Source organism: Citrobacter sp. wls827 (assembly GCF_005280875.1).
Classification (GTDB): domain Bacteria; phylum Pseudomonadota; class Gammaproteobacteria; order Enterobacterales; family Enterobacteriaceae; genus Citrobacter; species Citrobacter youngae.
Genome location: NZ_SZWR01000017.1, coordinates 139,435 through 196,854 on the forward strand (window position 1 = coordinate 139,435; position 57,420 = coordinate 196,854).

Here is a 57,420-nt window from a genome sequence, read left to right on the forward strand (position 1 = left end):
GTCGCCGGAGCGAATAACGTACTGATTTTTTTGCTGCTATATTAACCATTATCGATAACGACGGTGCTTTTCCTCAACAGGGGGCAATCTGACAGGCCAATGATGCCGCTGTTGGTATGGACGTATTGCGCGGTGCTGGTCCCGCGGGCGGTCAGATATTGACATTGCAGGCCCAGACCTGCCGCAGTCTCCTTACTTCCTATCAAAACGCCGTAGCCACTCAGTAATAAACCGATCCAAACCAGAGCGAGCAATACAATAGCGCGGATAATCAAACGCATTACAACCTCTTATCTTTTCTCGTTATTATTAGATTAGCCTGTACATGGGATGAAACAAGTGAATCATTCCTAAAAACATTTAATGCCGTTACAGTTAACTTAGGGTTTAGGTAACTCATGATAATTTATCAACATAGGTTGTAGATTCGGAGAGTGGAGTTGGAGTGAAAAAAATTCGATGGGTGGTCCTGATAGTTGTCGTGCTGGTATGCATACTGATGTGGGCTCAGGTGTTCAACATCATGTGCGATCAGGACGTACAATTTTTCAGCGGAATTTGCGCCATCAATAAATTTATTCCCTGGTAAGCGCATTTCAGTAACAGTTGATTACCTTCTTGTGCGGCAATGGTAAACTACGCTGTCTACATTGAGGTGGTGAAATGAACGAAGTTTTGAATTCTGGCGCGTTGAGTTTTGCGTCTTTAGTGGTATCGGTGGTGGTTCTGGTAATCGGGCTTGTATTGTGGTTTTTCATCAATCGGGCAAGTTCGCGTACTAACGAGCAGATTGAACTGCTTGAGGCGTTGTTGGAGCAGCAAAAACGACAGAACGCATTGCTCCGTCGTCTTTGTGAAGCTAACGAACCGGAAAAAGCAGAAGAGCCTACCGCGGTGCAAACTCAGGATGAAGATGATGACATCATTCGTCTGGTAGCCGAACGGTAGTAAACAGAAAGACAGGGTGAGAGTCTGTAGATGCTATTCTCAGATGCTTCATCCTGTCGTCAACGACATCAGATTATTTTCTTCTGCAACAATCCGGCAATTACTGCGCCGACACACGTGGAACCTGCGTTTTTCCAGATGCTCTGACCAATTAATATCTTATCTCTGGTTTGACATAAATATAATTATCCATAGATTAATAATATGATTGTATCATTTTTGTGATACCGATCGTTTTATTATCAGCGAAACGTTTCTCTTACTTTTTTTGTGCATTGTCATCATTCTTTCATTATTTTGGTGCAAAACCAGAATGCCGATCTCATTTTTACGCTTGTGATATTTTATGCATTACTAAGCATAAAAAATGATATCTGGCAGAGGCTGTGACAGATAATCTGGAACAGTTGAACCTGATGAGCTATGGTAGAAAAGTCCCTGCTACGGCGCAGGCCAGCCGGGGCAAGGGGAGAGAGGCGAGGATATATCTCTACTCGGCCTGGCGCATAACTGTGCAGTTGTTGTTTGATGAACTGCGTGATTTGTGCGACCGATCGAGACACGTTTAAAAATGGCTTGCCATTATTAACGTTGTATGTGATAACACGGTTTGGGTTAAACGAGGTACAGTTCTGTTTATGTGTGGCATTTTCAGTAAAGAAGTCCTGAGTAAACACGTTGACGTTGAATACCGCTTCTCTGCCGAACCTTATATTAGTGCCTCAAGCAGTAATGTCTCAGTTTTATCTATGTTATGCCTGCGGGCGAAGAAAATACTCTAAGGAATTTTGCAAATGGCAAAGATTAAAGGTCAAGTTAAGTGGTTCAACGAGTCTAAAGGTTTTGGTTTCATTACCCCGGCTGATGGCAGCAAAGATGTGTTCGTACACTTCTCCGCTATCCAGGGTAACGGCTTCAAAACTCTGGCTGAAGGCCAGAACGTTGAGTTCGAAATTCAGGACGGCCAGAAAGGTCCGGCTGCTGTTAACGTAACAGCTATCTGATCGATACCACTGATTTGAAGCGCTCAGGCGCAACCAATTCAGATATAAAGCCTCGCTTATGCGGGGCTTTTTAATTCAAATTACGTCAAAATATTTCTGAATGCCTCTCCATTAGCGCTTTGTTGCAAAGGCGCGATGTTCGTAGCATTGTTTTTCCCGCTTTCTCCCGGCAATTCCCGTTAAATCAGTCACCTGAAAAACTATCTTGCTGGAGCCCCGGTGAAAAAGAAAAACGACGGCGATGCGCGCAATTTTACTCCCGTACGTTTTGCCCTGCTTTGTGTGGCAATACTGTTGAGTCTGGGATTGTTGCTTGGTCGGGTTGCGTGGTTACAAATTGTCACCCCAACGAGCCTGGTCAAGCAGGAGGATATGCGTTCGTTACGTGAAGTCACAATCGCCTCACCGCGTGGGATGATTACCGACAGAGAAGGACGTCCTCTCGCAGTAAGCGTGCCGGTGAATGCAGTTTGGGCCGATCCGAAGACGATTGTCAGCAAAGGTGGCGTTGGCTATAACGAACGCTGGCAGGCATTGGCGAAGACCCTGCATATTTCACTCAGCACGCTGGCTGAACGTGTTAACAGCAATCCATCTGGCCGCTTTATTTATCTGGCGCGCCAGATCTCTCCTCAGCAGGCGCAGTGGGTCGATGATCTTAATCTCCCGGGGATTAATCTGCGCGAAGAATCCCGCCGTTTCTATCCCGCAGGTCATGTGGCGGCAAATCTTATCGGCTTTACAAACATTGATGGACAAGGTATTGAAGGCCTGGAGAAAAGTTTCAACAGCCAGTTGATGGGTAAACCCGGCTCTCGCCTTGTGCGCAAAGACAAGTTCGGGCATGTGATTGAAAATATCACGGAAGTGATGCCGGTCCCCGCGCACGAATTGCAGCTCAGTATTGATGAGCGCTTGCAGACGGTGACTGAAGATGCGCTGGACAATGCCGTAACATGGAATAAAGCGGAATCTGGAGCCGCGGTGCTGGTCAATATTGCCACTGGCGAAATCCTGTCGATGGCAAGCTTTCCCGACTTCAATCCCAATAACCGTGATGGCGCGGTGCTGGATGATTTTCGCAACCGTGCAATTAGCGACACCTTTGAACCCGGTTCAACCGTTAAACCGCTGGTGATCATGACTGCTCTGCAGCAAGGGATTGTGCAGCCTGATAGCGTCATTGATACACATCCTTTTAATCTCGATGGACATCGCATCCGCGATGTCGGATTTTACCCGGAGCTATCGCTTACCGGTATTTTGCAGAAATCAAGCGATACCGGTGTGTCGCACCTTTCGCTGGCAATGCCGGTACAGAAACTGCTGGATACCTATAAACGCTTTGGTTTTGGCGACCCAACCGGGCTGGGGCTAACCGGAGAAAGTAGCGGTTTAATGCCTCAGCGACGTTACTGGAGCGATCTGGACCGGGCGACCTTTGCATTCGGTTACGGGTTAATGGTGACGCCGCTCCAGTTGGCGCATGTCTATGCCACCATCGGCAGTTTTGGTATTTACCGCCCCCTTTCTATTACGCGTATCGATCCGCCAGTGATAGGTACGCGGGTGATGCCGGAGGCGTTGGTGCATCAGGTTGAACATATGATGGAAAGCGTCGCGCTACCCGGCGGCGGTGGGACCAAGGCTGCGGTGAGGGATTACCGTGTTGCGGTGAAAACCGGGACGGCAAAGAAAATTGGTGATGACGGTAAATATGTCGATAAATACGTGGCTTATACGGCAGGGGTTGCGCCAGCGAGCGATCCAAAATTCGCGCTGGTCGTGGTGATTAATAACCCGCAAAACGGTGCTTACTATGGGGGAGCCGTCTCCGCGCCGGTCTTCAGCCAGATTATGGGCGATGTTCTGCGTCTGGAAAACGTCAAACCGGACGGCATGCCTGCTGACTCCGATCATCTGCTGGTGATGCACGGCAGCAGCGTATCCTCGCCGTCGCTGTAAGTTATTTTCCCAGGGCGCAATTCGCGTTACACTTGCGCCCTTAAACCACCTGCCGGAGTTGTCATGTCGTTTTCCTGTCCTCTTTGCCACCAGCCTCTTACTCAAGCGAATAACAGTTTTGTCTGCCCGGAGCGACACCAGTTTGACGTGGCGAAAGAGGGATATGTTAACCTGATGCCGGTTCAGCATAAGCGGTCTCGCGATCCGGGTGACAGTGCGGAAATGATGCAGGCGCGCCGGGCATTTCTTGATGCTGGTCACTATCAGCCGCTACGCGATGCGATTGTGGATGCGCTCAAGCAGAGGCTGATTTCAGACAATGCGACGATCCTGGATATCGGCTGTGGGGAAGGGTACTACACTCACACGTTTGCCGATGTGCTGGCGGGCAGTACAACCTTTGGGCTTGATGTTTCTAAAGTGGCGATTAAGGCCGCGGCCCGACGTTATTCGCAGGTGACCTTTTGCGTTGCCTCCAGCCATCGTCTGCCGTTTGCCGATGCGTCAATGGACGCCATTATCAGGATCTACGCACCTTGCAAAGCCGAAGAGTTGGCCCGCGTGGTGAAACCGGGTGGATGGGTAATCACCGCCACGCCGGGTCCGCGTCATTTAATGGAACTTAAAGGGCTGATTTATGATGAGGTGCGTTTACATGCGCCACACACAGAGCAACTGGACGGTTTTGTTCTGCAACAGAGTATTGCGCTGGGGTATCAGATGCAGCTTAAGGGCAGCGAGGCCGTTGCGTTATTGCAAATGACGCCGTTCGCCTGGCGGGCAAAGCCGGAAGTGTGGGAAACGTTAGCGGGGAAAACGAAGTTTGACTGCCAGACTGACTTTAGTATTCATATCTGGCAGCGTCTGAATTAACCGTGGAAGTGTGCCCAGAGGATCTGGGCGCCGATACCAATCAGGACTACCCCACCCAGAATTTCAGCTCGCTTGCCCAACATCGGGCCAATAAAACGACCGATCATCATGCCAAGCGTGGACATAATTAACGTGGCGCATCCAATGGCCAGCGCAGTGGCAATAATGTTGACCTGCAGGAAGGCCAGACCCACCCCGACGGCCATCGCGTCGAGACTGGTCGCAATGGCAGTGGTGACCAGCAGCCAGAAACCGTGACGGCGCTGCGGCTCTTCCTCTTCATCACCGTTGTCGCGAAAACCTTCGATTATCATTCGGCCGCCTAAAAAGATCAGCAAAATGAAGGCGATCCAGTGGTTCCACTCCAGCACGAATTTGCTGGCAAGCATCCCCATTCCCCAGCCAATCAGTGGCGTAAGGGTCTCGACTGCGCCAAAGATAAGGCCGGTACGCAGAGCTTCGGAGAATTTAGGTTTATGTAAGGTGGCACCTTTGCCAATTGATGCTGCGAAAGCATCCATCGACATGCCGAAAGCGAGAAGAACAGTTGCGGTGATATTCATAACAGCGTCCTGACCGGGGTATTCCATAAAACACATCACTGCCCCCAGTAACCATGCACACTGAGCGGACCCATTGTCTATACAGAGCCATTCAAATATGCATTGCAGTTGATGTGCCTATGGTCTCGCCTGACTAAACGTGATGTTCAGTCCGTACGTGCCACGTTTTTCAACGAGTATGTTGACACGTACATTTCCGGAGTCTGGAAATCGGCTACTCCCCAACGACGGGCGCAACCTTAACATATTTTTGGAATATAAAACAAGAAACGCAGAAATATTATTTGACTTCTAAATGAAAACAATTTTCATTTAGATTTATTTATAGATAAAACGTTAAATTAAATAACATATGGGCGGAGAAATATAGCCTTAGCTATGTTTGTTTTTCACTGAGATATAAAAAACATAGTTCAGGCTATATTTGTAACTTATTGGTTTGAAATGAGAAGTTTATATATCTTCTCCAGGTCGTCTATATTTCGTACGCGAATAAGCAATCGTCTTTGCTCTAATTGCATCACCAATACACCGTCTTCAGATAAATTCATCTCTTTAATGCGGTCATATTCAATCCAGACATTGGCGAAGAAAAAACCTTTCTGCTTGAAGATGATTTTTGGCGTACGGATCCAGAACAGATACAACCCCATTAACACCAGTGCACATAATAACCATGTGGTAAATTGCGCGCCGTGGCTGGTGATGTTGTTGTAGATCAGAATAACAATCAAACCGATGAAGATAACGCTGTCGACTCGACTGCGTGGAAGCAGGGCAACAGTAAGTAGAGTGGGGCCATTACGGCGGGGCATGATGAACTGATCGTAAATGGCATACGCCAGCAGCGAAAAGATAAATAGAACCAGCACCAGGTCCGTGATAGTCATGAATCCTCAACCCTCTAAATAGAAAAACCGGGGGCAAGCCCCCGGTGATGTACAACAGTCTTACAGGCCGAGCAGGCCGACAGCGTAGCCCGCGATACCGATGACGAAAAAGCCAACGATGATCCACAGTGGGTTCACTTTCTTACGCAGAAGCCACATACAGGCGAAGGTCAGTAGCAGAGGAACCAGGCCCGGCATCAGCTGATCAAGGATTGTCTGCACAGTGGTCACGCGCGTTTGGCCATCCTGACCGGTGATGGTGGAGACCACCAGTGGGATATTCACGTGCGTCCACTTGTTAACCAAGGCCCCCATGACAAACAGGCCGAGGATTGACGCTCCCTCAGTCAGTTTCTGCAGGAAGCCGCCGCCCATATCTTTAACGATATCTACGCCTTTACGGTAGCCGTATGCCACGCCGTAGTAACGGGTTGCCAGACGTACCAGGTTGAACAGGATAAAGAACAGCAGTGGCCCAAGCAGGCTACCGCTCATCGCGATACCTGCACCCAGCGCGGCGAATACCGGGCGTACGGTACCCCAGAAAATCGGGTCGCCCACGCCTGCCAGCGGTCCCATCAGACCAACTTTGATACCGTTGATAGCACCATCGTCAATCTCTGCGCCATTCGCACGCTGTTCTTCCATTGCCAGTGTAACGCCCAGAACCGGTGCCGCTACATAGGGATGGGTGTTAAAGAATTCCAGGTGACGCTTGATAGCTTGCTTACGGGCGTCGTTGTTTTCCGGATACAAGCGGCGAATAGCCGGTACCATGGAGAAACAGAAGCCCAGCGCCTGCATACGTTCGAAGTTCCATGAACCCTGAAACAGGTTAGAACGAATGAACACGCCACGAATGTCACTCGGAGTGAGTTTTTTCTCGGTGGTAGTTTTAGTCATATCAACCATTTCGCTCACCTGCTAGTCCAGTTCGTTATCGAGATCGTTATTGCCAGCCGCCGCAGCAGGCGCACCGGCTACGCGGTTATATTTCGGGCTCAGCTGAATGTAGAGGATCGCCATTACTGCGCCAATCACACCCAGAGCAACCAGGTTGAAGTTAGTAAATGCCGCGGTGACGAAGCCGAGGTAGAAGAATGGCATCAGGTAGCCTGCGCGCATCATGTTGATGACCATCGCATAACCAACCACCACGATCATACCGCCTGCGATGTTCAGGCCGCCGGTCACGACTTCCGGAATGGCATTAAGCATGCTCTGAACTTCACTGGTACCGACAGAAATCGCTACGATTACCGCCGGGATAGCGATACGCATAGCCTGCAGGAACAGGGAGGAAACGTGCAGCCAGGAGAGCGCCGTCAGGTTGCCGTTTTCGGCCGCCTTATCCGCCGCGTGCTGGAATGCTACGGTGATGGTACGAACGATAATGGTCAGAACCTGGCCTGCTGCTGCCAGTGGTATCGCCAGCGCGATACCTGCACCGATACTTTGGTGACCCGCAATAACCAGAACGGTAGAGATAATGGAAGCCAGTGCAGCATCAGGCGCAACCGCAGCACCGATGTTCATCCAGCCCAGAGCGATCATTTCCAGGGTACCACCGATGATAATACCGGTTTTCATATCCCCGAGAACGGCACCAATCAGCGTACAGGCCACCAATGGACGGTGGAACTGAAATTCATCGAGTACCGACTCCATACCCGCGATACATGCGACGATGAACACCAGCACAATCTGAAGAGTGGTAATCTCCATTGTACTTCTCCTATTGCTATACAGACTTAAGTGTGAAAACTAAGTAAATGCCAGGTGGTTATTTCGCCTTGGCAATCAAATCCATCATTTTCAGTTTCTGATCGGTAGAAACCTTACGGGCTTCGAGCTCAATACCGCGTTCGTTGAGTTTCTTGAAGGCTTCGATGTCTTTTTCATCCACCGAAATCGCGTTGTTTACCTGCGTTTTCCCCTGGCGGAATGCCATGCCGCCAATGTTAACAGAGGTAATTTTTACGCCACCTTCAACGATGCGTTCTACATCGGTCGGGTTGGTGAACAGCAGCATTACACGCTCACCGGCGTATTTCGGGTTGTTATAGACGCGGATCATTTTCGCGACATCAACCACATGTGCGGTAACGCCTGGCGGTGCGACCTGAGTCAGCAACGTCTTACGCACGGTATCAGCAGCAACTTCATCACTGACGACGATAATGCGCGTTACGTTGGTTTCTTTGGTCCAGCGAGTTGCCACCTGACCATGGATTAAACGGTCATCGATACGTGCGAGGCCGATCTGCATATAGTCGTTCGGGCCCATCGGTTTCGCGGGTGCCGCTGCCTTAGGTGCTGCGACGGGGGCAGGTGCGGCTTTTTCAACAGGTTTTGCTTTCAGCGCTTTTACGCCTTCGCTACCCGTTTCAACCGCCAGTGCGACTAATTCATCGAAGCTGGGGTTGTCGTCACGCGCCATGAAGGTTTCTACCAGCATGGGAATGTTCACGCCTGCGATAACTTCATAATGCTCTTTATCGACAACAATGCGGCTCGCAGCGTTAAACGGGCTGCCTCCCCATGTGTCAACGAGAAACAGCACGCCTTTACTGGTATCCAGTTTTGCCAACTGAGCGTTATACTTTTCAATCAGCGTTTCGGCATTTTCGCCTGGAACGAAATCGATCCAGCCGACGTTTTCCTGCTCGCCTAACAACATCTCTGCTGTTTTAAGTAACTGCTCTGCAGCCCAACCATGTGTGCCTATTACAATAGCAATGGTCACTTGCTACCTCCTTTATTATCGTTAACACATCAACGTGAAGATGCATTTTGAATCGCTCGTCCGCAATCGAATCGATTCAGATAAGGGTTACAAAGAAAAACCTATGATTTTCGTGAATTATTTTAGATATCGAAAAAAATATTTTATGTGATGAAGATCCGTAATTTAACTTCCGATCAGAAGAAATTTCGAAGGGTGAAATATCTTCGAAACAACTTATTGCAAAGGAAGGTAAATCTTTGCTAAAAACCGGTTGTCTCTGTTATGTTTAGCATCTGTTTAATTACTCAGGAGTATAGGGCAGTAGCCCACCATATGGATCGTCACCGACGTCATTTCACCTTTAGGCCGTATCAAGCCTGTCAGTTTGGCACTTTTTGCCACAAACTTTATCTGCATATTGCTTTAACGCCTGAGATGTTCAGGGCGCAGTTTGATCATTCCTTAAGCAGGAGCTTGTCATGGAACTCTTAATGGACCCGCAGATTTGGGTGGGTTTGCTCACGCTTGTTGTTCTCGAAATTGTTCTGGGTATCGATAACCTGGTCTTCATTGCAATTCTTGCCGATAAGCTGCCACCGAAACAGCGAGATAAAGCGCGCCTCATTGGTTTGTCACTGGCGCTGATTATGCGTCTGGGCTTGTTGTCCGTGATTTCGTGGATGGTGACGCTGACAAAACCGCTGTTTACGGTCATGGACTACGCGTTTTCCGGGCGAGATCTGATTATGCTGCTGGGGGGTATCTTCCTCTTGTTCAAGGCTACGACAGAGCTGCATGAGCGGCTGGAAAACCGTGAACATGATACCGGGCAGTCAAAAGGCTATGCGAGCTTCTGGGTCGTGGTGACGCAGATTGTTATCCTCGATGCGGTGTTCTCACTGGATGCGGTCATTACTGCAGTCGGTATGGTCAACCATCTGCCGGTGATGATGGCGGCGGTGGTTATTGCGATGGCGGTGATGCTGCTGGCATCGAAGCCGCTGACGCGATTTGTGAACCAACATCCGACGGTGGTGGTGCTGTGTCTGAGCTTCCTGCTGATGATCGGTTTGAGCCTGGTTGCCGAAGGGTTTGGCTTCCACATTCCGAAAGGCTATCTGTATGCGGCGATTGGCTTCTCAATTATCATCGAACTGTTTAACCAGATTGCCCGTCGTAACTTTATTCGCCACCAGTCGACTCTGCCGCTGCGTGCGCGGACTGCGGATGCAATCTTGCGTCTGATGGGGGGTAAACGTCAGGCCAGCGTGCAGATGGAATCCGACAATCCGGTTCCTGTTCCGGTCCCGGAAGGCGCGTTTGTGGAAGAAGAACGCTATATGATCAACGGTGTTCTCTCACTGGCATCCCGTTCATTACGCGGCATCATGACACCTCGTGGTGAAATTAGTTGGGTCGACGCCGATCTGAGCGTAGCGGAAATTCGCGAACAGTTGCTTTCTTCTCCACACAGCCTGTTCCCGGTGTGTCGCGGTGAACTTGATGAAATTATCGGTATCGTCCGTGCTAAAGAGCTGCTGGTGGCGCTGGAAGACGGTGTGGATGTTGCAGCGATTGCGTCTGCCTCGCCGGCAATTGTCGTCCCGGAAACGCTCGACCCGATTAATCTGCTAGGCGTGCTGCGTCGTGCCCGCGGTAGCTTTGTCATCGTCACTAACGAATTTGGCGTGGTGCAAGGGCTGGTAACACCGCTGGACGTATTAGAAGCGATCGCAGGTGAATTCCCGGATGCCGACGAAACCCCTGAAATCATTGCTGACGCCGGTGGCTGGTTGGTGAAAGGGGGAACCGATCTGCACGCGCTGCAACAGGCGCTGGACGTGGATACGCTGGTGGATGAGGACGAAGACATCGCCACCGTAGCAGGGCTGGTGATTGCGGCTAACGGTCACATCCCGCGTGTAGGTGATGTTATTGAGGTTGCACCGCTGAGCATTACGATTGTCGAAGCCAATGACTATCGTGTGGATTTAGTTCGCATTGTTAAAGAACAACCCGCTCACGACGAAGACGAGTAAACGGGGTTAGCGAAATGGCATAATGGGCATGATATGGTGCCCGTTATGCCTGGCGGGTGGCGGCGTGCTGCCCGCCAGCCATTTGGGAAAATCACGAAGCGGCATCGGCTTGGCATACAAAAAACCCTGCAAGATATGTACGCCATGACGGCGTAAATGCTGCGCCTGTGCCTGCGTTTCTACGCCTTCAGCCACCAGTTCGATATTCAGCCTTTTTCCCAGCGCGATAATGATGTCTGTGACGGTTGAATTCACGGCGTCGGTTCCGATCGCCGAAGTAAATGATTTATCAATTTTCAGCACATCCGGGCGCAATTTTTCCAGCCAGGAGAGCGAGCTGTTTCCGGTACCAAAATCGTCAATCGCCAGCTTAACGCCGAGGCGATTCAACTCGCGCACGATCCGATAATCCACATCCAGTAAGGCATCGCGTTCGGTCAGTTCTATAACCAGTTGCTGGATGGGATGCTGGCTGAACCAGTACTGATTAAGGTCTTTTAACAGCGTACCGTGGCGGAAATGGCTGGCGGCAACATTGATACCGATATGAAACTGGCTACTCATCGGAAAAACGTGTCGTTGCTGAATGGTTTCTGCGATGACATGACGGGTAAGAGGGACAATCAGGTTGTGCTCTTCGGCGATAGGAATAAACACTTCCGGCGAAATCCAGCCCTGACGTGGGTTGTTCCAGCGCAACAGAATTTCTACACCCATACATTGCTGGGTCTGCGCGTTCAGCAGTGGCTGACAAAACAACTCGAACTCGTGTGCCGCGAGAGCCAGATTAATCTCCCAGGAAAAACTCATTCTGCTGGCGGTTGCCAGCCAGGCAAGGTATCCCACCAACAGGCTCAGGATCACCGCCAGCGGCAGTTGTGTCGGCAGATGTTTTATCGCCAATTCACTGGCGCCAGGGCCGGTGACGCTGATCGTGAAGGGAAAATGTTGCGATGAAAGCTGATAACGTTTTTCATCGTTCAGTGCAGGCAAGGTCTCGACAACACCTTGTCCGTAGAGCAGGTGGCGGTTGCCGACGGTTAAACTGGCGTTGGTGATTTGCGGTGGCTGGGGTTCCAGCAGCATGGTCGATAATAAATCAATATTGACGATTTCCAGCACCCCATTTTCGCCATCCGCGGAGGCCGGATACCACTGCGTCAGAATGGGACTACCTTTAATCAGCGAATGGTCGGTGGACAACAGCAGTTGCGCCTCCCGGCTCGGTAATTCAGGTTGAATTTGGCGGATAGGCACATTGCGATAGCCAAAGATACTGGAGCAATAAAGAATCCCCCCCTGAATCAGACTGATAGAGCGCACTGTTTGTAGCCTGGCAGCATGCTTGCTCAAAGGTAAACGCGCCACAGAGCAGGGAAGACCAATCAACGGGAGCAGTATATCGCGCCCGGCCTGCAGTGGGAGCAGCACATCATCCAGTGCCTCTACGGCATGATTAGCAAAGGTGACGGTGTAACGGTGATTTATATTACGCTCCGAAATAAATCGGACCGTTAATGTGAGGATGAGCGTCAGTAGTGCACATATTGTGCAGACGATTAAGCGATTACGGCGATAGTTTTGAATGATCCGTTGTGCTGTTTGCATGCGGGCCGCCCGATAAGCCGTTGGTCACAGAAGCCAACAGCAACAGAGCAAGTGTAGTGGGGAAAATTACAGTAGACGAGCGAGAAGGGGCAAATTCGCCCATCCGTCGCAGATGGGCGAAAATTAAGTATTAGTCACATTGAACTTTGATTGCCAAACCACCGCGTGACGTTTCGCGGTATTTGGCGTTCATGTCTTTACCTGTTTCGTACATGGTCTCAATGACTTTATCCAGCGAGACGCGTGGCGCGCTGGTGCGGCGCATCGCCATACGTGCGGCGTTAATCGCCTTCACGGACGCAATAGCGTTACGTTCGATGCACGGAACCTGCACCTGTCCGGCAACCGGATCGCAGGTTAAGCCCAGGTTGTGCTCCATACCGATCTCGGCAGCAACACACACTTGCTCAGGGCTCGCGCCCAGCAGCTCAGCCAGACCTGCAGCAGCCATGGAACATGCCACACCGACTTCACCCTGACAGCCTACTTCGGCGCCAGAGATAGAGGCGTTCATCTTGTACAACGCACCAATTGCCCCCGCCGCCAGGAAATAACGGGTGTAGATATCCGGGCTGACGGACTCGATGAAATGATCGTAATAGGCCAGTACTGCAGGCACGATCCCGCAGGCACCGTTGGTTGGCGCGGTTACAACGCGACCACCCGCGGCGTTTTCTTCGTTAACCGCCAGCGCAAACATGTTCACCCAGTCGATCACGTTCATCGGATCGTTGGAGAGCTTGTCGCTGGAAACCAGCATACGACGCAGGGCGGAGGCACGGCGAGGAACGCGCAGCGGACCCGGCAGCACGCCTTCGGTGTTCATCCCACGATCGATACAAGCCTGCATGGTCTGCCAGACGTTGCCAAAGTACTCTTCAATCTCTTTCTTGCTGTGCAGCGCAAGTTCGTTCTGCATCACCATGCCTGAGAGAGACAAACCGGTGCTGTTGCAGTATTCCAGCATTTCAGTGGCGGATTTGAACGGATAAGGCACGCTGACCTCATTCGTTGCATCCTGACCAAAATGTTCTTCATCAACGATGAACCCACCGCCAATGGAATAGTACGTTTTGCTGTAAATGACGGTTTCGCCATTGTACGCATGGATCTGCATCCCGTTTTCATGCAGCGGCAGGTTGCCGTTGTGAAAACGCATGCCGTCATTCTGCGGGAAATCCACTTCGTGCTGCCCCTGCGCAAGCAGCAGGCGGCCACGCGTTTCTACGTCGCGGATAAATCCGGGGATGCTGTCAATATCCACGGTAGCAGGCTCATTGCCCGCCAGACCCATAATAATGGCGATATCGGTGTGGTGACCTTTACCCGTGAGCGACAGTGAACCATACACGTCGACGGCAACACGGGTTACGCTGTCCAGTAATCCTTTTTCGACCAGGTCATCGACGAACTGTTTACCCGCCTTCATAGGCCCTACGGTATGGGAAGATGAGGGACCAATCCCCACCTTAAACATGTCGAATAGACTAATCACGATAATACTCCTACAGGGCGACTGGGCTTTCCAGTAACGATGTTATAACTGCGCATAGTGTAAGAGGGAACGCGGCGATCGGCTTAACTATTCACATGAATTAAACTAATAGATAACCGCGGTTTTACTAATGTTGTGACCTGAGTTTCAAGTTGTCTATGGCGTGCGTAAAGATAAGTATAGTCAGGGCTTGACGCCAATTTGCAGCGCCAGCTCACGAATTATTCCGGCGGTCATTCCCCAGACGAAATAGTGCTCATACCAGGAAAGCCATACACGATGTGAATCACCGCGACGGTAGATATCCAAAGGATGATAGCGACCTAAATGCAGGGCCTGCGCCAGCGGCATTTCGAACACTGCAGACACTTCATCCTCACTGGCGCGATACGGTAAATTTGGCGGGATAATACCTACCACTGGCGTGACCTGAAATCCGGTAACGCTGTCGACCGGTGGCAGCACGCCAATCACCTCAACGCAAGAAGGTGGGATCGCCACTTCTTCCTGCGCTTCGCGAAGGGCGGCGGCAATCAATGAAGCATCGCTGCTGTCCACCGCGCCGCCGGGAAAGGCGACCTGTCCGGCGTGCTTGCGCAGATGAACGGATCGCTGGGTTAACAGCAATCCCGGCTGCGCACGGCGTACGACAGGGATCAGTACGGCGGCCTGGCGCTGGTTTAACGCGGCATGATTGACCTGCGGGCGCAGGAGTTGGAAGCGCGATAAAAAATCATCAAGCGTCAGGCTGCTGTATTCCACGTGTCAGTTCTCCAGTTGATGCAAAATACGATTCACTTTATCAAACGTTTCCTGATACTCCGCGTCTTCCTGACTGTCCGCCACTATGCCACCGCCAGCGGAACAATAAATTTGTCCGTTTGTGGCTGTCAGTGTGCGAATGGTGATGCTGGTATCCATATTGCCGCAAAAGCTCAGATAACCAATGCTGCCGCACCAGGCGTTGCGTCTTTGCGGCTCCAGCTCGTCGATAATTTCCATCGCCCGCACTTTTGGCGCGCCGGTGATGGAGCCGCCAGGGAAGGCGGCACGCAGCAGGTCGGTGGCATGCAATGACTCTGGCAGACGTGCGGTAATGGTGCTGACCAAATGATGAACGGCAGGGAACGGTTCAACCACAAACAGCTCCGGAACCTTTACCGAACCCGGTACAGCAACGCGGCCAATATCGTTACGCATCAAATCGACGATCATCAGGTTTTCCGCCCGATCCTTTGGCGAATTTGCCAGCTTGTCGGCTTGCTGGCGATCGGCATCAGGATCGTCCAGTCTGGGTAGCGTACCTTTGATGGGGCGAGTCTGGATATGCTGATCTTCCAGTTGAATAAAGCGTTCCGGTGACAGACTGAGGATTGCGCCGTCTTCCAGGCGTATAAACGCACTGAATGGCGCGCGGTTAGCGCGATTGAGCTGCACAAACGCTTGCCATTCATCTCCCTGATATTGCGCCTGAAAACGTTGGGCCAGGTTGACCTGATAGCAGTCGCCGCTGTGCAAATAGTGCTGCACCTGACGAAATTTTTCGCCGTATTGCTCACGGCTCATACTCGAGTGCCATGCCGACGTTAATGTAAATGGCTCGCGTACCGGCGGCAGTTGATTTTCGAGCCACGCCAGACGGGCATGCACATCGCTATGGCTAAGCAGTGATACAGTCTGTAGCTGGTGATCGACAATCAACGCCCAGTCATAGATACCGACGCCCATATCCGGCAGGGCAATATCGCTTTCGGCAATATTTGGCAGCGATTCAAAGCGGCGGCCCAGATCGTAGCCAAACAAACCCAGTGCGCCGCCCTGGAACGGGAGGTCGGGATGATAATCAGGCTGAATAGCCTGAGCGGTTAGCGTTGAATATAATACTGCCATCGGGTCATCAAGCGTGCGCAAAATGCCTTGCCTGTCCTTGACCATAGTCTCCTGTGCACGCGTAACCAGGGTCGCTACAGGGTCGGCGACCAGAATATCAAAACGGTTATGCGGATGATCGGCATGACCTGAATGCAACAGCATCGCCCAGGGCAGATGGCTTAAGGTCGAAAAATAGCGTTCAGCGGCGTCCTGACACCAGGGTAATGTGATTACTGCGGGAGATAACGTCTTCATCAGTCCTGACTCGTTGCTACTCTACTGGCTAACTGCCCGGTAGCATGAAATAATTAGCGCAGACAATTTAGCAGGAGTTAACAATGTTTGCAGGTTTACCTTCACTCAGTCATGAGCAGCAGCAAAAAGCAGTAGAGCGGATTCAGGAACTGATGTCGCAGGGGATGAGCAGCGGACAGGCGATTGCTCTGGTTGCTGAAGAGCTACGCGCCAGCCATACCGGTGAACGGATCGTGGCGCGTTTTGAAGATGAAGACGAGTAGCGCCGCTTAAACCGCAGCGATAATCTTGATCTCGACTTTGTATTTCGGGTTCATCAATCCGGCCTGAACGGTACAACGTACCGGCGCGTGACCGGCAACGACCCACGCATCCCAGGCTTTGTTCATGGCGGCAAAATCACTTTTGTCCGCCAGAAAAAGGGTGGCATCAAGGATTCGTGACTTGTCGCTACCCTGTTTTTCCAGCACCGCATCAATTTGCGCCAGCGTATTTGCCGTTTGCTCAAAAGCGTCTGCATCCAGATTCTCCGGCACGCCGGTGTAGTACAACGTGTTGTTATGGATAACCACGTCAGACCAACGAGCTTCAGCATCAATGCGCACAATCGTCATAAATCATTCCTTATTTGCATTTTTCTTCATGGGCTTCAGATTGCGCCAAGACTGCCATAATGTTGCGCCCGCGTCACCTCTTCAACTGGCGAAAGACCCGCTGGCCTGACATAATCCCTGTTCAAATGAACAGGGGGCAGTGTGACGGACGATTTTGCAGCAGACGGTCAATTGGCTAAAGCGATACCGGGTTTTAAACCGCGTGAACCACAGCGACAGATGGCGATTGCTGTCAGTCATGCCATTGAAAAATCACAACCGCTTGTTGTAGAAGCCGGCACTGGCACAGGTAAAACGTACGCTTACCTCGCCCCAGCGCTTCGCGCTGGAAAGAAAGTGATTGTGTCGACGGGATCGAAAGCGTTGCAGGATCAGCTCTACAGTCGCGATCTTCCCACCGTTGCCAAAGCACTGAAATTCACCGGTAAGCTGGCGTTGCTAAAAGGGCGCTCCAACTACCTGTGTCTGGAACGCCTCGAACAGCAGGCGCTGGCGGGTGGTGATCTACCGGTACAAACGTTAAGCGATGTCATACTGCTGCGCTCATGGTCAAATCAAACGCTTGATGGCGACATCAGCACCTGCGTCAGCGTGGCGGAAGACTCTCAGGCCTGGCCGCTGGTAACCAGCACAAACGATAATTGCCTTGGCAGCGACTGCCCGCTGTATAAAGAGTGCTTTGTCGTTAAAGCGCGCAAGAAGGCGATGGAAGCGGATGTCGTCGTGGTGAACCATCATCTGTTTCTCGCTGATATGGTGGTGAAAGAGAGTGGATTTGGTGAATTAATCCCCGAGGCAGACGTGATGATCTTCGATGAAGCCCATCAGCTACCGGATATCGCCAGCCAGTACTTTGGTCAATCGCTTTCCAGTCGCCAACTGCTGGATCTGGCAAAAGACATCACCATTGCCTATCGCACCGAGCTGAAAGACACCCAGCAGTTGCAAAAATGCGCGGACCGGCTGGCGCAAAGCGCGCAGGACTTTCGCCTACAGCTCGGCGAGCCCGGCTATCGTGGAAACCTACGAGAGCTGTTGGCTGACCAACGTGTGCAGCGCGCGTTTTTGCTGCTCGATGACACGCTGGAGCTATGTTATGACGTGGCGAAGCTGTCTCTTGGGCGTTCGGCATTGCTGGATGCCGCGTTTGAACGCGCCACACTTTACCGTGCGCGCCTGAAGCGTCTGAAAGAGATCAACCAGCCAGGCTTCAGCTACTGGTATGAATGCACCTCCCGCCATTTCACTCTGGCGCTGACGCCGCTCACTGTGGCGGATAAATTCAAAGAAGTGATGGAACAAAAACCGGGCTGCTGGATTTTTACCTCCGCGACGCTGTCGGTAAACGATGACCTTCATCATTTCACCGCGCGGCTGGGTATTGACGATGCCGAGTCGATGCTACTGCCGAGTCCATTTGATTACACGCGCCAGGCGCTGCTGTGCGTGCCGCGTAATCTCCCGCAAACCAACCAGCCGGGGGCTGCGCGGCAGTTGGCTTCCATGCTGCGACCTATTATTGAAGCGAACAACGGTCGCTGCTTTATGCTGTGTACCTCGCACGCGATGATGCGCGAACTGGCGGAACAATTCCGCGCCACCATGACGCTTCCCGTGTTGCTGCAGGGCGAAACCAGTAAAGGGCAACTGTTACAGCAGTTTGTCAGCGCAGGTAATGCATTACTGGTCGCCACCAGCAGCTTCTGGGAAGGCGTGGACGTGCGTGGCGATACGCTGTCGCTGGTCATTATCGACAAACTGCCGTTTACCTCGCCGGATGACCCGCTGTTAAAAGCGCGAATGGAGGACTGCCGCCTGCGCGGCGGCGATCCGTTTGAAGACGTGCAGTTGCCGGATGCGGTAATCACCCTGAAGCAGGGGGTAGGGCGTCTGATACGTGATGCCGACGATCGCGGCGTGCTGGTGATTTGCGACAATCGTCTGGTTATGCGGCCATACGGCGCCACCTTCCTGGCGAGTCTTCCTCCTGCGCCGCGGACGCGTGACATAGCTCGCGCGGTTCGCTTTCTTGCTATACCATCGGCTGAGTAATTTGTTACGGAGTGTGGTAAGATGCGCGCCAAATTTATTGATCTGATCACAAATACCCATGCGAATTCTGGCTATCGATACCGCCACAGAGGCGTGCTCTGTTGCCCTGTGGAATGACGGTACTATCAAGGCTCACTTCGAGCTTTGCCCACGAGAACATACCCAACGAATTTTACCGATGGTCGAGGAAATCCTGGCCGCTGGCGATCTCACGTTAACCGACATTGACGCCCTGGCATTTGGGCGCGGTCCCGGTAGTTTTACCGGCGTACGTATTGGGATTGGCATTGCCCAGGGGCTGGCGTTAGGCGCGAATTTACCGATGATCGGCGTCTCCACCCTGGCGACCATGGCGCAGGGCGCCTGGCGTAAGTCGGGCGCGACTCGCGTACTGGCGGCGATTGACGCGCGAATGGGCGAAGTCTACTGGGCTGAATACCAGCGTGATGAAGATGGCATCTGGCACGGCGAAGAGACAGAAGCGGTGTTAACGCCGGAGCAGGTACACGATCGCCTGCTGCAGCTTTCTGGCGACTGGGTAACCGTTGGCACGGGCTGGTCAGCCTGGCCTGAACTCGGCAAAGATAGTGGTCTGATGCTGAACGATGGCGACGTATTGCTTCCTGCGGCAGAAGATATGCTGCCTGTCGCGACGCAAATGCTGGCTGCCGGTAAGACCGTGGCGGTTGAACATGCTGAACCGGTTTATTTACGTAACACCGTGGCGTGGAAGAAACTTCCCGGTAAAGAATGAATCTTAGTAGTACATCCCTGGTAAATTCGCACTGATGTCAATACACAGCATCGCGAACATGTCCGGGCAGAGGCTAAGAAAAGGGAGTCGCAATATGGTGGTGCAAAAGCAGTTATTGAAAGGTGTACTGGCAGGCGTATTGGCGTTATCGCTAAGCGGCTGTGTCACCATCCCGGATGCGATTAAAGGTTCGAGCCCGACACCGCAGCAGGATCTGGTGCGGGTGATGAATGCGCCGCAGTTGTACGTCGGACAAGAAGCACGTTTTGGCGGTAAGGTGGTGGATATTCAAAACCAGCAGGGGAAATCCCGACTGGAGATCGCCACTATGCCGCTCGATAGCGGGGCACGACCGATTCTGGGCGAAGCGTCACGCGGGCGAATTTATGCCGATGTTAACGGTTTCCTCGACCCGGTAGATTTTCGTGGTCAACTGGTCACCGTCGTCGGACCCATTAGCGGAACTGTGGACGGAAAAATTGGTAGTACACCGTATAAGTTCATGCTGATGCAGGTAACCGGTTATAAACGCTGGCATATTACTCAGCAAATTGTGATGCCTCCGCAGCCGATTGACCCCTGGTTCTACGGTGCGCGTGGCTGGCCTTACGGTGGCTACGGCGGATGGGGATGGTACAATCCCGGTCCCGCGCAGGTTCAGACGATAGTAACAGAGTAACTCTTTGTTTTAATGATAAAAGAAACAGCGGCTCGTCCGCTGTTTCTGCATTAACGTGGATATAAGAAAAATAAATAGTGACGTGCTTCGCAACCTTGTCGTTGTGTAATAAACAAACTGGTACGCTGAGTTAATATTATGTTAACAGTTTGTTTATTGCCTGGGGTTGTGATGACGACGAATACGCATTTTAGAGGTGATGTATTGAAAAAGGTTTGGCTTAACCGTTATCCCGCTGGTGTTCCCGCGGAGATCAATCCTGACCGTTATCAATCCCTGGTGGAACTCTTTGAACACTCAGTAAGACGGTATGCCGATCAACCCGCGTTTATGAACATGGGGGAGGTGATGACCTTCCGCAAACTCGAAGAGCGCAGTCGGGCATTCGCGGCTTATTTGCAACAAGGACTTGGACTGAAAAAGGGCGATCGCGTGGCACTGATGATGCCCAACCTGTTGCAATATCCCGTTGCACTGTTTGGGATTTTACGTGCTGGCATGATAGTTGTGAACGTGAACCCGCTGTACACGCCTCGCGAGCTGGAACATCAGCTCAACGATAGCGGTGCATCGGCGATCGTCATCGTCTCTAACTTTGCTCACACGCTGGAGAAAGTGGTCGATAAGACCTCAGTTCAACACGTGATCCTGACGCGTATGGGCGATCAGTTGTCCACCGCCAAAGGGACGCTGGTTAACTTCGTCGTGAAATATATCAAGCGTCTGGTGCCGAAATATCACCTGCCGGATGCCATCTCGTTTCGCAGTGCGCTGCAAAACGGCTACCGCATGCAGTATGTGAAGCCGGAAGTCGTGTCAGAAGATTTGGCTTTCCTGCAGTATACCGGTGGTACCACCGGCGTGGCGAAAGGCGCAATGCTCACGCACCGTAACATGCTGGCTAACCTGGAGCAGGTTAATGCCACCTATGGTCCATTGCTGCATCCGGGCAAAGAGTTGGTGGTAACAGCCCTACCGCTGTATCACATTTTTGCGCTGACGATGAACTGCCTGCTGTTTATTGAGCTGGGCGGTCAAAATCTGCTGATTACCAACCCGCGCGATATTCCCGGACTGGTAAAAGAGCTGGCGAAATATCCGTTCACCGCGATGACCGGCGTCAACACGCTGTTTAACGCGCTGCTGAATAACAAAGAGTTCCAGCAACTGGACTTCTCGTCACTGCACCTTTCTGCAGGCGGCGGGATGCCGGTTCAACAGGCGGTAGCGGAACGTTGGGTGAAGCTGACGGGGCAGTATCTGCTGGAAGGCTATGGCCTGACGGAGTGCGCTCCGCTGGTGAGCGTCAACCCTCACGATATCGACTACCATAGCGGCAGTATCGGGTTACCGGTTCCGTCTACCGAGGTCAAACTGGTGGATGATGACGACAACGAAGTGCCACCGGGAGAACCGGGCGAACTGTGCGTGAAAGGTCCGCAGGTGATGCTGGGGTACTGGCAGCGACCAGACGCTACAGACGAAATCGTCAAAGACGGCTGGCTGCACACCGGCGATATTGCGGTGATGGATGATGAAGGCTTCCTGCGTATTGTTGATCGTAAGAAAGATATGATCCTGGTCTCCGGCTTTAACGTCTATCCGAACGAAATTGAAGACGTGGTGATGCAACATCCAGGTGTGCAGGAAGTGGCTGCCGTTGGCGTTCCATCAGGCAGCAGCGGTGAAGCGGTGAAAATTTTTGTGGTGAAGAAAGACGCCTCGTTAACCGATGAAGCGCTGGTTACTTTCTGCCGTCGTCACCTGACGGGCTATAAAGTACCGAAGCTGGTGGAATTTCGTGATGAGTTGCCGAAATCTAACGTCGGTAAAATTTTGCGACGAGAATTACGTGACGAAGCGCGCGGCAAAGTGGACAATAAAGGCTGAGCGTTAAGACAGCCAGCAGAAAGCGCCGGATAATCCGGCGTTTTTTTTGGCGAAAACCTAAGAGAGCACGATTTGAATTATCAAATGATCACCACGGACGACGCGTTGGCCACGCTGTGCGAAGCCGTTCGTGAATTTCCGGCGATAGCCCTGGATACCGAATTTGTTCGCACGCGTACCTACTACCCGCAGTTGGGACTGATCCAGCTGTTTGATGGCAAACACGTTGCTCTGATTGACCCGCAGGGGATCACCGACTGGTCGCCGCTGCGCGATATCCTGCGTAACACTGCGATCACCAAATTCCTGCATGCCGGAAGTGAAGACCTCGAAGTGTTTCTCAACACGTTTGGTGAGCTCCCGCAACCACTGATCGATACACAGATTCTGGCTGCCTTTTGTGGGCGCCCACTGTCGTGGGGCTTTGCTGCGATGGTGGAAGAGTTCACCGGGGTGGTGCTGGATAAAAGTGAATCACGTACCGACTGGCTGGCCAGACCGCTGACTGAGCGGCAGTGCGAGTATGCGGCGGCAGATGTCTGGTATTTATTACCGATCACCACAAAACTGATGGCAGAAACCGATGCATCCGGCTGGCTGCCCGCTGCGCTGGACGAATGTCGTTTGATGCAACAGCGTCGTCAGGAAATTCTGGCACCCGAAGATGCGTGGCGAGAAATTACCAATGCCTGGCAGTTGCGTACTCGTCAGCTCGCCTGTCTGCAACTGCTTGCCGACTGGCGGTTGCGCAAAGCGCGTGAGCGCGATCTGGCGGTAAACTTCGTGGTGCGTGAAGAGCATCTGTGGGCGGTGGCCCGTTATATGCCGGGCAGTCTGGGCGAGCTGGATAGTCTGGGACTTTCCGGGAGCGAAATTCGCTTCCACGGCAAGACGCTGATCTCCCTGGTAGAAAAGGCACAGGCCTTACCGGAAGAGTCGCTGCCGCAACCGTTGCTGAATCTGATGGATATGCCGGGTTATCGCAAGGCATTCAAAGCCATTAAAGCCCTGGTGGCCGATGTGAGTGCGGAGCAGAATCTTAGCGTGGAACTCCTTGCTTCGCGTCGTCAAATCAACCAACTGCTCAACTGGCACTGGAAATTAAAGCCGCAGGCGTCCCTGCCGGAGCTGATTTCCGGTTGGCGTGGCGAACTGATGGCCGACCGCCTCAAGACGCTGCTGCTGGACTATCCACAGTAAGCGAGCAGGCCGACCGGGGAGTCCATCGCTTATCCGGTCGGTTAAATTCTACAAATCAAGCACCAGGCGTTTGCCTTTGGCACGTGAACAGCAAATAAGCATGCTCTGCTGGCTGGCTTTTTCGTCGTCGCTAAAGTATTGATCGCGGTGATCCGCTTCCCCTTCAAGAATCGTCGTCTCACAGGTACCGCACACGCCTTCACGGCACAGGCACTCGACTCTGGCAGCTTTGTTATTTTCGATAACCTGCAGAATCGTCATCTCTTGCGGAACGACAAACTCACGTCCGGAACGTGCCAGCACGAGGGTGAAAGCATCACCGCTTTTATCTTCTACCGCAAATTGCTCGAAATGCAGCGTATTGTTATCCAGACCGTGGCGGGCGGCCTCGCTTCTTACGGCATCGTTAAGCACGGCCGGGCCGCAGGTATAAATATGGGTGCCGGGTTCTACATCGGCAAGCAGACGTGCCAGGTCGAGGCGTGTGCCTTCACTCGAAAGGTGCAGATGAATGCGATCGGCCTGGCGGTGCTGTTTCAGTTCATCATGAAACGCGCAGTTTTCAGGGCTGGGTGAACAGTAATGTAGCTGCCACTGTGCCTGGGCGCTTTCGAGTTCCGGGATCTGCGACAGGAAGGGCGTAATACCGATGCCGCCAGCGATTAACAAATGCTTTTGCGCCTGCGGTTCGAGGGCGAAAAGATTATTGGGCGTGGAAATCGTCAGCGTATCGCCGGGTTTGACCTGCTGATGCAGGTATCGTGAGCCGCCTTTGGAATTCTCCTCCAGGCGCACAGCGATTTGCCAGGTGCGGGTATCCAACGGCGAGCTCATCAGCGAGTACGCGTTGCTATAGAGATTTTCGCCATCGTGCATCTGCACGATGATATGGCTGCCGCCCTGGAACGCAGGCAACGGATCGCCTGAGGCAGCCGTTAAGGTGAAGCGCTTTACATGCGCGGTAATCGTTTCAATCTGACTGACCTGAACTTCTCGCATTTGATATTCAGACATTGCGGCACTCCCTAAAAATTCTGTCCGGCGCGGGTTACCCGGCGCGCCGGAATCTGTCGTTACAGCCCCTGGCAGAGATATTTCATCTCCAGGTAATCTTCGATACCGTGTTCAGAACCTTCTCGCCCCAGCCCTGATTGCTTCACACCACCGAAAGGGGCGACTTCATTCGAGATCAGTCCGGTATTAATACCGACCATGCCATACTCCAGTTGCTCTGAAACACGCCAGATGCGTGCGGCATTATTGCTGTAGAAGTAGGATGCCAGTCCATAAATGGTGTCATTTGCCTGGCGGATCGCATCCTGTTCATCTTCAAACTTCACCAGCGCGGCGACCGGTCCGAATATCTCTTCCTGGAGCAACTGCGTGCCCGGCTGCACGTTGCCGATGACGGTGGGCGTAAAATAGTTTCCTCCCAGAGCATGGCGTTGACCCCCGGTTAACAGCGTGGCGCCCCGCGTCAGCGCGTCATCAAGAAGCGACTGCACTTTGTCGGCGGCGGCGCTATTGATCAGCGGACCGGTTTGTACGCCGGGTTGCTCACCGTTGCCGACTTTCAGAGCGGCGACCCGGGCCACGAATTTCTTGCAAAACGCGTCATAAACAGCCTGATGAATGTAAAAACGGTTCACGCAAACACAGGTCTGTCCGGCATTGCGGAATTTAGCCACCAGCGCGCCTTCAACGGCTTTGTCGAGATCCGCGTCCTCAAATACGATAAACGGCGCGTTGCCGCCCAGCTCCAGTGAAACCTTTTTGATAGAATCGGAACACTGACGCATCAGTACGCGCCCTACCTCGGTAGAGCCGGTAAACGACAGTTTGCGTACGCGATCGTCAGCGGTGAACAATGCACCAATTTCGCGGGACTTTCCGGTCACGACATTGATAACACCCGCCGGAATACCGGCCTGACGTGCAAGTTCTGCCAGCGCCAGAGCGGTAAACGGTGTTTCGTTGGCCGGTTTTACTACCATCGTACAACCTGCAGCCAGCGCGGGACCGGCTTTGCGGGTGATCATTGCCGCAGGGAAGTTCCATGGTGTTATTGCCGCGCAGACACCGATACCCTGACGGATAACCATCAACCGTTTATCCGCCGCAGGCGAGGGGATAATCTCGCCATTAGTACGTTTAGCCTGCTCGGCAAACCACTCAATAAACGACGCGGCATAGACAATCTCTCCTTCCGCCTCAGCCAGCGGTTTGCCCTGCTCGGCGGTCATGATTTGCGCCAGCGCCGTTTTGTTGTCGAGAATTAAATGATGCCAGGCTTTAAGCAACGTGGAACGTTGGGCTGCGGTCATTGCCCGCCAGGCAGGAAGCGCCTGAGAGGCGGCATCAATGGCGCGTTGCGCCTCTGACGTTCCCATGTTGGGAATTTGTCCCAGAACGGCCCCTGTTGCCGGGTTGCTGACCGACAACGTGTTACTGTCATCGGCATCACACCACAGTCCGGCGATAAACGCCTGCTGGCGAAAAAGTGAAGTCTGAAAAACGGTCATGACGAACTCCTTCACTGATTAATCCTGAAACACCTGAGCGACCAGGTTATGGAAATGGGCAATGCCATGTTCGGAGATTCCGCTACCGCTGGTATCCGCCATAATGCGTCCCTGTCCACGATAGCCACGTGATTTCAGACCTTTTTGTACGCTCTCAACCAGGCGTAAATCCTCAGGGCGGAAGACATTGCGATACCATTCGATCAGCGCTTTTTGCTCTTCGGTCAGCTCTTCATTAGTGAAATAGATGTCGTAGTTTTGCAGTGTGGTTTCTGCATCCACCGGGAATTCATAAATAACGGTCATCATGCCTTTGATTGGCGTGACGTTAAGCATGGTGCACGGCCACAACCAGAAGCCGTGGAACGCAGCATCAACACCTTCTTCGAACTTAAACGACTGTTCAGAGGGTTTGGCAAAACCGTATTGCAGCGTCCAGTTGCCGTGCATGGTATGCCAGTAACGGTCAACCTGTACTGAGTCGGAAAAACCAGGGTGGGCCGGACCGCAGTGGTAGCACTCCAGATAGTTATCAACGATATTTTTCCAGTTGGCCGGCGTGCGGGTAGTGAAACGCGCGGCGAGTTTCAGATCGTGCACGTCAGGGCAGGCCTCGACGACTTTGGCTGCCAGTCCCGGAAGCTGATCTTCAACGCTACCGGCGTTCGGGTCCATATTGATGAATACAAAACCGGCATATTCTTCGAGTCGCACTGGTGTCAGATAAGCCTTCTCACTGTCAAAGTTGGCGACGTTTTCACAGTTACGGGCATGAGCCAGATTGCCATCAAGTTTGAATGCCCACGCGTGGTAGGGGCAGGTAATCACGTTCTTGGCTTTCCCTTCGCCGCTCAGCAGTTGATGACCACGATGCGGGCAGACGTTGTAGAATGCGCGCAGTACATTATCGCGGCCACGCACCAGCACGATGTTCTCACCAATCACTTCACGCGTGACATAGTCATTTGGCTTTGCCAGTTCGCTGCTGTGGGCAACACAAATCCAGCTTTTGGCAAACACGTTCTCTTGTTCGTGTTCAAAAGCCTGCTGGTCGGTATAGAACCGTGCCGGGATAGTCCAGGCGTCCTGCGGATTGGCACAAAAATTTTGCGGCAGAATAAACTCAGGGCTCAGATTGCTCATTGGATTACCTTTAATTTGTGAGTAAGAAGATTTTTGACAGGCGCTTAATTGCCGCCTTTGAGTAGTGTCCCAGCCGGTGGCGTGACAGGCGCGTCGCCCGGTGCTTCGGGAAGATGACTTTCAATTTGGTGAGCAGGAACATGGGCATAATCCTGCCGTACCCAGCGAAGAAAACCGCCGACCTTTACCAACAGGATGGCGAGGAAGGGAAGGGCGGTCAGTACCACCGTGGTCTTCATTGTTTCCAGAGACGCACCGGTGAATAAAATTGATAATGGAATTAATGTGATGACCACACACCAGAACAAACGTAAGCCACGTTCAGGATCATCCCCTTCCTGTAGATTACGTGTGCTGGTGGCTGCCATGGTGTAGGCCACAGCATCCATATGCGAGGCAAGGAAAATAATCATGATGGCCAGATACGCGACCAGGAACAGCTTCCCGGCAGGCAGTGACATCAGTACCTGCTGCACAGCCGTTTCTCCGCCCTGCGTTGCCATGATCTGCGGGATATCAATCACGCCATTGACAAACTGATGGATAGAGTAGCTCTCCATCACCCCGAAGAAGAACCAGCAGCCAACGGTGCTACCGAGGATTAATGCCCAGATAACCTCTTTAATTTTGCGACCGCGGGATACGCGCGTGACAAACATAGCGACGCCCGGGGTGTAGGAGATCCACCACAGCCAGTAGAACACCGTCCAGTTGCGGGTAAACTCACCGTTACCGAGTGGATCGGTAAACAGACTCATCTGCAAAAAGTTTTGTGTCGTCAGGCCAATAGCGTTGATGATGTTATTGGTGATGAACTCGGTTGGGCCGACAATCAGTACCACCAACGGCAGTAAAAATGCCCCCCAGCCGACCATTTTGCTCAGACGTTGCAGACCATTGTTGATGCCAATCCAGGAGCTCAGGCAGAAAATGCCGCCAGAGAACAAGATCACAAAGGCTTGCACCGTGAAGTTATCCGGTAAACCGGTGAGTGCTGATAAACCACGAGTGAAGGTTGCAGCGGTAACGACCAGGGAGATGGTTAACGCGCCGACGGTGGCGATCAGGAACATCAAATCGACCAGTCTTCCCCATACGCCCTGTGGATGAACGCCGGTGATAGCAGCAATTATCCCGGACAGGCTCAAGCCTTTATTTTTACGCACATGGAAATGGTAGGCCATGGTTAACGAGGCCAGCGTGTAGGTCGCCCATGCGCTGATCCCCCAATGGAAAAAGGAGTAAGGCAGACTGAATTCCAGGGCCTTTTGTGAGTGTGGGGCGATGTTCAGCCCCGGCGTTTGGTAGTAATAGGCCCATTCAGCAACCCCCCAGTAGAGCGTGGAGGAGCCTAATCCAGCGCAAATAAACATAAACAGCCAGGAAAGGGTACTGTATTCCGCTTTACCTTCACCGAGGCGAATATTGCCGTATTTGCTGGTGGCCAGCCAGACAACCAGCCCCATGGCCATGAGGACCAGGATCTGCACGGCGGAACCCAGCATTCGGGTTACGCCGTTAAAAATGGTATTTGCAACTTGTGCAGACTGCTGAGGGAAGAAACTGAGTGTGGCGGCGATAAAAAGAATAGCCACCAGGCTGATGGCTATCAGTGGCACATCTTTTTTCTTTACGTTGCTCAACATGGATGATCTCCTGGGCATAGTCGCCCGCGTTTGGCATTAGCCTGTCGTTGTTATCATGCTGTAGGGTAAGATTTTGTCGCTTCGTATTTAACAATTTTATTATTTGTTCTTTACATGAATTAAACAATTGCCTGATGCGTGAAGCAATAAAACACGGAACGGAAATAATAAAAGGTGAATTCACGCAGGTTATTTGACGTACAGAACACATAAAAAAACCGCGTCAGTGACGCGGCTCATATTTCGTGGTTTGACCTCTAACGCAGTGCCCGGCAGATAGCGTCAGCTACCTGTTGAGTGGTGGCATTGCCTTTCATATCCGGCGTTTTCGGGCCGCTGGCAATAACCTGTTCAATCGCAGCCAGAATGCCATCGTGGGCCGCCTGATAATTCGCATCGCCGTTGCCAAGGAAATCCAGCATCATCGCACCAGCCCAGATGGTGGCAATTGGGTTAGCAATATTCTTGCCGTAGATATCCGGGGCCGAACCGTGGACCGGTTCGAACAACGATGGGAAGGTTCGTTCCGGATTTAAGTTTGCCGAAGGTGCAATGCCAATCGTGCCAGTGCAGGCAGGCCCCAAATCGGACAGGATGTCGCCAAACAGGTTAGAGGCGACCACCACGTCAAAACGCTCTGGCTGCATCACAAAGCGGGCGCACAGAATGTCGATATGCTGTTTATCCCAACGGATCTCGGGATAGTGAGCCGCCATAGCTTCAACGCGCTCATCCCAGTAAGGCATGCTGATAGCCAGGCCATTGGATTTGGTCGCCGAGGTCAGGGTTTTACGCGGGCGGTTTTGCGCCAGCTCGAAAGCGTAACGCAATATACGATCCACGCCGCGACGGGTGAAGACCGACTCCTGGATAACCACCTCGTGTTCGGTACCCTCGCTTACGCGACCACCCAGTGATGAATACTCGCCTTCGGTGTTTTCACGCACAACGTAGAAATCAATGTCGCCAGGTTTCTTACCCGCCAGTGGGCAAGGAACACCAGGAAACAGGCGTACCGGACGCAGGTTGACGTATTGATCGAACTCCCGACGAAACTTGAGCAACGAGCCCCATAGTGAGATGTGATCCGGTACAGTGTCCGGCCAGCCGACCGCACCAAAGTAGATAGCATCGAAGGATTTCAACTGTTCATGCCAGTCATCGGGCATCATCTTGCCGTGATGCGTATAGTACTCGCAGCTGGCCCATTCCATTTGCTCAAAGCTGAGCGACAACCCCCAGCGCTCAGCGGCCGCTTGTAACACATGAATGCCTTCAGGCAGGACTTCTTTACCAATGCCATCTCCGGGGATAGCGGCAATACGACAGGTTTTCTTCATAGCAGCTCTCACTTGTACGCCATCAAAATTGACTTTCCCCTTATCCTATAATTGACTGATTAATAGTTAATCCCTCCAACTGGTGAAACATAAAACACAGATCATGAATAATCTGCCGCTGTTAAATGATTTACGCGTCTTTATGCTGGTTGCCCGCCGTGCGGGTTTTGCCGCCGTTGCCGAGGAGCTAGGCGTTTCACCGGCTTTTATCAGTAAGCGAGTTGCCCTGCTGGAGCAGACGCTGAATGTAGTGCTGCTGCACCGGACTACGCGACGCGTAACCATCACGGAAGAGGGGGAGCGGATCTACGAATGGGCTCAGCGGATCCTGCAGGATGTGGATCAGATGATGGATGAGCTGTCTGATGTCCGGCAGATCCCGCAGGGGATGTTACGTATTATCAGCAGCTTTGGTTTTGGTCGTCGTGTAGTGGCTCCAGCGTTGTCAGCGCTGGCAAAAGAGTATCCGCAGCTGGAGTTGCGGTTTGACGTTGAGGATCGGTTAGTCGATCTGGTTAATGAAGGTGTCGATCTTGATATCCGCATCGGGGATGATATTGCACCCAATTTGATCGCACGTAAGCTGGCGACCAATTATCGAATATTGTGTGCATCACCTGAGTTTGTGGCGCAGCACGGTACACCGAAGCAACTGAACGATCTGTCCACGTTGCCCTGCCTGGTGATTAAAGAGCGCGATCATCCATTTGGCATCTGGCAAATGCGTAATAAAGAGGGCGTGCACTCGATCAAGGTGACGGGGCCGCTCTCCTCCAATCATGGCGAAGTTGTTCACCAATGGTGTGTCGATGGTCAGGGGATTGCGCTACGTTCATGGTGGGATGTCTGCGATAACATCGCCAGTGGGCATCTGGTTCATATATTGCCTGACTATTATCAACCAGCAAATATTTGGGCTGTTTATGTGTCACGTCTGGCGACATCGGCAAAAATCCGTATTACCGTGGAGTATTTACGTCGCTATTTTGCTGAGAACTACCCGAAGTTCAGTTTGGAATAAATGGGGCGCAGCCTGGACTACGATCAAAAATAAAAAAGGCAGAATAATCTGCCTTTTTTCAACCATGACTCATTTACAAAAGATGCTATTTAGACTCTTCTGCTTCAGGCAAAGTCACGTTAAGTTCGAGGATAGAAATATCGCCGTCTTTTTGTTCAAGCTGTACGGTGACCATTTCAGGATCAATTTGTACATACTTGCAGATAACCTCGAGAATATCTTTCCTCAGTTGCGGTAAATAATGTGGCTCTGCGTCACTACGACGACGTTCCGCAACAATAATCTGCAGTCGCTCTTTAGCGATGTTCGCTGTGCTCTTTTTCCGCGAGAGAAAAAAATCCAGTAATGCCATAACTTATCCTCCGAACAGGCGTTTGAGGAAACCTTTCTTCTCTTCTTCAATGAAGCGGAAAGGACGTTCTTCTCCCAACAGACGGTCTACGGTATCAGCATAGGCTTTACCGGCATCAGCATTGATGTCGAGAATAACCGGCTCACCCTGGTTAGACGCGCGCAGGACTGACTGATCTTCCGGAATCACACCAACCAGCTTGATTCGCAGAATTTCCAGTACGTCTTCCATGCTGAGCATGTCACCTTTATTTACGCGGCCAGGGTTATAGCGCGTAAGCAGCAGATGCTCTTTAATCGGATCTTCGCCATTTTCAGCACGACGAGATTTCGACGCCAGAATACCCAGAATACGGTCAGAGTCACGTACAGAAGACACTTCCGGGTTGGTGGTAATAATGGCTTCGTCGGCAAAATACAGGGCCATCAGCGCGCCGGTCTCAATACCTGCCGGGGAGTCGCAGACGATGAAGTCAAATTCCATCGTTTTCAGGTCGTCCAGAACTTTCGCGACGCCTTCACGCGTCAGCGCGTCTTTATCACGAGTCTGTGAGGCCGGAAGAATAAAGAGATTTTCGGTACGTTTATCTTTGATCAACGCCTGATTTAACGACGCATCGCCCTGAATAACGTTGACGAAGTCATAAACGACGCGGCGTTCACAACCCATAATCAAATCAAGGTTACGCAGGCCGATATCAAAATCAATAACGACAGTTTTCTTTCCCTTCTGGGCCAAACCTGTAGCGATGGCCGCGCTGGAGGTGGTTTTGCCAACGCCCCCTTTACCCGAAGTAACAACAATAATGCGTGCCATAGAAATTCCTTGTTAAAAAGGGATCAATTCAACGGTTGAACTGTCAAAGCGTTCTCTGCCAATTGCAGACGTGCCGCTTTGCCATAAAATTCTGCTGGGATTTTATCACTCAGCCAATAAACACCTGCGATAGACACCAGTTCTGCCGTCAGGTGGGTACAGAAAATTTGCGCTTCCCGATCGCCGCTTGCGCCCGCCAGCGCACGACCTCTCATCATGCCATAAACGTGAATATTGCCATCAGCGATAAGCTCTGCGCCCGCACTGACGTGACTTGTAACAATCAGATCACATTGTGGAGCATAAATACGCTGACCGGAACGAACCGGTACATTTATTAATCGTGTTTTTGTGATGGGAGTAACGTTTTGTGGCGGTACGGCAGGTGCCGGAGTTTCAACAGGTGCGGAACGAATGGCTTTTTCTTTACCTTCTGTCAGTAAAGGAAGACCCATTTCGTCGATTTCAGCTTTGAGTCTGGCATCTTTGCATCCGCTAACGCCGATAATGCGCAATCCGGTAGACGCGACAACTTTCTGCAGCGCTGACCAGTTTACCGGACTTTCAAGACCACTCACGTTAACTACGACGGGAGCATGTTTTAAAAAAGCAGGTGCCTGCGCGATTTTGTCTTCCAACGCCTGACGAATAACCTCGGGTTCTGCTTCATGTAAGTGAACCACTGATAAGGTGAAGCTACTGCCTTTAAGCTCGATTGGCGTGTTTGACATCCTGGCCTTACTCAATTTGCTATTTATCATCCCCAGTGCGGGGTGATATTCCGAAGACTATAAGGCATGTTATAGTCAGTATTATATTGAGGCAAGCCACCATTCCGTGAATTCAGAGTAAAAGATATGTTTTGTGTGATCTACCGAAGCAGCAAACGTGACCAGACCTATTTATATGTCGAAAAAAAAGACGATTTCTCGCGTGTTCCTGAAGAACTGATGAAAGGGTTTGGCCAGCCAAAGCTGGCAATGATTTTACCGCTTGATGGTCGTAAAAAACTGGTTAATGCCGATCTTGAAAAAGTAAAACAGGCACTAACCGAGCAGGGCTATTATTTACAAATACCACCGCCGCCTGAAGATTTACTCAAACAGCATTTATCTGCGGTAAAAGAAAATACATCAGACGCTAAACGTTAAACTGCATCCGGCAGCAGCATGTCTCACCGATGCAGTACCTGAAATCTATGACTACGTTAGGGGAAAGTAATGTATCAACATCACAACTGGCATGGTGCTCTGCTGGATTATCCGGTGAGCAAAGTGGTTTGCGTCGGTAGCAATTATGCAAACCACATTAAAGAGATGGGGGGAGCAACGCCGGAAGAGCCAGTGTTGTTTATTAAGCCTGAAACTGCGCTGTGTGATTTGCGCCAACCGCTGGTCATTCCGGCGGATATGGGTTCCGTCCATCACGAAGTTGAACTGGCCGTGCTGATCGGTGCAACCCTGCGCCAGGCGACAGAAGAGCATGTGCGCAAAGCCATCGCTGGCTATGGTGTGGCGCTGGACCTGACCCTGCGTGATATTCAGGGCAAAATGAAAAAAGCGGGCCAGCCGTGGGAAAAAGCGAAGGGTTTTGACAACTCTTGCCCGCTGTCGGGGTTTATTCCGGTAGCGGAATTTAACGGTGATCCGCAGGATACTCAGCTCGGATTAACGGTGAATGGCGAAGTCCGCCAGCAGGGCACTACGGCGGATATGATCCATCATATTGTCCCATTGATTGCTTACATGAGCCGATTTTTCACGCTTAAAGCCGGTGATGTGGTATTGACTGGGACGCCAGCTGGCGTTGGGCCGTTACACAGCGGTGATGAGCTGGCTATCAGTTTCCATGGTCAGACGCTAACCACCCGGGTGCTGTAACCTGTGCTTGCCGCCTATTTCGGGCGGCAAAACTTGCATCAACGTGCCAGACTGGTTATAAGGTGCAGCTTTAGTGAAATAGCGGATACCCTGATGAGCGACATACCTTTCTGGCAAAGTAAAACCCTTGATGAAATGACCGATGCCGAGTGGGAGTCATTATGTGATGGGTGCGGCCAATGCTGCCTGCATAAGCTGATGGATGAAGACACCGACGAAATCTACTTTACCAACGTCGCGTGTAAGCAACTCAATATCAAAACCTGTCAGTGCCGTAATTACGAACGTCGATTCGAGTACGAGCCTGACTGCATCAAGCTGACGCGCGATAATTTGCCGACTTTTGAATGGTTGCCGATGACCTGCGCCTATCGTCTGCTCGCGGAAGGTAAAGGGCTGCCGGAGTGGCATCCGCTGCTGACGGGGTCAAAGGCGGCAATGCACGGTGAGCGTATTTCAGTACGCCATATCGCGGTGAAAGAATCAGAAGTGCGTGACTGGCAGGACCATATTCTGAACAAACCTTCATGGGCGGACTAAGCCGCCCATCGATTAACAGGCGTTAAGGATTAAGACTTTTTCGCCTGATACATCTCATCACTATGGTTGTCATCTTCAACCCAGAAATTAATGTTGAACTGCGCATCGTCACTTAATTCAACACGATGCCAGTACTGCGGTGGGCTGGTCGCGAACTGTCCGGCATTAATGACCACTTTTACTTCAGGTTCTTTTGCGTCTTCATTGGCAAAGCCGTAATACGTTACAGTGCCTTCCATCACGCAGAGTTGTCCAAAAACGCCGGCTGCTGTGTTGTGGTGAGAAAGCAGGGCGGCCGGGACATTGTCTTTCGTAAAGAAGGGAGTAGAGCGTTTAACTTTCCAGTTTGCCGGGATGCGTAAATGGGACATAAGACATCTCCTTTGTATGGCATCTATAAGATTCATTTAATATACATCTTATAGATGCCAGCAAGCAATGACATTATGGCAAAAAAAAACGCTCCCGAAGGAGCGTTCTGTTAGCGACCGAAGAGGTCACGTTTTTTCGGTTTAAAGGGCTGAGCAATCAGCACCAACACTGCAACGACCAGATACGCGGCAAAAATCCCCAACAGCCACTGCGGCATCTCCAGGGTTAAAAATGACCACTGACGCTCAGCGCAGTCACCGGATGCCATAAATACCTGCGGCAGCCATTTATCCAGCGGTAACCAACTCGGGAAGCGCGCGGCAAAATCACAGGTCATGAACGGTGATGGGTGAAGCTGAATCATCGTGTGTTCATACGCTAACTGAAGCCCGCGCCAGGCGCTGTAAATCCAGATAAGCATTGCCACATAACGCAGTGGCGTTTTTGGGGCAATTGCGCCCACCAGACCAGCACCCATCACGCCAAATAATGCGCTACGTTCGTAAATACACAACACGCAGGGTTTTAGCAGCATGACATGCTGGAACCACAAGGCAACAAGTTCCAACGCCAGGGCGGTTAGCGCCAGCAATAACCACGCTCCACGCCCACGGGAGCACTGGTTTAAAAATCGCAACATAATAATTTCCCTGCAACATGCGTAGAGACCGCAGTTTAAACCAATTCAATTTATGCGCCACTAGCGGCAATTGAAATATTGTGTAATCGGATAATTATCATGCAAAAAGTCAAACCGGGCAGTGATTTACCCGGTTTATTGTTATGAAAGTGTAGCTAACCAGCCTGTTTGCGTCATCCACTCGGTCACTGGAACCAGCGTGAACTCTACGCAAAGCAGACCGACGAGCGTCAGGACGAGAGTATACGGCAGAGCCATCCACACCATGCGACCATAAGAAAGGCGAATCAACGGTGCCAGCGCGGAGGTCAGCAGGAACAGGAATGCTGCCTGGCCGTTTGGCGTGGCTACGGAAGGCAGGTTGGTCCCGGTATTGATCGCCACCGCTAACAGTTCATATTGATTCAGGCTAATCGTCCCGTGCTCCAGCGCCGCTTTCGCTTCGTTGATGTAAATTGTGCCAACAAAGACGTTGTCTGAAATTGACGACAGCAGGCCGTTGAAAAGATAGAACAGGGTCAGCTGTGCATGCTCAGAAGACTGCAAAACAAAATGAATAATCGGCGAGAAGAGCTGTTGATCGATAATCACCGCAACGATAGAGAAGAACACGGTCAGCAGGGCGGTGAACGGCAGCGACTCGGTGAAGGCTTTACCAATAGCGTGTTCGTCAGTAACGCCAGTTAACGAAGTCGCCAGAATAATCACCGACAGGCCAATTAATCCAACTTCTGCCAGATGCAGCGCGAGGGCGACGACCAGCCATACGCCGATGACTGCCTGAATAATCAGCTTGATTTTATCCTGGCGGGTACGTTGTTGCCGGCTTTCATCGTCAAACTGTTGCAGAACGCCACGGACAGCTTCCGGCAATGTTTCACCGTAGCCAAACCAACGTAACTTTTCAACCAGCAGGCAGGTGAGCAGACCGCAAATCAACACCGGGACGGTGACCGGCGACATGCGCAGGAAAAAATCACCAAAATGCCAGCCAGCTGCTTTGGCGATAATCAGGTTCTGCGGTTCGCCAACCATGGTCATCACACCGCCTAAGGCTGTGCCGACTCCCGCGTGCATCATCAGGCTGCGCAGAAAACCGCGGAACTGCTCCAGTACGACTTTATTGTGCTGGTCGATATGGCTGTCATCCAGCAAATTGTTATCTCCCGGGCGGGAAGAGGCGACGCGATGGTAGATACCGTAAAAACCGACCGCCACGCTGATCACGACCGCGACCACAGTCAATGCGTCGAGGAACGCCGAAAGGAAGGCAGCGGCAACACAAAAGGCCAGCGACAGCAGCATCTTGGAGCGAATACTGAGCAGCAGTCGGGTAAAAATAAACAGCAGCAGTTGCTTCATAAAGTAGATGCCCGCCACCATAAACATCAGCAGCAAGAGCACTTCAAGGTTGGCGGCAACTTCTTCACGAACATGAGTGGCGCTGGTCATGCCGATGACGACAGCTTCGATGGCTAACAGCCCGCCCGGCAACAGTGGATAACACTTAAGCGCCATTGCCAGCGTAAAAATGAATTCGGCCACCAGCAACCAACCCGCGATAAAGGGATTGATGAAAAAAATAAGCGGGTTAATGATTAAGAAGACGAGCAGTGCAAGTTTATACCAGTCCGGCGACTGGCCTAAAAAGTTGCGCCACATAGCGCGGCCCCATGATAGCTCCATGGCAGTTTCCCTTACCTGTAAAAATGAAATCATGTTTTTATGTTTGACCGCAAAGCTTAGCGGCACGAGTGAACGCAGGCAAGCTCTTCACGTGGCTTATCGTACCGACTGCGTATCAGCGTTATCTGGAAAATGAAGCCTTGATCCACTTTTTCTTCGTTACGTCAGCTATCAGCTAAGAAACCCGTCTGGTATGATGTGTGTAACTATGTTTTGCTGTGTAATGGAATTATCACTATGGTCATTAAGGCGCAAAGCCCTGCTGGGTTCGCGGAAGAGTACATCATTGAGAGTATCTGGAATAACCGCTTCCCACCTGGCACTATTTTGCCCGCTGAACGTGAACTCTCCGAACTCATTGGAGTAACACGTACCACGTTACGCGAAGTTTTGCAGCGTCTGGCGCGGGACGGCTGGTTGACCATTCAACACGGCAAACCGACGAAAGTGAATAACTTTTGGGAAACCTCCGGACTGAATATCCTGGAAACGCTGGCGCGTCTCGATCACGAAAGTGTTCCGCAGTTGATTGATAATCTGCTGTCTGTGCGTACTAACATCTCGACGATCTTTATTCGCACCGCATTCCGCCAACATCCTGATAAAGCCCAGGACGTTTTGGCCACGGCGAATCAGGTTGCTGACCATGCTGACGCGTTTGCCGATCTGGACTACAACATTTTCCGTGGTCTGGCATTTGCATCGGGCAATCCGATTTACGGTTTGATCCTCAACGGTATGAAAGGACTTTATACGCGTATTGGCCGTCATTACTTTGCCAACCCGGAAGCGCGCGGCCTGGCGTTGAACTTCTACCGTAAGCTGTCAGAACTCTGCGAGCAGGGTGCTCATGATTTGGTCTATGAAACGGTGCGCCGCTATGGTCACGACAGTGGTGAGATTTGGCACCGTATGCAGAAGAATTTACCGGGCGATTTAGCTATTCAGGGACGCTAATCGCGCAATGCCGGATGGTGACGCCAAAGCGTCTTATCCGGCCTACAATGCGTCTACGTCGTAGGCCGGATAAGGTATTTACACCGCCTCCGGCAATAAGCGTTACAGGCCGTTCATCCTTGGCGGGCAACGCTCCAGCAGCTCAACGCTGCCATCTTCATTCTGCTGCTCCAGCATCACATCAAAACCCCATAGCCGGTGCACATGCTTAAGCACCTCTTTGCGTCCTTTATCCAACGGCGCGCGGTTATGTGGGATATAACGCAAGGTCAGTGAACGGTCGCCGCGCAGATCGACATTCCAGATTTGAATATTCGGCTCCAGATTGCTCAGGTTATATTGCGATGACAGCCTGTTACGGATCTCGCGATACCCCTCTTCATTGTGAATCGCTGAAATTTCCAGGTAATTATGGCGGTCATCATCCAGCACCGTGAACAGGCGGAAATCGCGCATCACTTTTGGTGACAGGAACTGGCTGATAAAGCTCTCATCTTTAAAATCACGCATCGCGAAATGCAGCGTTTCCAGCCAGTCGGAACCCGCAATATTTGGGAACCAGTATTTGTCCTCCTCGGTGGGCGACTGACAAATACGTTTGATATCCTGGAACATAGCAAAGCCCAGCGCATAAGGGTTTATCCCGCTATACCATGGACTGTTATACGGTGGCTGGAATACCACGTTGGTATGGCTATGCAGAAACTCCAGCATAAAGCGCTCGGTGACTTTGCCTTCATCATAAAGGTGATTGAGGATGGTGTAGTGCCAGAAAGTTGCCCATCCCTCATTCATCACCTGAGTTTGTTTCTGCGGATAAAAATACTGGCTCACCTTACGCACAATACGCAGGACCTCTCGCTGCCAGGATTCAAGCAGTGGGGCGTTTTTCTCCATAAAATACAGCAGGTTTTCCTGCGGCTCAGAAGGATAACGACGCGCGGTAGAGATCGTCTTCTCTTCCTCTTTCTTCGGCAACGTACGCCACAGCATATTCACCTGACTTTGCAGATACTCTTCACGGCTTTTCTGCCGGGCCTTCTCTTCCTGTAGTGAGATCTTTTGCGGGCGTTTATAGCGGTCAACGCCGTAGTTCATCAACGCATGGCAGGAGTCGAGAAGCTTTTCGACTTCATCCACGCCGTAACGCTCTTCACACTGGGTAATGTAGTTTCGCGCGAAGATCAGGTAATCGACGATGGAACTGGCGTCCGTCCAACTGCGGAACAGGTAGTTATTCTTGAAGAAAGAGTTATGTCCATAGCAGGCATGCGCCATGACCAGTGCCTGCATGGTGATGGTGTTCTCTTCCATCAGGTACGCGATACACGGGTTGGAGTTAATAACAATCTCATAGGCCAGCCCTTGCTGACCATGCTTGTACAAGCGTTCGGTTTCAATAAACTTTTTACCAAACGACCAGTGCGGATAGTTGATCGGCATCCCAACGCTGGAATAGGCGTCCATCATTTGCTCGGAGGTGATCACCTCGATTTGGTGCGGGTAGGTATCCAGCCTGTAGAGTTTCGCCACGCGGTCTATCTCTGCCAGATAGACATCCAGCAGATCAAACGTCCAGTCGGGTCCATCGCTTAACCGTGTGCTGTCCTTGTTCATGGAATCAATCGTAGCCATTCGCGCACCCTCATTGTTGGCGGCACTCTCTGTCTGGAGTACCTCATTTCAAGCATAGATCATGGTGTTAAAAAACGTGCTGCAGGAGAAATTTTTTCTTTGCGATTTCACGTCAGCGAAGCGTCGAAAAACGGCCAGGTGACAAAATTTTATGCTGGATAAAAATAACGCACAGCAGGAGATGCCAAAGCAGAGACTTCCCTGCAATCACTGCTATGTGTGAGATACATCACCATAAAAAAGCCATATGTTGAATAATATTTTCAACTGAGTTATCAAGATGTAATTAGAAGATTGTTCTTTTACTGTTAACGGAGTGGCTATGCGAGTTGTCATACTGGGAAGTGGCGTCGTTGGCGTGACCAGCGCCTGGTATTTAAGTCAGGCTGGACACGATGTCACCGTCATCGATCGTGAGCCGGGGCCGGCACTGGAAACCAGTGCGGCGAACGCCGGGCAAATCTCCCCTGGTTATGCCGCGCCGTGGGCGGCCCCAGGCGTACCGCTAAAAGCGATTAAATGGATGTTTCAGCGCCACGCGCCGTTGGCAGTACGCCTCGACGGGACGCAGTTCCAGTTGAAATGGATGTGGCAAATGCTGCGCAACTGCGATACCAGCCACTACATGGAAAACAAGGGGCGGATGGTGCGCCTGGCGGAATACAGCCGTGATTGCCTGAAAGCGTTACGTGCCTCTACCGGTATCGAGTATGAAGGACGTCAGGGCGGAACCCTGCAACTGTTCCGTACCGCTCAACAATATGAGAACGCCACCCGCGACATCGCCGTGCTCGAAGATGCGGGCGTACCCTATCAACTGCTGGAAGCAAGTCGCCTGGCGGAAGTCGAACCTGCGCTGGCAGAGGTCGCGCACAAACTGACAGGCGGGTTACGGTTACCGAATGACGAAACCGGTGACTGTCAGCTGTTTACCCAGCGTCTGGCGCAAATGGCCGAGCAGGCGGGGGTAAAATTCCGTTTTAACACTCCGGTCGATAAGCTGCTGAGCGATGGCGAGCAGATTTATGGCGTTCAGTGCGGCGAGGAGATAGTCAAAGCCGATGCCTATGTTATGGCCTTTGGCTCGTACTCCACGGCAATGCTCAAAGGGATCGTTGATATTCCGGTGTATCCGCTCAAAGGCTACTCATTAACCATTCCGGTGGCAGAAGATGACGGCGCTCCGGTTTCAACTATTCTTGATGAAACCTACAAAATCGCCATTACCCGTTTTGATGAGCGTATTCGTGTTGGCGGTATGGCAGAGATTGTTGGTTTTAATACTGAGCTACTACAACCACGCCGTGAAACGCTGGAGATGGTGGTGCGCGATCTCTTTCCGCGCGGTGGGCATGTGGAACAGGCCACCTTCTGGACCGGGCTGCGTCCGATGACGCCAGACGGAACGCCAGTGGTGGGGCGTACCCGCTTTAAGAATCTGCTGCTCAATACGGGTCATGGCACATTGGGCTGGACGATGGCGTGTGGATCCGGTCAGTTGCTGAGCGATATCCTCTCTGGTCGCACGCCTGCCATACCTTATGACGATCTGAGCGTGGCGCGTTACAGTCCGGGATTTACCCCGTCTCGCCCGCGGCATTTACATGGCGTACATAACTAATAAGGACGCGAGATGACCCGCCCGATACTGGCCAGCATTGACCTGCAGGCGTTGAAACAAAACCTGACCATTACGCGTCAGGCTGCGCCGGACTCCCGCGTCTGGTCGGTCGTAAAAGCTAATGCCTACGGACACGGTATAGAACGTGTCTGGAATGCACTGGGAACGACCGATGGTTTCGCGATGCTCAATCTCGAGGAGGCGATCACCCTGCGGGAGCGGGGATGGAAAGGACCGATTTTAATGCTGGAGGGTTTTTTCCATGCCGAAGACCTGACGGTGTATGACACATATCGTCTGACCACTTGTGTCCACAGTAACTGGCAGCTCAAAGCGTTGCAAAATGCCCGCCTGAACGCGCCGCTGGATATTTACCTCAAGGTGAATAGCGGCATGAACCGGCTGGGTTTCTTACCAGAGCGCGTTGCCACCGTCTGGCAACAGTTACGGGCAATGCCTAACGTAGGTGAGATGACGCTGATGTCGCATTTTGCGGATGCTGAACATCCGGATGGCATTAAGGACGCGATGGCGCGTATTGCGCAGGCAACGGAAGGGCTGGAGTGTCGACGTTCGCTGTCGAATTCGGCTGCGACGCTGTGGCACCCACAAGCGCATTATGACTGGGTTCGCCCGGGTATTATTTTGTATGGCGCATCACCGTCGGGGCAATGGCGGGACATCGCCAATACCGGCCTGAAACCAGTAATGACCCTGAGCAGCGAGATAATCGGCATACAGACGCTGAAAGCTGGCGATCGGGTGGGCTACGGTGGACGCTACACCGCCAGCGGCGAGCAGCGCATTGGCATTGTGGCGACAGGCTATGCCGATGGTTATCCGCGCCATGCGCCAAGCGGCACGCCTGTGCTGGTGGATGGCGTACGTACCGGGACGGTCGGCACGGTATCCATGGATATGCTGGCGGTAGACCTGACGCCGTGCCCGCAGGCGGGGATCGGGACGCCAGTGGAGCTGTGGGGTAAAGAGATTAAAATCGACGATGTGGCGACAGCGGCGGGCACGGTGGGTTATGAATTAATGTGTTCTTTGGCGCTGCGTGTGCCGGTAGTGACGGTGTAACTTTTGTAGGCCGGGTAAGGCGCAGCCTCCACCCGGCAAAAAACATCCGCGTTACTCATCCTCATCTTCAGCAACGCGAACACCAACCTTCAGTACCGCATTATCTTCTTTCTCGGCTACCGTCCAGATCATACCGGCAAATTCCACCTGGTCACCGACGACCGGCGCAGCACCCAATAGTTGCTGAACAATTTCACCCAGCGTTTGCTGCTTATCGCGATACCCGGTGCCATCTTCCAGGCCATAAATCAGTGCCACATCGGCATATTTCGCGCTGGCTTCAAGAATAAAATCACCAAAGAAACGCTGGTCTAACGACACTGGCGGCGACTGGCTGAACAGCTTACCTAAGGCGGGCAGGTCGCGTTCGCGGCCAATGACGCACAGTACGTCGCCTTCGCGCAGACGCGTGCTGCCGGAGGGGTGAAACAGCACGTTGTCACGAAACAGGGCGGCAATTCGCGTTTCTTCCGGCATATGCAGGTCGCGCAGCGCGGCCCCGACACACCACTTATCCGCACTGAGCTGATAAACAAACTGCTCCCAGGGATTATCCGGATGAATATCGAGACCTATACGAGAAACCGGCCAGCCAACGGGCGGGACCACCACTTTGGCTTTTTTGGCGGCCCACGACAGCGACGTTCCCTGGAACAGCAGCGAGATCAGTACCACAAAGAATGCGACGTTAAAGAACAGGCGCGCGTTTTCCAGGCCCGCCATCATTGGGAAGACGGCGAGGATGATGGGTACCGCGCCGCGCAAACCCACCCAACTGATGAAAATGCGCTCACGCAGATTGAAACCACGAAATGGCAGCAATCCGGCGAACACTGACAACGGACGCGCGAAGAAAATCATCCAGGCGGACAAAATCAGCGCCGGAATCGCGATAGGCAGCAGGTCGGACGGTGTAACCAGCAGTCCAAGCACCAGGAACATGGCGATTTGCGCCAGCCAGGCCAGTCCGTCAAAGTTTTGCAGAATACCGAATCGGTTGCGGATCGGGCGATTTCCCAGCAGAAAACCACACAGATAGACCGCCAGAATACCACTGCCTTCCAGCGCGGTAGTCAGGGCAAAAATCAGGATCCCACCGCTCAGGGCCAGCAGTGGATAAAGCCCGGCAGGCAGTGAAATACGGTTAATCATCTGCTGGAGCAGATATCCACCGCCGAGACCGATAGCGATACCTAAGCCAAACTGCTGGATAATATGTACCGCAAACATCCAGCTTAAACCGGTCTCGTGGTTCTGGATCATTTCGATAAGCGTAATGGTCAGAAATACGGCCATTGGGTCATTGCTACCTGACTCAATTTCCAGCGTCGAGCCCACACGTTCGTTGAGTCCTTTACCGCCGAGCAGGGAGAAGACCGCCGCGGCATCGGTTGAGCCGACAATCGCACCAATCAGCAGCCCTTCAATGAGATCCAGATGAAACAGCCATGCCGCCATCATGCCGGTGAGGCCAGAGGTAATCAGCACACCCACGGTCGCCAGCGATAACGCCGGGCCCAGCGCTACACGAAATGAGCTGGCCTGGGTGCGCATCCCACCGTCGAGCAGAATAACCGCCAGCGCCAGGTTACTCACCATGTAGGCAAAAGGGTAGTTATCAAAAGGAATACCGCCCACGCCGTCCACGCCCGCTAACATGCCAATAGCGAGGAAAATCACCAGAATCGGGATACCAAGACGTGATGAGAATGAACTAAGCAAGATACTGCAGGTGACGAGAACGGAACCCAAAATAAAAAGGCTAATGATTGCTGCGGCATCCAACGTTCGGTTACTCCTGAATTACGCTGTTTCGTATTAATAAACCCTAACATAATAACGACAGAAACAGCGTTTTACTTAGCCCTGAGGCAGGCTTTTTTTACGATTTAAGCACCGGATGACCGGAGATTGTGAGCTGACTGCCGTTTTTATCATTTTTCAGCACGGCTTTGGCCCCTAAAGGTAAGGTGACGGTGCGTTGTTCATGGCCAAAATCGAGGCCGCCTAACAGTGGAACGGATAATCTGGCGCGCAGAAAATCACAAACTGAATCGAGACTGTAACCGGCATCATAATCATTAGGCGCACTGCCGCTAAAACTGCCGAGAATGATGGCGTTCTGGCGGGCGAGGATCCCAGCATGATAAAGTTGCAGCAGCATGCGCTCGATGCGAAACGGGTGCTCGTTGATGTCTTCCAGCACCAGAATACCGTTCTCAATGGCGGGCATCCACGGCGTTCCCATCAGCGAAATGAGCATTGCCAGATTGCCTCCCCACAGCGTGCCTTCAGTAGCGCAATCCGGGCCATGCCCTTGCCAGTCGAGAGTAAATTCGGCATTGCGCAAAGCCTGCCAAAAATGGTGCTCGGTAAAGGCGTTCATTTCCTCGGCACCGAAGTTAGCCGCCAGCATCGGGCCGCTGAAGCTAATCACATTACTCTGAGCCAGCAGACCACACTGAATGGCCGTGAAATCGCTGTGTCCACACAGCAGCAACGGGTTTTGTTGCTGACGAACGGCCAGCGCCTGCCAGTCAATATCTGCCAGCAAACGGCTCGCACCGTAGCCGCCGCGCACCGCCATCACAATAGTATCAGGCATTTTTAGCTCAACGAGTGAGTTCACATCCGCCAGACGCTCGGCTTCGGTACCGGCAAAACGCTGACAGCGGCGGGTAATGACGGCAGTGTTATCGACCTGATGACCGGCCTCAGTAAGACGCGCAAGCCCACGTAATGCTGCCTGCTGGTTAATACAGTAGCCCGACGGGGCAATTAAGTGAAACCGGGACATGGCATTTCCTTGCTACAACTAAAACCAAATGTATATCATGCCGCGTAGGTATGTCGTTGTCACCTCAGCGACAGGTTCCGGCTATAAGGATAGATGACGTGAAATTGAGATGGTTTGCTTTTTTGGTTGTATTACTCGCGGGCTGTAGTTCAAAACAGGATTACAAAAATCCGCCATGGAATGCAGAAGTTCCGGTTAAACGCGCAATGCAATGGATGCCGATCAGTGAAAAAGCCGGTGCTGCCTGGGGCGTTAGCCCACAATTGATTACGGCGATTATCGCTATTGAATCAGGGGGTAACCCCAATGCAGTCAGTAAATCTAATGCCATCGGTCTGATGCAGCTTAAAGCCTCTACCTCCGGGCGGGATGTTTATCGTCGTATGGGATGGAGCGGTGAGCCGTCGACCAGTGAGCTGAAAAATCCAGAGCGCAATATCTCCATGGGGGCGGCATATCTGAGCATTCTTGAAACCGGTCCGCTGGCGGGAATTGAAGACCCACAGGTGATGCAATATGCGCTGGTGGTGTCATACGCGAACGGTGCTGGGGCGCTGCTGCGGACGTTCTCCTCTGACAGGAAAAAAGCCATCAGCAAAATCAACGATCTGAGTGCGGATGAGTTTTTCGAGCATGTTGTCGATAACCATCCAGCGCCGCAGGCTCCACGTTATATCTGGAAGCTTCAGCGAGCGCTGGATGCGATGTAACGCGCGTAATATTACTCGCGCACTTTATTCGATTTTTCCCGAGCCTCACGCTCAAGTGAAAAAATAATCCGCTGTAAATTCCGCTCCACCGCCGGGCCGACGTTGAGAAAACGAAAGCTCAGGCGGGGAGTGGTGATGGTCTCATTTTTTCCGTCGATCACTTTTCGCTCGGTAATCGAGATGAGCTGGGCATCAACGTGGTACACGCCCCATTGTTCCATATTCAGTTCAACCTGCGAGAAGCGCATGCCTTCGACCAGCCCCTCCGGTGCTGTCCCTTCTAATAGCGCGCCCATGCCGCCAAGAGATAAATCGAATAAGCGAAAATGCAGGAGACTGTTGTCCGGCATCTTCGCCTTGCAGTGATAGGGCGGGTGTAACGGTGCGCCGATGCGGAAGTATTCCCGGCGCTGGACGAACCACAGCGAAGGTGGCAACGATGAGACAAAGGCTGGCAATCGTTGATACTCGCCTTTTGTCAGTTGCGGGAGGGTAAACTCCACCTTGGCACCCTGCGTTTCAGCGATAATTGAGATCTGGCTGGCGCGTTGCACGGCTTGGTTTTCATATTCCTGACTGCCAAAATCCATGATCAATTCGTCCGGGCCGACAGCAAGAATTTTGCTGATGAACTGACCTCCTGACCAGGAGATACGCAGTGGAACCTGCTGTGAATTTAAGTCCCGGAGTACCCCTAATACGGCGAGTGGGTTTTGCTTCAGGAACTGCTCATTGTAGTTACTCACACCTAATGACTCCTGGATACCTGGCTTATCGTTGGGTTATCGGCATTGCGAGACGGAACTTAATACAAATGGATGAAATTTTTTACCCGAGCCAATGAATTAAGTCTGAGTGCAAACAGCAGGTAGCGATGGCTTGCCTATACTTAACGTGCTGGCGCAGGAATGTCTTGCGTATGCGTTCACTGGAAAGAGGGCCTGAAAATGGGAATTATTGCCTGGATTATTTTTGGTCTGATTGCGGGGGTTATCGCCAAGCTGATTATGCCGGGGCGTGATGGCGGCGGATTTATTCTGACCTGCATTCTCGGTATTGTCGGTGCTGTGGTCGGTGGGTGGCTGGCAACGATGTTCGGTATCGGCGGCGATGTCAGTGGGTTTAATCTCCACAGCTTCCTGGTGGCCGTGGTCGGCGCGATTGTGGTACTGGGTGTTTTCCGACTGGTACGACGAGATTAATCGAACGGCCCCTGCGGGGGCCGTTTCTCTGCGTAGTTTAGTCAGAACTGGTATTCAATCCCCGCCCAGTAATTACGACCTTCTTCGATAAACCCTTCGCTGTAGACGTACTGTGTATCAAACAGGTTGTTGACCGAAGCGTTAACGCTAAAGCCATGTCCGATGGTGTAATCTGCCCGGAGGTGGGTAATGGCGAATCCGGCCGCTTTTTGTGAGCCATCAGAATTGCTATAGCTTGAAGAGCGGGCTTCTTCGGATAGCGTAATGCTGAGTGGGTCCCATGGTTTCAGCGTCATCCAGGCGGTGAGAGTTTGCGTCGGCAGATCGGTAATTTTACCGATGTCGCTGCGTTTAACGTCAGCATGGATAAGACCGTAGCTTAGCCCCACATCCAGCATGTCAAAGACCTTACCTTTGACGCCGGCATCCAGGCCGGTGTAATCCACCCGACCACTGTTTTGGTTCTGAATCGTGTCGGCATCAATATTGTGCGACAGAATCGCATCGGTAATGCGGTTGTAATACACGCTGGCTTCGAATCCCCAGTTTTGGGTGAACGAACCGTTCCACGTGAGATCGACGCTACGGGCGCGTTCCGGTTTTAGCTGCGGGTTGACCAGCGCTATCTGGTTATAAGCCGGTTTTGACGTGGTGTAGCGCTCTTTCAGTGTGGGGAAGCGCGTTCTGTCAGAGTAGGACAGCGCTAATGTGTCAGAATTTTCAAAGTGATATTTGGTCATTACCTGCCAGTTAAAGGCGGACTGATCGTTGTCATCATAATGGGTAACGCTGCCGTTTTTCTCGTGCTTCATCCCCTCTACGCTGTCACGCCAGTCGTAGCTGATACCCGCCACCACATCGACATTATCCGCAGCCGCCCACTGATATTCACTGGCAACAGACCAGGTGCGATCTTCGTAGCGGTCATAAGCGGCATTTGGAGCCCCTTTTTCGCGATGAACATCGTCTTTCCAGTTCACGGCGAAAGAGAGCAGGTCGTTCTCCCGCATATCAGCGGAAAGCTGCAAACCTGCGCCGTCGCTATAGTCAGAATAATGGCTGTAGCTGCCTTTCTTATTTTTCAGATCGGCAAGGGAATTGTACATCATCAGTGTATTTTCAAAGGTGTCGCGATACAGGCGGCTTTTCAATGTAAAGCGATCGCCCAAATGCGTGGTGCCCTGATAGTAATAACTTTCTTTATCATATTGCGGCCATTGCCAGTAACGTGATTTCTGGCTGCTGGTCCCGGCATATGGCGGGTTATCTTTTTCGCCGTCCTGATTAATGTAGGTCAGAACATACTCATCATCACCGCGTGGCGTGAACCCCAGTTTCACGATGCCGCGTTTATCATCGGCTGATGAGTTAATCATCTTGCCATTGCTGCCCGCTACCGGGTTATCAACACCATGAGGTAATCCGAGGAAATCCTGTTTTAGCTGGCTACCACTGAGCTGGATATATCCGAGATCGTTGCTGGCACCGAACGACGCGTGCATATCATGGGCATTGTCTTTGCTACGGCTCCAGCCCTGACGATAGCCCAGAGAGCCCTCAATCGGTTTGGTGGGCTTCTTGGTCGTGATGTTGATAGCGCCACCCATCTGGTTCGGCCCCTGTAGCAAGGATGAGTAGCCTTTAGAGACCTCGACAGAAGCGATATCGGATGTCAGAAAACGAGCTAAATCAAGGTTGCCATCGTAGGGGATGTACACCGGAACACCGTCGAAAAAGACCGGGACCTGACGACTGTCAAAACCGCGGACCTTCACTTGTTGCTCGTTACGGTTACCGGATTTTTGCAGCACGACGCCGGGAACGACGCTTAGCGCCTGCGCCACGTTTTGTTTATCCAACTGCTGCATCGTTTCCTGGCCGAGAACCGTAGTGGTTGCGGCGGAGGCCGGACTAGACCAGACGGTCATGGTTTCGCTTTCCTGCCCAGCAAAAGCACCTTGCGCGAAAGCAAACGACAGGGCTGTGTAAAGACAACTTTTGTTAAAATTCATTATTTATAGTCCATTTATAAATGTTATACGCCGTGGGTGTCCGGGCTCAGGCTAACTTTGATATCCGCCGGTGGGGCGTAGTAAGGTGCGGAGGTGATAAAGAGTCTGATGCCACAGTCGAGATAACTCGCCAGTGAGGCGAGGGTAATGCCGCCAGTCAGCGCCAGCGTGCAATGGGGGGCCAGAGACGGTGCCAGGCGAGCGATGCCTGCTGCCTGCTCAGGGGTAAACTTATCGAGTTGCAGCACATCAGGGGCCGCATGTAGCGCGGCCAATGCCTCATCGGGGGTATCTGCTTCGACCACAATCTTTTTTTCTGGCGCATGGGCGCGTAGTTGCGCGATTGCCGCAGCCCAGTTGTTCGGATCGGCAAGAAAGCGGCGATGATTCGCAAAAAGCAGCACGGTTTCGGCGCTCCCGCCCCGGTGGATAATGCCTCCGGCAGCAAGGATCGCCTGGGTAGCCAGCATACGGGTGCCAGGGATAGTTTTGCGGGTGCAGGCAATCTGGCCATCAGGATAGCGCTGACGCAGGATGCTTAGCATATCGTCGAGATAGCGTGAGACACCGCAACTCCACTCCAGCACGTTCTGTACTGCTTTCCAGCCCTGGTGTAGTGCCGCCGCGTTACCCTGCGCGCGCAGAAGTAACTGTCCGGTACGCGCCCGTTCGCCATCGGGCACAAGGTCGGTAACGGTCAAACCCAGTGATGTCAGCATTTGTCTGGCAACAGTAGTTCCGCTTACGCACCCGCCCTGGCGGTGATAAAAACCCATACTTCCTGGCTGTGCGCCGATACCCAACGCGCGGGTTGTTAAATCGCCGCCCTGAATATCCTCCAGCAGCAGCGCATCGACTTGCGCCTGTGAGAAGTAGATCATTGCAGCGCCTCCCGCGGTACGCTGTCCCACCAGATAAGCGCCCAGTCGCGACTGGCGGGAGCGATGGTGCCGGGGTCCTGCTGATGGTACCAGTGCTCCAGACGCTCAATTTCGTCGGTGCTCAGTTCTCCCATGCTCCAGCGCACGTTCTCCAGAAAACGTGTCCAGGTGCTGTTGTCCTGCTGACAGTTTGGTCCACGGATAAAATCAACATGTGCGTGAATGCCCATCTGATACAAAACATTCAGTGCATAGATATAGTTGGGAAGCTCAATCACCTCGCGCCCCAGCGCGCGCTGAATCGTGGGCGATACAAATGAGGAACTGACGAGATGGGTGGTGTAAACCCGCAGCCGTGCCTGATTATTCAGTTTGGTCATAGCCTGACGCATATCGGCAACCAGCGTTGAACGTGAGGCGACGGCAATATCACACTGGGGCAAGTCGTCCCAGTGCGCTTCCCATGCGCGCTGCACCCACTGTACGTGGCGCACGCCCATCTGCCCGGCACGGCGAGCGGCAACGCTCAGCATTCCCTGGCTGTAGTCTACGCCGTAAACGATCGGCATTTTTTTGGCCAGCGCCAGCGCAACCGTTCCGGGGCCGCAACCCATATCAAACAGTGATTCAGCACCTTTCAGGTCAATCTTGCTCAATAACTGGAGCAGGTAGTTGTCGGTTAATGAGGCGCAATTTTCTGCCATTTTTTCCGCGCGTTTGTCCCAGTGTTCTGGTTTTTTCTCGGTTCGCTTCGCCTGAAGTAACTGTTTGCGGTACAGGTCAGCAAAATCAATGTCGTCAATGAGCATCGTGATTCCTTAATCGTGTGAGCCAAAGAGGTGATGGGCTATTTGTGAGGGCGTGACCCGATACAGCGTGGCCAGACGTTCAGCAGCCAGTTGGTGTTCAGGCCCCCCCTGTGACACCAGACCATCTGGCTCGACGCGTACCACGCTGTCGGCAATGGCCCGTGCATGCAACGGATGGTGGGTCGACATCAGCAGCGCCATGCCCGAATTTTTCAGCGTGACCAGGGTGTCGAGCAGTCGGATCTGGTGACCAAAATCGAGGCTGGAAGCAGGTTCATCCAGCAGTAAAAGACGTGGACGCTGTGCCAGCGCACGGGCAATCAACACCAGTTGACGTTCGCCACCGCTCAGGGTGTTCCAGCGCCGGGGCGCGAGATGCGGGATTGCCAGCACGTCCAGTTGTTCAAGGGCGATGTCGCGTTCTTTGCCGCCGGGAACGGCAAATGCCGCCATTTGCGGGGCCAGTCCCATCATCACCATGTCCAGAGCCGTGAAGGCAAACGCACCGTCATGTGCCTGAGGAACCCAGGCGATGGCGGCGGCGCGTTCCCGGTCGCTGAGATGATTCACCGCGATACCATCAAGCGTAATCTGGCCAGCAAGCGGTTGAAGAACGCCAAGAATGGTACGCATCAGCGTAGTTTTCCCACTGCCATTGGCGCCAATCAGGCAACAAATTGCCCCTGGCGCGACGCTAAACGAGACATCGCGTAATACTGGGTGCCGGGAATGGTAGCCGAGAGATGCATGTTGTACGCTCAGCAGCGTCATTGTCGGCCTCCCCGGAGCAGAAGTAACAGGAAGAAGGGGGCACCAATAAACGCGGTCAGGATCCCCAGCGGGATTTCCGTGCTGCTCAGAGTGCGGGCAAGGGTATCTGTCAGCAGCAGTAAAATAGCGCCGATCCCCATTGAAACAGGCAGTAGCCGTTGGTGGTTGTTCCCACAAAGCAGTCTGCCAATGTGTGGCACCACCAGCCCAATCCAGCCAATAATTCCGGCAATCGCCACAGTACAGGCGGTGATAAGCGTGGCGCAGATAATCAGCCAGAGCCGTAGCCGGGAAACGTTGATGCCCAGAGAACGGGCTTCATCATCCGAGAGGGTGAGTAAATTCATACGCCAGCGTAGCAGCAACAGCGGCACCAAACCGGCCACGATCAGCGGTGCGGACAACCACAGGTCATGGGCGGTGATGGTCGACAGACCACCGAGTAGCCAGAAGGTAATCGACGGTAGCTGGGTATACGGGTCAGCCAGCGTTTTGATGAGCGAAATCCCTGCGCCGCACACCGTACCCAGCGCAATGCCGACCAGTACAAGGGTGAGTACCGGATCGTGGCGTTTTACCCGCTGGGTGATGAGCCACACGCCCGCCACCACGAACAGGCCGCCGACAAACGCATACAGTTGAATAAACAGGATCGGTAAACCGAGCAGGATGGCGGTACAGGCCCCTAAACCCGCCCCGGCTGCCACGCCGAGAATATCCGGCGACACCAGTGGGTTACGGAACATACCCTGATAAGTGGTCCCTGCGCCCGCCAGTGCCGCACCCAGCAGCAATGCAGCCAGAATGCGTGGCAATCGAATCTGCCAGAAGACGATTTTGTCCTGGGGCGGCACGCCCGGATGGTCAGCAATGAGGTTCATCACCTGCTGGGCATCCAGGCGATATGCACCTGAAACCGTTGCGACGATGACACACACGGCAATGGCTGCGATCATCAGAGCACTCAGCGTAGTCATTCTCATCAGGGTGTCACCAGCTTTTGAAACTGTGCATCGCTTAATGAGGTGTGCCAGAACAATTCTGCGTAGCGCTGCATATCGGTCTTAAAGTGGGTTTCAATTTTGGGGTCAAGCCAGGCGTGCAGGCGACGTAATCCCAGCAACCGGTTGATGCCCGGCGGGGCGTCCAGCCAGCCAAACGGCAGTCCGCTGAGAAACAGAATACGTTGCTCAGCAACGGCTTTAACCCCTTGCCAGACGGGATCTTCTCGCAGGTACTGTGCGGTGACTGCATCCTGAACCAGAATAATATCGGGCTGCCAGCTCAACAGATTTTCCATGGATACCTGGGTCAATCCATGTCGTCCCGGGATTTGCGCGACATTGTGTAATCCCAGTAACTCTGGTGCTTCGGTATGCAGTGAACCCTGTAAACCGGTTTCCAGTCCTCTGGCACCGCGTGCGGCATAAAAGCGCAGTTTTGCTGCGGGGGAGTGCGAAAACGCATCTGCGTCATCAATAAATCGACGGGCAAGCGCGGACTGTGCCGAGGCCCGTGTTGCGGTACCCAGCGCAGCCCCTGCGGCTTGCAGTTGTGCCGGGGTTTGTCGGAGCTCGCCGTTAATCAGCAGCCACGGAACGCGCGTTTGCGCGTTGACCTGCCGGGCTTGAGAAAGCCAGGTTTCATCAGCATTGCCGCAGTCAACCACCAGATCGGGTTTCAGCGCTAACAAGGCCTCCAGTGACAGGGTGCTGGCGCGTCCTGCCAGTCTTCCCAATTTCGGTAACGCCAAAATGTCATGATGGAATGGCACTGCGGCCTGGTGAGAAAAATCAAATGATGAAAATCCCACCAGTTTTTCCGGTGCGACAGCCAGCAATAGCATATCAGCAGGTGCTCCGGCGCTGACGACGCGCAGGATTGCCTCAGGTGATGGCGGTGAACCGACAGCAACGGTAAGCGGTGTTTGGGCAAGGGCCGGAAAATGGCGTAACAGCAGCGCAGATGCCACGAGCTGGGCAAACATCCTTCTTGTCAGTGGCATTATGTTGGTCCTGAACAGTGATAAAATCGCTATATATTTACATATACAGCGAATAAAAACATGTTCAGAATCAATTTCACACGGATGAAAACAGGGGCTACCCCATAAGGGCTAGATGCAATGGATACACCTGAAATGGAGATATATGGCACCAAAAAATCCGCGACAAGGCGCGGATTTAGAGGATGCTGAAGACACCAGAAGAAGATTAGGACGTCGGTTGAGTCTGCTTTTTGGCCTCGGAAGGCGTGTTACTGGCGGGGGCGGGGCGCGTTGCCGGTACGCTGTCGCAGGGTTTATCTTTAGCGCATATCAGATCGAGCATTTTTAACGTTACGCCGTTGGTCCAGCCGAAACCATCCTGTAGCGGGTATTCGCCACCGCCGCCGCCGGTTCCTGTGCTGCTCACGTCATACTTCTCAACCAATTTTTTCTCACGATCGTACGTGTGCTGCACATTGGTGAGGAATCGCCAGGTGACATCCATAGCGACATCATTTTGGCCATAGTTCTGTAATCCCGAGGCGGCGACCCACTGTAACGGTGCCCAGCCGTTGGGAGCATCCCACTGCTGGCCGCTTTTCACCGACGTGGTTGCAAGGCCGCCAGGTTGCAACAGATGCGCCTGAGTTGCTGTGGCCACCTTGCCGGCGCGATCTTTTGCCGCCGCATTCACAAATAAAGGGAACAGCGCGGCGGCAGTTAACTGATTACGGACTTTGTGGCTCTTCAGATCATAGTCGGCATACCAGCCTTCTTTGTCATTCCACAACCAGGTTTCAATCCCTTTTTGGCGGGCATTGGCAAAGCCCTCGTACTGCGCTGCTTTGGCATCGTCACCTGCGGCTTTGCTGGCGAGAGCGATCATTTTCTCCATCTTGTATAACAAGGCATTGAGATCGACAGGCACAATGCTGGTGGTGCGCAGGGTACTTAGCTGGTTGGGGTTATCCATCCAGCGTGAACTAAAGTCCCAGCCGGATGCTGCGGCTGAGCGCAGGTCGCGATAAATTTCAGTGGCAGGGCGGTTCGGATTGCTTTTCGCGGTGGCAATATCCTCAACCCAGGATTCAGGTCTTGGCGTATCCCGGTCATCCCAGTAGCGGTTTAAAAGGGTGCCATCAGCCAGTTTGACCACACGTTTATGCTGTTGACCGGGCTGAAGTGTTTCGCCTCCTTCCATCCAGTAGTTGTACTCTTTTTGCATCTGCGGGAGGTATTTTTTCAGCGCGTCGTTACCGTCATGTTGCGCCAGCAGTTCAACCATAAAGGCAAAGAACGGTGGCTGTGAACGGCTCAGGTAGTAGCTTCGGTTGCCGTTAGGAATGTGCCCCCAGGAATCAATCTCATAAGCGAAGTTGGCCACCATATCAGAAACCTTGTCCCAGCGATTGCTCTCGGCAAGCCCCAGCATAGTAAAATAGCTATCCCAGTAATAAATCTCACGAAAACGCCCGCCCGGCACTACATAGGGTTCTGGTAGCGGCAGCAGAGAGTCCCATTTTTCGACATCGGTGGTTGAGCGAGTGAGTACCGGCCACAGTCCGTCAATATGCTCGCGGAGTGATTGCCCGGCCGGGGGCACGTATTTCTCACCCTCTTTTGGCAACGTAAAATTCACTTCCACAAAATGGCGTAAATCAAAGCCGGACTGATTTTTCTGCATCCGATAATCGGCAAGGATCATCAGTGGATCGCTGTTGGGCACTGCGTCTGCAAAAGTTTTCTGATCGGGAAATAGCTTTGCTGTCTGTACATCATTGAACAATGGACCAAGCAGAATATCAGGAGGAGAAGGCGTAGCGACAGGTGAATCCTCAGCGTTCGCAGTAAAAGAGGCCAGAGCAAAAAAGGTGCTTGCGAGCGTCAGTTTTATCGCCACTGAGAGCAGGCCAGGATGGCGAATTGCGGGTGTTATCATCGGTTAATCTCCTTAGCGGCGTGCCGAAGTTGCGGCATCTACCATGAGAAAACCTTAGTTCAGGATCGACCGTTGCGCGTGATCGGCCCCCCATTTTGCGATTAAACAGACATTTCCTGACGGAGGGAGTGAAATAGCCCACCTTTTACAGATAAAGGGTGGGCTGTGGGTATCAGTCCGCGAGGATCACCCGATTTGCTACACCGTCCAGAGTCAGAGCGTCACCCATCTTGATAGCATCGAGGGTTGCGCCTTGTTGGCATACCCAGCACAAGCCCATCTCGCGGGCGATAATCGCCGAGTGGGAGGCCTCGCTACCGGCGCGCAGGCAGATCCCTTTGATCGTGAGCGGGTCGAGTTGCAGCACGGTAGACGGATAGATGACATCGGCGACCAGAATGGTCGGTCGAATAGACGCGGGGATACGGGCACTTTCGCCGGTCAAATGTTGCAGCGTACGGGACAGCAAATCCTCAATATCAATGTATCGCGCCTGTAAATAAGGATCGTCGAGTTGCAGATACTGCTGACTCAGATCGCGCAGTACGTTATGCCAGGCATATGCTGCGCTACACTGCTCTTCACGCATCAAATCACAGGCCATATCGAAAAGCTCAGGATCGTCGAGCAGCGTGTGATGACCAGAGAAAATGGCGGCGATATCAGCGGAATACTTCTCCTCTGCCAGCGCGGTTAAATCACTCAGGTCGTCGAGTGTGCGTTGAATGGCCGCTTTTAGCCGCTGCTGCTCGTCCTGCATATCCGCGGTCGGGCGATGGGTGACTTGCGGTGAGAACGGCGTATAGCAAAATGCCGTACCCGTTGCCAGCGCTGGCACCGGTACTGCGATGCTTTCAGCGCGTGCTTCTTCGACGGACTCGCCAAAATTCTCAGCCGCCAGCTGTGTAAACGCAGCCAGCGCCGCGTCTGCCTGTTCACCTTTAGCAATCAGGCGCAGCGTGTCATTACAGCGCACCTGCAGAAGTGCTATCTGATTCAGGCTGTCAGGGACGACGCATTTGCCGTTTTTTTCCAGCCACATGTCGGCATTAAAGCCAGACAATGTGGAGACCAGCCGCGATGCCGGGCGAACATGTATACCGTTGGGGTTTCTTACGGTCACGGCAACCGAACGAGCATCGGCGTCGGGTGACAATTCAGCGGGTGCTGTCTTCGCAACAGACGACGAAGGTAAACCCAGTTGCTCACGCTTGGCGTCGAGGGCATTCATGGCATCATTGATGACCCGATTGATATCAGCGCCCGCCGCAGCACTGACGGTTGCCGCCAGCGTACCTTCAACCAGCGGGGCAGCGCACAGACGCACCTTGGCGGCGATTGCCGGATCGAGCAGATCCAACGCGGTTTCCGCACTCAGTAACGCGCTGCCAATATCCATCATCACCAGCACGTGATCCGTGTCTGCCACTGACTCAATGGCCTCCATCACTTTGATGGGGTCGGTGCCAATGGGGTACTCAGGATCGTCAATGCCTGCGGCAATAGCGAGTTTACAACCATCACCCATTAACATCTGTCGGGCTAACGCACCGACGCCTTCGCCCAGTTGGGCGCTGTGAGACACAATAACCAGGTTTACCATCGTTTTATCCTTACTCTCTGGACGCC

Annotated in this window: 57 protein-coding genes and 1 riboswitch (1 of these 58 only partly in view); of the genes, 22 read left to right on the top strand and 35 right to left on the bottom strand. The window is 52.6% G+C overall.

Annotated elements, in window-relative coordinates; all coding sequences use genetic code 11:
* Positions 1–41: 41 nt before the first annotated feature.
* Positions 42–281, bottom strand: a complete 240-nt coding sequence (locus FDX03_RS11195; RefSeq protein WP_061068061.1) for a YobH family protein — start codon at positions 279–281, stop codon at positions 42–44.
* A 164-nt stretch (positions 282–445) separates the two neighbouring features.
* Between FDX03_RS11195 and mgrB the strand changes: the two genes are divergently transcribed.
* The 6 genes from mgrB (at position 446) to rlmA (ending at position 4,790) form a co-directional block, all read left to right on the top strand.
* Entirely contained in the window at positions 446–589 is a 144-nt protein-coding gene (gene mgrB, locus FDX03_RS11200; protein ID WP_003034977.1) for a PhoP/PhoQ regulator MgrB, read from the top strand.
* A gap of 74 nt (positions 590–663) precedes the next feature.
* Positions 664–948, top strand: coding sequence for a YebO family protein (locus FDX03_RS11205; RefSeq protein WP_061068060.1), 285 nt, complete (start codon positions 664–666; stop codon positions 946–948).
* Positions 949–1,586: 638 nt separating this feature from the next.
* Positions 1,587–1,730 carry a DUF2627 domain-containing protein gene (locus tag FDX03_RS11210; RefSeq protein ID WP_003034983.1) on the top strand — a complete coding sequence of 48 codons (144 nt, stop codon included), beginning with the start codon at positions 1,587–1,589 and terminating at the stop codon, positions 1,728–1,730.
* Positions 1,731–1,742: 12 nt separating this feature from the next.
* On the top strand, positions 1,743–1,952 hold the full coding sequence (gene cspE / locus FDX03_RS11215; protein WP_001062678.1) for a transcription antiterminator/RNA stability regulator CspE: 210 nt from the start codon (positions 1,743–1,745) through the stop codon (positions 1,950–1,952).
* A 219-nt stretch (positions 1,953–2,171) separates the two neighbouring features.
* Positions 2,172–3,917 carry a peptidoglycan glycosyltransferase FtsI gene (gene ftsI, locus FDX03_RS11220; RefSeq protein ID WP_048211403.1) on the top strand — a complete coding sequence of 582 codons (1,746 nt, stop codon included), beginning with the start codon at positions 2,172–2,174 and terminating at the stop codon, positions 3,915–3,917.
* A gap of 63 nt (positions 3,918–3,980) precedes the next feature.
* Positions 3,981–4,790 carry a 23S rRNA (guanine(745)-N(1))-methyltransferase gene (gene rlmA / locus FDX03_RS11225; protein ID WP_137345942.1) on the top strand — a complete coding sequence of 270 codons (810 nt, stop codon included), beginning with the start codon at positions 3,981–3,983 and terminating at the stop codon, positions 4,788–4,790.
* Here rlmA and mntP read toward each other — a convergent pair.
* From mntP to manX, 5 genes are all read right to left on the bottom strand, one after another.
* Positions 4,787–5,353, bottom strand: coding sequence for a manganese efflux pump MntP (mntP, locus tag FDX03_RS11230; protein ID WP_137345943.1), 567 nt, complete (start codon positions 5,351–5,353; stop codon positions 4,787–4,789). The genes rlmA and mntP overlap by 4 nt on opposite strands.
* 6 nt (positions 5,354–5,359) lie before the next feature.
* Positions 5,360–5,588, bottom strand: a riboswitch (yybP-ykoY riboswitch).
* Positions 5,589–5,784: 196 nt separating this feature from the next.
* Entirely contained in the window at positions 5,785–6,243 is a 459-nt protein-coding gene (locus FDX03_RS11235) for a DUF986 family protein (RefSeq protein ID WP_005122172.1), read from the bottom strand.
* Positions 6,244–6,303: 60 nt separating this feature from the next.
* Entirely contained in the window at positions 6,304–7,155 is an 852-nt protein-coding gene (locus FDX03_RS11240) for a PTS mannose transporter subunit IID (protein ID WP_003833769.1), read from the bottom strand.
* A 12-nt stretch (positions 7,156–7,167) separates the two neighbouring features.
* Positions 7,168–7,968, bottom strand: a complete 801-nt coding sequence (locus FDX03_RS11245; protein ID WP_003021004.1) for a PTS mannose/fructose/sorbose transporter subunit IIC — start codon at positions 7,966–7,968, stop codon at positions 7,168–7,170.
* A gap of 58 nt (positions 7,969–8,026) precedes the next feature.
* The gene (gene manX / locus FDX03_RS11250; RefSeq protein WP_005122176.1) at positions 8,027–8,989 is read right to left on the bottom strand and encodes a PTS mannose transporter subunit IIAB; all 963 of its coding nucleotides are present in this window, start codon (positions 8,987–8,989) and stop codon (positions 8,027–8,029) included.
* Between the two features lie 461 nt (positions 8,990–9,450).
* Between manX and yoaE the strand changes: the two genes are divergently transcribed.
* Entirely contained in the window at positions 9,451–11,010 is a 1,560-nt protein-coding gene (yoaE, locus tag FDX03_RS11255) for a CNNM family cation transport protein YoaE (protein ID WP_048211405.1), read from the top strand.
* A gap of 6 nt (positions 11,011–11,016) precedes the next feature.
* Here the strand turns inward: yoaE and FDX03_RS11260 are convergent, their stop codons facing one another.
* From FDX03_RS11260 to pabB, 4 genes are all read right to left on the bottom strand, one after another.
* Positions 11,017–12,618, bottom strand: a complete 1,602-nt coding sequence (locus FDX03_RS11260) for an EAL domain-containing protein (protein ID WP_048211406.1) — start codon at positions 12,616–12,618, stop codon at positions 11,017–11,019.
* Positions 12,619–12,748: 130 nt separating this feature from the next.
* Positions 12,749–14,113: an L-serine ammonia-lyase gene (sdaA, locus tag FDX03_RS11265; RefSeq protein ID WP_048211407.1), complete on the bottom strand. Its 1,365-nt coding sequence runs from the start codon at positions 14,111–14,113 to the stop codon at positions 12,749–12,751.
* Positions 14,114–14,296: 183 nt separating this feature from the next.
* Positions 14,297–14,875, bottom strand: a complete 579-nt coding sequence (locus tag FDX03_RS11270; protein WP_048211408.1) for a CoA pyrophosphatase — start codon at positions 14,873–14,875, stop codon at positions 14,297–14,299.
* Between the two features lie 3 nt (positions 14,876–14,878).
* Complete coding sequence (pabB, locus tag FDX03_RS11275) at positions 14,879–16,240, bottom strand: aminodeoxychorismate synthase component 1 (protein ID WP_170973095.1); 1,362 nt, start codon at positions 16,238–16,240, stop codon at positions 14,879–14,881.
* Positions 16,241–16,323: 83 nt separating this feature from the next.
* On the opposite strand from pabB, the gene FDX03_RS11280 reads away from it, so the two are divergent.
* Positions 16,324–16,503: a YoaH family protein gene (locus FDX03_RS11280; RefSeq protein WP_003020986.1), complete on the top strand. Its 180-nt coding sequence runs from the start codon at positions 16,324–16,326 to the stop codon at positions 16,501–16,503.
* 6 nt (positions 16,504–16,509) lie between these two features.
* Here FDX03_RS11280 and FDX03_RS11285 read toward each other — a convergent pair whose 3' ends face one another.
* Positions 16,510–16,854, bottom strand: a complete 345-nt coding sequence (locus FDX03_RS11285) for a RidA family protein (protein WP_005122186.1) — start codon at positions 16,852–16,854, stop codon at positions 16,510–16,512.
* 141 nt (positions 16,855–16,995) lie between these two features.
* On the opposite strand from FDX03_RS11285, the gene FDX03_RS11290 reads away from it, so the two are divergent.
* The 5 genes from FDX03_RS11290 (at position 16,996) to rnd (ending at position 23,429) form a co-directional block, all read left to right on the top strand.
* Positions 16,996–18,906, top strand: a complete 1,911-nt coding sequence (locus tag FDX03_RS11290) for an ATP-dependent DNA helicase (protein WP_115643307.1) — start codon at positions 16,996–16,998, stop codon at positions 18,904–18,906.
* 58 nt (positions 18,907–18,964) lie between these two features.
* Complete coding sequence (tsaB, locus tag FDX03_RS11295; protein ID WP_137345945.1) at positions 18,965–19,660, top strand: tRNA (adenosine(37)-N6)-threonylcarbamoyltransferase complex dimerization subunit type 1 TsaB; 696 nt, start codon at positions 18,965–18,967, stop codon at positions 19,658–19,660.
* Between the two features lie 94 nt (positions 19,661–19,754).
* Positions 19,755–20,339, top strand: coding sequence for a Slp family lipoprotein (locus FDX03_RS11300; protein WP_048211412.1), 585 nt, complete (start codon positions 19,755–19,757; stop codon positions 20,337–20,339).
* Positions 20,340–20,543: 204 nt separating this feature from the next.
* Positions 20,544–22,229, top strand: a complete 1,686-nt coding sequence (fadD, locus tag FDX03_RS11305; RefSeq protein ID WP_005122193.1) for a long-chain-fatty-acid--CoA ligase FadD — start codon at positions 20,544–20,546, stop codon at positions 22,227–22,229.
* Positions 22,230–22,313: 84 nt separating this feature from the next.
* Positions 22,314–23,429 (top strand): ribonuclease D, encoded by a 1,116-nt coding sequence (rnd, locus tag FDX03_RS11310; RefSeq protein WP_048211413.1) that lies wholly within the window; start codon positions 22,314–22,316, stop codon positions 23,427–23,429.
* A 48-nt stretch (positions 23,430–23,477) separates the two neighbouring features.
* On the opposite strand, the gene FDX03_RS11315 is transcribed toward rnd, so the two are convergent.
* The 5 genes from FDX03_RS11315 to FDX03_RS11335 all read right to left on the bottom strand — a co-directional run bounded on the left by FDX03_RS11315 (position 23,478) and on the right by FDX03_RS11335 (position 30,080).
* Positions 23,478–24,443, bottom strand: a complete 966-nt coding sequence (locus FDX03_RS11315; RefSeq protein WP_116359920.1) for a PDR/VanB family oxidoreductase — start codon at positions 24,441–24,443, stop codon at positions 23,478–23,480.
* Between the two features lie 59 nt (positions 24,444–24,502).
* Positions 24,503–25,951 (bottom strand): NAD-dependent succinate-semialdehyde dehydrogenase, encoded by a 1,449-nt coding sequence (locus FDX03_RS11320; protein WP_137345946.1) that lies wholly within the window; start codon positions 25,949–25,951, stop codon positions 24,503–24,505.
* An 18-nt stretch (positions 25,952–25,969) separates the two neighbouring features.
* The gene (yeaW, locus tag FDX03_RS11325; RefSeq protein WP_137345947.1) at positions 25,970–27,094 is read right to left on the bottom strand and encodes a carnitine monooxygenase, oxygenase subunit YeaW; all 1,125 of its coding nucleotides are present in this window, start codon (positions 27,092–27,094) and stop codon (positions 25,970–25,972) included.
* Positions 27,095–27,138: 44 nt separating this feature from the next.
* Positions 27,139–28,740 (bottom strand): BCCT family transporter, encoded by a 1,602-nt coding sequence (locus tag FDX03_RS11330; protein ID WP_048211417.1) that lies wholly within the window; start codon positions 28,738–28,740, stop codon positions 27,139–27,141.
* 257 nt (positions 28,741–28,997) lie between these two features.
* The gene (locus FDX03_RS11335) at positions 28,998–30,080 is read right to left on the bottom strand and encodes a tartrate dehydrogenase (protein WP_137345948.1); all 1,083 of its coding nucleotides are present in this window, start codon (positions 30,078–30,080) and stop codon (positions 28,998–29,000) included.
* 103 nt (positions 30,081–30,183) lie between these two features.
* On the opposite strand from FDX03_RS11335, the gene FDX03_RS11340 reads away from it, so the two are divergent.
* Positions 30,184–31,101, top strand: a complete 918-nt coding sequence (locus tag FDX03_RS11340) for a LysR family transcriptional regulator (RefSeq protein WP_137345949.1) — start codon at positions 30,184–30,186, stop codon at positions 31,099–31,101.
* A gap of 85 nt (positions 31,102–31,186) precedes the next feature.
* Here the strand turns inward: FDX03_RS11340 and minE are convergent, their stop codons facing one another.
* From minE to minC, 3 genes are read right to left on the bottom strand one after another with little or no spacing between them, the layout of a single operon-like run.
* Entirely contained in the window at positions 31,187–31,453 is a 267-nt protein-coding gene (gene minE, locus FDX03_RS11345; protein WP_001185666.1) for a cell division topological specificity factor MinE, read from the bottom strand.
* Between the two features lie 3 nt (positions 31,454–31,456).
* On the bottom strand, positions 31,457–32,269 hold the full coding sequence (minD, locus tag FDX03_RS11350; protein WP_003020956.1) for a septum site-determining protein MinD: 813 nt from the start codon (positions 32,267–32,269) through the stop codon (positions 31,457–31,459).
* 23 nt (positions 32,270–32,292) lie between these two features.
* Complete coding sequence (gene minC, locus FDX03_RS11355) at positions 32,293–33,000, bottom strand: septum site-determining protein MinC (RefSeq protein WP_048211420.1); 708 nt, start codon at positions 32,998–33,000, stop codon at positions 32,293–32,295.
* Between the two features lie 126 nt (positions 33,001–33,126).
* Here minC and FDX03_RS11360 point away from each other — a divergent pair, with 126 nt between their 5' ends.
* From FDX03_RS11360 to FDX03_RS11370, 3 genes are all read left to right on the top strand, one after another.
* Positions 33,127–33,420 carry a YcgL domain-containing protein gene (locus FDX03_RS11360; protein ID WP_048211421.1) on the top strand — a complete coding sequence of 98 codons (294 nt, stop codon included), beginning with the start codon at positions 33,127–33,129 and terminating at the stop codon, positions 33,418–33,420.
* Positions 33,421–33,489: 69 nt separating this feature from the next.
* Positions 33,490–34,149: a fumarylacetoacetate hydrolase family protein gene (locus tag FDX03_RS11365; RefSeq protein ID WP_048211422.1), complete on the top strand. Its 660-nt coding sequence runs from the start codon at positions 33,490–33,492 to the stop codon at positions 34,147–34,149.
* 93 nt (positions 34,150–34,242) lie between these two features.
* On the top strand, positions 34,243–34,689 hold the full coding sequence (locus FDX03_RS11370) for a YcgN family cysteine cluster protein (protein ID WP_003020944.1): 447 nt from the start codon (positions 34,243–34,245) through the stop codon (positions 34,687–34,689).
* 29 nt (positions 34,690–34,718) lie between these two features.
* Here the strand turns inward: FDX03_RS11370 and FDX03_RS11375 are convergent, their stop codons facing one another.
* The 3 genes from FDX03_RS11375 to nhaB form a co-directional block, all read right to left on the bottom strand.
* A complete protein-coding gene (locus tag FDX03_RS11375) occupies positions 34,719–35,060 on the bottom strand; it encodes a DUF1971 domain-containing protein (protein WP_016153372.1) in 342 nt (113 codons plus the stop codon).
* A 110-nt stretch (positions 35,061–35,170) separates the two neighbouring features.
* Positions 35,171–35,701, bottom strand: coding sequence for a disulfide bond formation protein DsbB (gene dsbB, locus FDX03_RS11380; RefSeq protein WP_005122248.1), 531 nt, complete (start codon positions 35,699–35,701; stop codon positions 35,171–35,173).
* Between the two features lie 141 nt (positions 35,702–35,842).
* Positions 35,843–37,387, bottom strand: coding sequence for a Na(+)/H(+) antiporter NhaB (nhaB, locus tag FDX03_RS11385; RefSeq protein ID WP_048211424.1), 1,545 nt, complete (start codon positions 37,385–37,387; stop codon positions 35,843–35,845).
* A 237-nt stretch (positions 37,388–37,624) separates the two neighbouring features.
* Between nhaB and fadR the strand changes: the two genes are divergently transcribed.
* The gene (gene fadR, locus FDX03_RS11390; RefSeq protein ID WP_005122254.1) at positions 37,625–38,344 is read left to right on the top strand and encodes a fatty acid metabolism transcriptional regulator FadR; all 720 of its coding nucleotides are present in this window, start codon (positions 37,625–37,627) and stop codon (positions 38,342–38,344) included.
* 102 nt (positions 38,345–38,446) lie between these two features.
* On the opposite strand, the gene FDX03_RS11395 is transcribed toward fadR, so the two are convergent.
* On the bottom strand, positions 38,447–39,979 hold the full coding sequence (locus tag FDX03_RS11395; protein ID WP_048211425.1) for a SpoVR family protein: 1,533 nt from the start codon (positions 39,977–39,979) through the stop codon (positions 38,447–38,449).
* 322 nt (positions 39,980–40,301) lie between these two features.
* On the opposite strand from FDX03_RS11395, the gene FDX03_RS11400 reads away from it, so the two are divergent.
* The gene (locus tag FDX03_RS11400) at positions 40,302–41,600 is read left to right on the top strand and encodes a D-amino acid dehydrogenase (protein ID WP_048211426.1); all 1,299 of its coding nucleotides are present in this window, start codon (positions 40,302–40,304) and stop codon (positions 41,598–41,600) included.
* Between the two features lie 12 nt (positions 41,601–41,612).
* Positions 41,613–42,683, top strand: coding sequence for a catabolic alanine racemase DadX (gene dadX / locus FDX03_RS11405; protein ID WP_061068048.1), 1,071 nt, complete (start codon positions 41,613–41,615; stop codon positions 42,681–42,683).
* Positions 42,684–42,734: 51 nt separating this feature from the next.
* Here dadX and FDX03_RS11410 read toward each other — a convergent pair whose 3' ends face one another.
* Positions 42,735–44,468, bottom strand: coding sequence for a potassium/proton antiporter (locus FDX03_RS11410; RefSeq protein ID WP_040232328.1), 1,734 nt, complete (start codon positions 44,466–44,468; stop codon positions 42,735–42,737).
* A 97-nt stretch (positions 44,469–44,565) separates the two neighbouring features.
* Positions 44,566–45,480 (bottom strand): muramoyltetrapeptide carboxypeptidase, encoded by a 915-nt coding sequence (ldcA, locus tag FDX03_RS11415; protein WP_101742637.1) that lies wholly within the window; start codon positions 45,478–45,480, stop codon positions 44,566–44,568.
* A 98-nt stretch (positions 45,481–45,578) separates the two neighbouring features.
* Here ldcA and emtA point away from each other — a divergent pair, with 98 nt between their 5' ends.
* Positions 45,579–46,190 (top strand): membrane-bound lytic murein transglycosylase EmtA, encoded by a 612-nt coding sequence (emtA, locus tag FDX03_RS11420; protein ID WP_048211429.1) that lies wholly within the window; start codon positions 45,579–45,581, stop codon positions 46,188–46,190.
* Between the two features lie 11 nt (positions 46,191–46,201).
* On the opposite strand, the gene ycgR is transcribed toward emtA, so the two are convergent.
* Positions 46,202–46,936 (bottom strand): flagellar brake protein YcgR, encoded by a 735-nt coding sequence (gene ycgR / locus FDX03_RS11425; RefSeq protein WP_048211430.1) that lies wholly within the window; start codon positions 46,934–46,936, stop codon positions 46,202–46,204.
* Positions 46,937–47,137: 201 nt separating this feature from the next.
* Between ycgR and FDX03_RS11430 the strand changes: the two genes are divergently transcribed.
* Complete coding sequence (locus FDX03_RS11430) at positions 47,138–47,392, top strand: GlsB/YeaQ/YmgE family stress response membrane protein (RefSeq protein ID WP_048212573.1); 255 nt, start codon at positions 47,138–47,140, stop codon at positions 47,390–47,392.
* A gap of 41 nt (positions 47,393–47,433) precedes the next feature.
* On the opposite strand, the gene FDX03_RS11435 is transcribed toward FDX03_RS11430, so the two are convergent.
* The 9 genes from FDX03_RS11435 to dhaL all read right to left on the bottom strand — a co-directional run.
* Positions 47,434–49,404 (bottom strand): TonB-dependent receptor, encoded by a 1,971-nt coding sequence (locus tag FDX03_RS11435; RefSeq protein WP_115601897.1) that lies wholly within the window; start codon positions 49,402–49,404, stop codon positions 47,434–47,436.
* Positions 49,405–49,427: 23 nt separating this feature from the next.
* The gene (modD, locus tag FDX03_RS11440) at positions 49,428–50,285 is read right to left on the bottom strand and encodes a ModD protein (protein WP_115601898.1); all 858 of its coding nucleotides are present in this window, start codon (positions 50,283–50,285) and stop codon (positions 49,428–49,430) included.
* Positions 50,282–51,094, bottom strand: a complete 813-nt coding sequence (locus FDX03_RS11445; RefSeq protein WP_061068044.1) for a class I SAM-dependent methyltransferase — start codon at positions 51,092–51,094, stop codon at positions 50,282–50,284. The genes modD and FDX03_RS11445 overlap by 4 nt, the downstream gene beginning before the upstream one ends.
* 9 nt (positions 51,095–51,103) lie before the next feature.
* Positions 51,104–51,865, bottom strand: a complete 762-nt coding sequence (locus FDX03_RS11450; RefSeq protein ID WP_061068043.1) for an ABC transporter ATP-binding protein — start codon at positions 51,863–51,865, stop codon at positions 51,104–51,106.
* On the bottom strand, positions 51,862–52,848 hold the full coding sequence (locus tag FDX03_RS11455) for an iron ABC transporter permease (protein WP_048211435.1): 987 nt from the start codon (positions 52,846–52,848) through the stop codon (positions 51,862–51,864). Before FDX03_RS11455 ends, FDX03_RS11450 begins: the two co-directional genes overlap by 4 nt.
* Complete coding sequence (locus FDX03_RS11460; protein WP_137345950.1) at positions 52,848–53,870, bottom strand: ABC transporter substrate-binding protein; 1,023 nt, start codon at positions 53,868–53,870, stop codon at positions 52,848–52,850. The genes FDX03_RS11455 and FDX03_RS11460 overlap by 1 nt, the downstream gene beginning before the upstream one ends.
* 208 nt (positions 53,871–54,078) lie before the next feature.
* A complete protein-coding gene (locus FDX03_RS11465) occupies positions 54,079–55,791 on the bottom strand; it encodes an alpha,alpha-trehalase (RefSeq protein ID WP_137345951.1) in 1,713 nt (570 codons plus the stop codon).
* A gap of 172 nt (positions 55,792–55,963) precedes the next feature.
* The gene (gene dhaM, locus FDX03_RS11470; protein ID WP_137345952.1) at positions 55,964–57,394 is read right to left on the bottom strand and encodes a dihydroxyacetone kinase phosphoryl donor subunit DhaM; all 1,431 of its coding nucleotides are present in this window, start codon (positions 57,392–57,394) and stop codon (positions 55,964–55,966) included.
* A gap of 10 nt (positions 57,395–57,404) precedes the next feature.
* Positions 57,405–57,420, bottom strand: partial view of a dihydroxyacetone kinase subunit DhaL gene (gene dhaL / locus FDX03_RS11475; protein ID WP_005122292.1) — the 3' portion only. It continues 617 nt past the right edge of the window; the window shows 16 of its 633 coding nt (coding positions 618–633); the start codon falls outside the window, past its right edge; it ends in the stop codon at positions 57,405–57,407.

Bases quoted from the DNA above. Each gene is read 5' to 3' on its own strand.
- FDX03_RS11195 (WP_061068061.1), bottom strand. From the start codon at position 281: ATGCGTTTGATTATCCGCGCTATTGTATTGCTCGCTCTGGTTTGGATC.
- FDX03_RS11205 (WP_061068060.1), top strand. From the start codon at position 664: ATGAACGAAGTTTTGAATTCTGGCGCGTTGAGTTTTGCGTCTTTAGTG.
- FDX03_RS11210 (WP_003034983.1), top strand. From the start codon at position 1,587: ATGTGTGGCATTTTCAGTAAAGAAGTCCTGAGTAAACACGTTGACGTT.
- cspE (WP_001062678.1), top strand. From the start codon at position 1,743: ATGGCAAAGATTAAAGGTCAAGTTAAGTGGTTCAACGAGTCTAAAGGT.
- rlmA (WP_137345942.1), top strand. From the start codon at position 3,981: ATGTCGTTTTCCTGTCCTCTTTGCCACCAGCCTCTTACTCAAGCGAAT.
- mntP (WP_137345943.1), bottom strand. From the start codon at position 5,353: ATGAATATCACCGCAACTGTTCTTCTCGCTTTCGGCATGTCGATGGAT.
- FDX03_RS11235 (WP_005122172.1), bottom strand. From the start codon at position 6,243: ATGACTATCACGGACCTGGTGCTGGTTCTATTTATCTTTTCGCTGCTG.
- FDX03_RS11240 (WP_003833769.1), bottom strand. From the start codon at position 7,155: ATGGTTGATATGACTAAAACTACCACCGAGAAAAAACTCACTCCGAGT.
- FDX03_RS11245 (WP_003021004.1), bottom strand. From the start codon at position 7,968: ATGGAGATTACCACTCTTCAGATTGTGCTGGTGTTCATCGTCGCATGT.
- yoaE (WP_048211405.1), top strand. From the start codon at position 9,451: ATGGAACTCTTAATGGACCCGCAGATTTGGGTGGGTTTGCTCACGCTT.
- FDX03_RS11260 (WP_048211406.1), bottom strand. From the start codon at position 12,618: ATGCAAACAGCACAACGGATCATTCAAAACTATCGCCGTAATCGCTTA.
- pabB (WP_170973095.1), bottom strand. From the start codon at position 16,240: ATGAAGACGTTATCTCCCGCAGTAATCACATTACCCTGGTGTCAGGAC.
- FDX03_RS11280 (WP_003020986.1), top strand. From the start codon at position 16,324: ATGTTTGCAGGTTTACCTTCACTCAGTCATGAGCAGCAGCAAAAAGCA.
- FDX03_RS11285 (WP_005122186.1), bottom strand. From the start codon at position 16,854: ATGACGATTGTGCGCATTGATGCTGAAGCTCGTTGGTCTGACGTGGTT.
- tsaB (WP_137345945.1), top strand. From the start codon at position 18,965: ATGCGAATTCTGGCTATCGATACCGCCACAGAGGCGTGCTCTGTTGCC.
- FDX03_RS11300 (WP_048211412.1), top strand. From the start codon at position 19,755: ATGGTGGTGCAAAAGCAGTTATTGAAAGGTGTACTGGCAGGCGTATTG.
- rnd (WP_048211413.1), top strand. From the start codon at position 22,314: ATGATCACCACGGACGACGCGTTGGCCACGCTGTGCGAAGCCGTTCGT.
- FDX03_RS11315 (WP_116359920.1), bottom strand. From the start codon at position 24,443: ATGTCTGAATATCAAATGCGAGAAGTTCAGGTCAGTCAGATTGAAACG.
- FDX03_RS11320 (WP_137345946.1), bottom strand. From the start codon at position 25,951: ATGACCGTTTTTCAGACTTCACTTTTTCGCCAGCAGGCGTTTATCGCC.
- yeaW (WP_137345947.1), bottom strand. From the start codon at position 27,094: ATGAGCAATCTGAGCCCTGAGTTTATTCTGCCGCAAAATTTTTGTGCC.
- FDX03_RS11330 (WP_048211417.1), bottom strand. From the start codon at position 28,740: ATGTTGAGCAACGTAAAGAAAAAAGATGTGCCACTGATAGCCATCAGC.
- FDX03_RS11335 (WP_137345948.1), bottom strand. From the start codon at position 30,080: ATGAAGAAAACCTGTCGTATTGCCGCTATCCCCGGAGATGGCATTGGT.
- FDX03_RS11340 (WP_137345949.1), top strand. From the start codon at position 30,184: ATGAATAATCTGCCGCTGTTAAATGATTTACGCGTCTTTATGCTGGTT.
- minE (WP_001185666.1), bottom strand. From the start codon at position 31,453: ATGGCATTACTGGATTTTTTTCTCTCGCGGAAAAAGAGCACAGCGAAC.
- minD (WP_003020956.1), bottom strand. From the start codon at position 32,269: ATGGCACGCATTATTGTTGTTACTTCGGGTAAAGGGGGCGTTGGCAAA.
- minC (WP_048211420.1), bottom strand. From the start codon at position 33,000: ATGTCAAACACGCCAATCGAGCTTAAAGGCAGTAGCTTCACCTTATCA.
- FDX03_RS11360 (WP_048211421.1), top strand. From the start codon at position 33,127: ATGTTTTGTGTGATCTACCGAAGCAGCAAACGTGACCAGACCTATTTA.
- FDX03_RS11365 (WP_048211422.1), top strand. From the start codon at position 33,490: ATGTATCAACATCACAACTGGCATGGTGCTCTGCTGGATTATCCGGTG.
- FDX03_RS11370 (WP_003020944.1), top strand. From the start codon at position 34,243: ATGAGCGACATACCTTTCTGGCAAAGTAAAACCCTTGATGAAATGACC.
- FDX03_RS11375 (WP_016153372.1), bottom strand. From the start codon at position 35,060: ATGTCCCATTTACGCATCCCGGCAAACTGGAAAGTTAAACGCTCTACT.
- dsbB (WP_005122248.1), bottom strand. From the start codon at position 35,701: ATGTTGCGATTTTTAAACCAGTGCTCCCGTGGGCGTGGAGCGTGGTTA.
- nhaB (WP_048211424.1), bottom strand. From the start codon at position 37,387: ATGGAGCTATCATGGGGCCGCGCTATGTGGCGCAACTTTTTAGGCCAG.
- fadR (WP_005122254.1), top strand. From the start codon at position 37,625: ATGGTCATTAAGGCGCAAAGCCCTGCTGGGTTCGCGGAAGAGTACATC.
- FDX03_RS11395 (WP_048211425.1), bottom strand. From the start codon at position 39,979: ATGGCTACGATTGATTCCATGAACAAGGACAGCACACGGTTAAGCGAT.
- FDX03_RS11400 (WP_048211426.1), top strand. From the start codon at position 40,302: ATGCGAGTTGTCATACTGGGAAGTGGCGTCGTTGGCGTGACCAGCGCC.
- dadX (WP_061068048.1), top strand. From the start codon at position 41,613: ATGACCCGCCCGATACTGGCCAGCATTGACCTGCAGGCGTTGAAACAA.
- ldcA (WP_101742637.1), bottom strand. From the start codon at position 45,480: ATGTCCCGGTTTCACTTAATTGCCCCGTCGGGCTACTGTATTAACCAG.
- FDX03_RS11430 (WP_048212573.1), top strand. From the start codon at position 47,138: ATGGGAATTATTGCCTGGATTATTTTTGGTCTGATTGCGGGGGTTATC.
- FDX03_RS11435 (WP_115601897.1), bottom strand. From the start codon at position 49,404: ATGAATTTTAACAAAAGTTGTCTTTACACAGCCCTGTCGTTTGCTTTC.
- modD (WP_115601898.1), bottom strand. From the start codon at position 50,285: ATGATCTACTTCTCACAGGCGCAAGTCGATGCGCTGCTGCTGGAGGAT.
- FDX03_RS11445 (WP_061068044.1), bottom strand. From the start codon at position 51,094: ATGCTCATTGACGACATTGATTTTGCTGACCTGTACCGCAAACAGTTA.
- FDX03_RS11450 (WP_061068043.1), bottom strand. From the start codon at position 51,865: ATGACGCTGCTGAGCGTACAACATGCATCTCTCGGCTACCATTCCCGG.
- FDX03_RS11455 (WP_048211435.1), bottom strand. From the start codon at position 52,848: ATGAGAATGACTACGCTGAGTGCTCTGATGATCGCAGCCATTGCCGTG.
- FDX03_RS11460 (WP_137345950.1), bottom strand. From the start codon at position 53,870: ATGCCACTGACAAGAAGGATGTTTGCCCAGCTCGTGGCATCTGCGCTG.
- FDX03_RS11465 (WP_137345951.1), bottom strand. From the start codon at position 55,791: ATGATAACACCCGCAATTCGCCATCCTGGCCTGCTCTCAGTGGCGATA.
- dhaM (WP_137345952.1), bottom strand. From the start codon at position 57,394: ATGGTAAACCTGGTTATTGTGTCTCACAGCGCCCAACTGGGCGAAGGC.